Genomic DNA, 55,582 nt, shown 5'->3' on the forward strand with positions numbered 1-55,582 from the left:
ACCGGTGAAGCCGCGCATGACGGCCGCGAACGCGACGATCCAGAGCGCATCCGCCACCGCGGGGAACGGCGAGGTGGTGGCGTAGGGGGCGGGGAGGTGCGCAGCCGCCGAGGCCGCCCGCCACGCCAGGTCGTGAACGCCCAGCATCGCCTGGAATCCCAGGCCGAGCAGCGCCAGAAGCCGGACCGTCTCACCCCAGGCGGCGGCCCGCGCGCCCGCTCCGCCGAGCCGGACCCGCACCGCCAGCGCGACCACGCTGGCGACCTCGCCCCAGCGCGGGCGCGGGTTGCGCTCGTCCGGCACCTCGCCGGACATCTCCATGAACGCCGCCACCATCTCGTCCTCCCGCTCCACCCGGTAGGAGGCGGGCAGGATCCGCAGGACGGACCGGTAGCGCTGCTCCAGCAGCACCGGGTCGGGCTCGGTCACGCGACACCTCCAGCGGCCGCCGCGCGCGCGGCGAGAGCGGTCAGGGACGTACGGGCGAGCACCGCCAGGGCGGTGGCCGGCCGGGGGGTGGGGGACGGGCCGGCGGACGGGCGGCCGGCCGTCCCGCGGGCGCGCAGCCTGGCCGTGGCGGCCTCGGCGTTGGCCGCCAGCCGGGCGGCCTCGTCGGCGAGGGTCCGGGCGCCGTCGTCCGTCAGCCGGTAGTAGCGGCGCAGCCGCCCCCGCTGGACCTCCTCGCGGTCGAGCTGCACCAGCCCGTCGGCGGCGAGCCGGTCGAGCACCCCGTACAGCGAGCCGATCTTGAGCTGGACCCTTCCCTCCGACAGCCGGTCGACCTCCTGGACGATCCCGTAGCCATGCCGGGGCTCGTCCACCAGCGCGGTGAGCGCGAGGAACATGGGCTCCGTTATGTTCACGTCCCCACTATATCTTGTCGCACAAGATATAAGGCGCCTCAGGGGTGCTGGGAGGAGACGGAGACGACCTCGCCCGTCATGTACGTGGCGTAGTCGCTGGCCAGGAAGACGATGACGTTGGCCACCTCCCACGGCTCGGCCGAGCGTCCGAATGCCTCCCGCGCCGCCAGCTCCGCCAGCACCTCCTCGCTCGTCACCTTCGCCAGGAACGGGTGGACGGCCAGCGACGGCGCCACCGCGTTCACCCGGACGCCGTGCTCGGCGACCTCCATCGCGACGCACCGGGTCAGTGCCATGACCCCGGCCTTGGCCGCCGCGTAGTGCGCCTGGCCGCGCTGGGCCCGCCAGCCGACGACCGAGGCGTTGTTCACGATCGTCCCGGACCCCTGCGGGACCATCCGGCGCAGGGCGGCCCTGGTGCAGCGCATGGTGCCGTGCAGGGTGACGTCGATGACCGCGTGCCACTGCTCGTCCGTCATCGCGGCCAGCTCGGCCGTGCCGCCGAGCCCGGCGTTGTTGACGAGCACGTCCAGCCGCCCGTGCCGCTGCGCCACCGCCTCGAACAGCGCCCCCACCTGGTCCTCCGACGTCACGTCGCACGGCACGGCCAGCGGCTTGACGCCGGTCAGCTCCGCCAGCGCCTCGGCGGCCTCGCCCAGGCGCCGCTCGTGCCGGTCGGACAGGACGACGGTGGCGCCCTCCTCCGCGCAGCGCCGCGCGGTCGCGTAGCCGATGCCGGCCCCGGCCGCGGCGGTGACGAGCGTGACCTTGCCGTCGAGCAGACCGTGTCCGCGCGGGTACGCCGGTGCCATCGTGGTGCCCCTCACTGCCGGGGCAGGCCCAGCGTCCGTTCGGCGATGATGTTGCGCTGGATCTCGCTGGACCCGGCGTAGATGGTGTCCGCCCGGCTGAACAGGTAGAGCCGTTGCAGGTCGTCCAGCTCCCCGTCGCGGGCGACGAGCCCCGCCCTGCCCTGGACGGCCTGGGCCAGCTCTCCGAGCCTGCGGTGCCACTCCGACCAGTAGAGCTTGCCGATGGACGCCTCCGGCCCCGGATCGGGCCGCATCGTGCGCAGCGCGTTCAGCCGCATGATCCGCAGCTCCAGCCAGGCGCTGACCAGCCGGTCGCGCAGCACCGGGTCCTCCGCCGCCCCGGTGCGCCGGGCCGTCTCGATCACCTTGGCCAGCTCCCGCCGGAACCCGATCTGCTGCCCCAGCGTGGACGCGCCCCGCTCGTGGGCCAGTGTGGCCATCGCCACCCGCCAGCCGTCCCCGGGGGAGCCGACGACGTTGGCGGCGTCGGTGGTGGCGCCGTCGAAGAACACCTCGTTGAACTCCGACGTGCCGGTCATCTGCACGATCGGCCGCACCTCGACGCCGGGCTGGCGCATCGGCACCAGCAGGTACGACAGCCCCCGGTGGCGTTCCGAGCCCGGCTCCGTGCGGCAGAGCACGAAGCACCAGTCGGCCACGTGCGCCAGCGACGTCCACACCTTCTGCCCGGTCACCACCCACCGGCCGCTCTCCAGGCGCGCCCGGGTCCGCACCCCGGCCAGGTCGGAGCCCGCGTCCGGCTCGGAGTAGCCCTGGCACCACAGCTCCTCGCCGCGCTGGATGGGAGGGAGGAACCGGGCCTTCTGCTCGTCCGTGCCGAGCTGGAGGATGGTCGGGCCGAGCAGCCCCTCGCCGATGTGGCCCACGCGGGCGGGGGCGTCGGCGCGGGCGTACTCCTCGTGGAAGGCGACCTGGTCGGCCAGGGAGGCGTCGCGCCCGCCGTACCGTGCGGGCCAGGCCAGGCAGGTCCAGCCCGCCTTGCCGAGGTGGCGCTCCCAGGCCAGCCGGATCTCGTGGCCCTCGTGCTCGCGGCCGGGTCCGCCCAGCCCGCGCGCGCCGGCGAACTCGCCGGTGAGGTGGTCCTCCAGCCAGGCCCGCGCCTCCTCACGCAGGCTCAACGAAGCCCCCGTAGCCGCCGCGGAAGAACACCAGCGGCCCGCCCTCCGCGTGGACGTCGAGCTGGAGCACCCGCGCGACCACGATCATGTGGTCGCCGGCGGGGTGCTCGGCCTCGACCGCGCAGTCGATCCAGGCCAGCGCCCCGTCCAGCACAGGGTTGCCGCCGGGCGAGCCGGTCCACTTCAGCCCCGCGAACTTGTCGCCGCCCTTGGCCGCCATCTGGACGCACACCGGCTGCTGGTGCTCGGCCAGCACGTTCACGGTGAGCATCTCGGCCCCGCGTACGCGCGGCCAGCTCGTGCTGGTGTGCGCGACGCAGAACGCCACCAGTGGAGGGTCGAGCGACACCGAGGTGAACGAGTTGGCCGCCAGGCCGCACGGCGTGCCGGTCGCCGGGTCTAGCGCGGTGATCGCCACCACGCCGGTGGCGAAGCGCCCGAGCACCTGCCGGAACCGTAAGGCGTCGAGGTGACCGTTCGCGCTCTGGGGGGTAGGGCCGTTCGGCATGGCGGCTCCGTGGAGGGTCCTGCGCTGGTAGGGCGTGGGACGGCCGGCACAACCGTCCGGCGTGACCAGCCGGGCAGCGTGTGTGCTCATGTGGACCTCCTTTGTCCGCCCAGTCGAGTGTATCTCACCAAGCGCTTGCTTGGACGGTAGGCGCGGGGCGGAAAGCCTGTCAAGCGGTGCGCCGGCGACCGTCCACCCTGTCACGTTGACACGTCCGGAGCGCGCGGCCTAGCGTGTGTTGATGCCCAAGCGCTTGCTCGCCTTCCGGGATCGTACGGCCGTCGCGGGCGTGGGCTACACGCCGTTCGGCAAGGACTCGGGCGTCAGCACCCTGACCCTGGCCTGCCGCGCCGTCCTGGCCGCCCTGGACGACGCGGGGCTCACCGCGGACGACGTCGACGGCCTGGCCACCCACCGCGTCGGCGACTCCGCGGCCCCCACCCTCGTCGGGCCCGCGCTCGGCATCCGCGACCTGAGCTGGCACCTCGACCAGTTCGGCGGCGGCAGCGTCTCCCACGCCGTCGTCGCCCAGGCCGCGCTCGCCGTGGCCGCGGGCATGGCCGAGACCGTCGTCTGCTACCGCGCCATCAACGCCCGCTCGGAGTTCCGCATGGGCGGCACCGGCCGCGGGCTGCCGCCGGGCCCCGAGGTGCAGTACCAGGCGCCGTACGGCTTCTTCGCGCCGCCGCAGCAGTACGCGATGTACGCCCGCGCGCACATGCTCAGGTACGGCACCACGGCGGAGCACTTCGGCCGGCTGGCGGTCACCCAGCGCGCCAACGCCGTCAAGAACCCCCGCGCCCTCATGCGCACCCCGATCACGCTCGACGACTACCTGGCCAGCCGGTGGATCGCCGAGCCGTTCCGGCTGCTCGACTGCTGCCTGGAGACCGACGGCGCCTGCGCGCTGGTCGTGACCACCGCCGAGCGGGCGCGCGACCTGCGCCGGCCGCCGGTGCTCGTCTCGGCCGCCGCCTGGGGCGGCGGGGAGAGCCACCTGTCGGGCGGGCGCGCCGACCCCACCACCACGGCCGCCGCCGCCCTCGCCCCCCGCCTGTACGGCCAGGCCGGCATCGGTCCGGAGGACGTCGACGTGGCCGAGATCTACGACTGCTTCACCTACTCCGTGCTCGTCCAGCTGGAGGACTACGGGTTCTGCCCCAAGGGGGAGGGCGGCCCGTACGTCGCCTCGGGCGCCACGGCCCTGGACGGGACGCTGCCGGTCAACACCCACGGCGGCTTCCTGTCGGAGGGCTACGTCCACGGCATGAACCACATCGCCGAGGCCGTCTCCCAGCTGCGCGGCGACGCGGGGGACCGCCAGGTGCCGGGCGCGGAGGTGGCCCTGTCCACGGCCCAGCCCGGCTACATCCTGCCGGCGACCTCCGCCTTGATCCTCAGGAAGGGCTGATCGCATGGCTGGTGGCGGGCGTCCGGTGTTCCAGGTGACGACGGACCGCGACTCGGCCCCGTGGTGGGAGCGGACGGGGCGGGGGGAGTTCGCGGTGCAGCGGTGCGAGGCGTGCGGCACGGCGCGCTTCCCCGCCAGGGCGTTCTGCCCGGCCTGCCGCGCCGAGCGGTGGCGTTGGGAGGCGGTGGCCCCGGAGGGAACCGTGGAGAGCTGGATCGTCAGCCATCAGGCGTTCGGCGGGGCAGGCACGGGGGGCGGGGGGCCCTACGTGGTGGTGATGGTGCGGCCGGCGGCGGTGCCCGACTGCCTGCTGCACGGCGGGTGGCGGGCGTCGCGGGAGCCGGTGGGCGGCGAGCGGGTCAGGGGTGTGTTCACGGCAGGGGAGCTCACGCTCGTCGACTGGGAGCCCGCCGGGGAGTGAGCGTCACCCAAAGACGGGTGACATGCGGAACGCGCGTCCTGGCGGGCGTGGGGGACCCGCCAGGACGCGCTTCCAGCCCCATGCGCGGCGACGCCAGGACTCCGGCGAGGGTTGGAGTCCTAGATCGATGGTTCGCGCACGGAGACGGTGGGGGAGTGCGAGGACTCCGGGTGCCGGCAACGCTCGGTCGACCTGGTCGGTACGGGACTGCCATTCCGGGTGTTCGTGCAGGTAAGACCGAACGTATGGCGACGCACCGCGTAACGCAGTAAACGTGGTGCATCGTCTGGGTCTTGCCAGGGCAGGTATGGCGTACCCGCGTGGACCGGCAACACTGGCCCTCACCTCCTCCCGGCCTTTCGATGGATTTGTACCAACGAATGGATGATGCGGCTGCGGGGGCCCTTTGGTCAAGGGGTTGTGGCCTGCTAGAACCAGATCGTCTAAATTGTTGGCACAATAAGGGGTGAAAGTGGCAAGGTCGGTGCTGTACCAGCAGGTGGCTTCCGAACTACGGAAGGCCATCTACTCCGGTGTACTCGGTCCCGGAGCGCAGCTGCCGACTGAGGCCCAGCTCATGGAGGACCATGGGGTGAGCCGCAACACCGTCCGGCTGGCCCTGGGCGAGCTGGTCAACGAAGGGCTGGTCACCCGGACGCCCCGCCGCGGCACGATCGTCCGGGACCGCAGGCCGCTGCTCATCTACCCGCAGCGAGAGCTGGAGCCACAGCCCAGCGGAGAGCTGCGTGAGGCGTTCGCCTACGCCGTCACCCAGGAGGGCCGGGCGCCCAGCCAGCTCATCGAGGTGCTGACCGTCACACCCGTCGAGGAGATCGCCAGCCGGTTGGAGCTGGCCGACGGGGAGCTCGCCGTGGTGCGCCGGCGGCTCCGTTTCGTCGACGGGCAGCCGTACAACACCAATGACTCCTACTTCCCCCGGGATTTGGTGGCCACCTCGGAAATCGCCAGGCCGGGGGACATCGCGCGAGGGGCGAACCGGGTTCTGGAGGAGCTCGGGCATGAACAAGTTCGCGTGATTGACGACATTTGGGCGCGAATGCCCAACCAAGAGGAAGTTGAGAGGCTTCAATTGGAACTGGGCACGCCAGTTGTCGTGTATGTCCGTGTTGGTTACGACAGGGCTGATACGCCGGTGCGCGTCGCGGTCTCGGTGCTACCCGCGGACAAGCACTTGATCAGATACGAGCTCGACAGCCGCTAGTCGAGCTCGGTTGGGGGTGATCCCGCCGGCGGCCCGCCGCGAGTAATCCGGCCTCGCCGGGCTAGGGGAGTCGTGCATACTCCCTAAAACCCAATTTATGCGTGTATATGCATACATATCGCCTTTAAGTCACCCTAGCCGAGTCCGTGCGCCACTGCGCCATCACTCACAGTAGTGACTCGGACACCCAACGCATCGAAAGGGCGAACCATGCACTCCATCACTGCCTTCGGCACCCTCTCCGGCACTTCGGGCTCCGGTACCGCGACCCTCCTGCACCCGCTGGCCCTGCGCCGCGCCGACCGTTCCGACCTCCAGGGCGTCCTCACCCTGCTCGCCGACACCGCCGAATGGCTGCACTCCAAGGGCGTGAGCCAGTGGCCGCGGGGCGGCTTCGGCCCCGAGCGGATCGAGCCGCTGATCGAGGAGCGGGTGCTGTACCTGCTGGACGACGAGCTGCGCTACCTCGACCCCGACGAGGACGTCCCCCCGGTCGCCACCATCGCCCTGGACGGCCACGCGGACCCGGAGTTCTGGGCGCCCGCCGACGACCCCGGCTCGGCGCTGTACGTCCACAAGCTGGCCGTGGCCAGGCCCTGGGCCGGCACGGGTCTCGGGGACGCGCTGCTGGACTGGGCCGGGGACACGGCCCGCGCCACGGGGCGCCGCTGGCTCCGGCTCGACTGCGCCAAGCGCAACCAGGAACTCCAGGACTACTACCGGCGGCGCGGCTTCCAGCATGTCCGTACGGTGGACCTCCCGCACCGCGCCTCGGGCGCCCTCTTCCAGCGCCCCGCCGAGAGCGCCATGGTCGCCGCCTTCCGCGACCTCACCCTCCCCGAGCTCATCGGCGCCTGACGGCCGCCGGCCCCCAGGACCAGCCAGGACGTAACGGGCTTTTGGGGCTTCGCCTGCGGAAAGGGGTAGAGCACCCGATAACCTGCCCTCATGACCGGATCCCTCCTTGAGGTGATCGCGCTCGACGTGCGCGACGCCGTGGCCGCGGAGCAGGGCGGCGCCGACCGCGTGGAGGTCGTCGCCGACATGGCGGCCGACGGGCTCACACCCGCGCCCGAGACGGTCGCCGCCATCGCCGCCGAGTGCCCGCTGCCCCAGATGGTCATGCTGCGCCGCGACGCCACGTTCACGGCCGGGCAGGACGTGCTCGACCGGCTGCGGCGCGACGCCAAGGAGCTGGCCCAGGCCGGTGCGGCGGGGTTCGTCTTCGGGTTCCTCGACGGGGCGGGCGCCGTGGACCTGGCCGCCACCGAGGCGCTCATCCACGCCGTCTCGCCGCTGCCCTGGACGTTCCACCGGGCGGTCGACCACGCGGCCGACGTCCTGGCCGCCTGGCGCGCCGTGCGGCTCCTGCCGAACCTGGCGACCGTCCTGACCGCCGGCGGGCCCACCGGTGTGGCGGACGGGCTGCCGGTGCTCAAGACCCGTGCCGAGGCCGGTGACGGGTCGATCATCCTGGCCGGCGGCGGGCTGCGGCCACCGCACGTGCCGGCCCTGCTCGACTACGGGGTGCGCGCCTTCCATGTCGGCTCCGCCGTACGGGAGAGCTGGTCGGACCCCGTGGACCGGCGGCTGGTCCAGCAGTGGCGCGCCCTGGTCGACCGCGACTGAGCGGCCGGGCCCCGGACGCGGTCCGGGCCTCAGCCGGGGCCGGACAGGGCGGCGTCCGCGCGTGACAGGGCCGCCACGAGCGGCCTGATCGTGGCGGGCTCGTCCATGACCCCGCCGTCGCCCGCCCGCCCCTCCTCCCAGGCCCGCACCCGTTCCCGGTACGCGTCGTACGTCGCCAGATGGAAGGCGTAGACCGCGGCGAACCGGCTCACCAGGTGCGAGGGGTGCATGTCCCAGCCCTGGTGGTACCCGTGGCGCAGCGAGTGCCGTACGAGCTCGGCGTGCCGCCGCCACAGCCCGCGCACGTCGGCGGCCGACTCCGAGGCGGGCGCGGCCGCCAGCGACCCGTCCGACAGCTCCACCCCCGTCCCCGCGAACGCGGTCTGCATGACGTGCCGGGCGTGGTCGCAGGCCGGGTGGTCGAGCCGCTGCTCCTGCGGCGGCAGGCCGATCGCCGCCGTGTGGTCGAACACGCCGAAGTGCGCGGCGGCGAGCCTGCCTCCCAGCGTCTCGGCGAGGTCGCCCCGCAGGAACGCCAGCGTCTGCGGCGCCTCCACCTGTATCTCGAAGCGCAGCCGCACCTCCGCGCCGCCCCCGAGCCCGCGCTCCAGCCCGCGTTCGAGCCGCCCCAGCAGGTCGGCGAACTCCACCAGGTACTCCTCCATGAGCACCTTGGGGAAGGTCACCACGAAGCCGGGCGGCAGCTCGCCGCAGCGCGCCGCCACCTCGGTGAGGAAACCGTCGAGCGTCCGCGCCGAGCGCGCCGGGTCGCCGTCGGCGAACGACTTCACCCGCAGCCCCCACCGCCGCGGCAGCGTCCCCGCGGCCCGCAGCTCCGCGACCGCCTCGGCGGCCCGCACGGCGTGCGCGTCCTCCTCCTCGCCGGGCCGCACCCCGTAGCCGTCCTCGAAGTCGATCCGCAGGTCCTCGACGGGCTCGCGGGCGAGCTTGCGCAGCACCCGCTCGTGCACGGCCGGCGCCAGCCCCTCCGGCACCCCGAACACGTCCACGACCTCGGCGGGACCGGCCAGCCCCGCCCGCGCCAGCGCCAGGGCCCGCCCGCCCCAGTCCGCGACGGTCCCGGCGGAGAACCGGTCGGCCGGCACGTACACCGTGTGCACCGGCTGCCATCCGGGGCGCCAGCCGGGGGAGGCGCCCGGATAGCGGGCCCGCTGGGCCCGGAAGGCGTCCTCGAACGCGGCCAGCGGCACGTCCCCCATGGTCACACGCATGCCCTGCACCCTAACCCGCCGAGGGACACCGGGCTCAGGGGCGGCCTCAGGGGCGGAAGGCGCGCAGCATGGCCTCCAGGCCGGCCAGCTTGACGCGCTCGCCGCGGCCCAGCGTGCGGGCCAGCTCGGCCTCGGCCGCCTCGACGGCCAGCCACTCCTCGTAGGTGACGGGCCGCACCCCGCGCTCGGCCAGCAGCGTGTCGAGGTCCGTCTTCAGCTCGTGCCCGCGGCCCGCGAGGTCGGCCAGCAGCGTGCGGACCGTCTCGGCCGCGTCGGACTTGTTCGTGCCGATCACGCCCGTCGGGCCGCGCTTGAGCCAGCCGGCGACGTACTCGCGCTCGCGCACCCGCCCCGCCTCGTTCGGCACGGTCATCGTCTCGTGGGAGAACGGCACGTCCGGCAGGGGCACGCTCTGGTAGCCGACGGATCGCAGCACCATCCCCACCGGCAGCGTCTCGAACTCGCCGGTGCCCTCCACGCGCCCCTCGGGGCTCAGCCGGGTGCGTTCGAGCCGCAGCCCCTCGACCCGCTCGCTGCCGATGATCTCCACCGGGCGCAGCCAGAACCGCACGTCGAGCCGGCGTGGCCGGCCGGCCGGCCGCCGCTCCGACCACGAGCGCAGCACCTCGATGTTGCCCCGCACCTGGCGCGGGAAGTCGCCGCCGAGCACGACGGCCTCCTCCGGCCGCACGCACACGTCGGCGTTGGCCAGCTCCCCGAGCTCCCGCAGCTCCTTGAGCGTGAACTTGGCGTGCTCCGGCCCCCGCCGGCCGATCATGTGGATGGCCTTGACCTGGCTGGCGCCCAGGCGTTCGAGCACCTCGTGCGGCACGTCGGTCGCGCTCAGCTCGTCGGCCGTCTTGGCCAGGATCCGCACCACGTCCACGGCCACGTTGCCGACGCCGATGACCGCCACCTCGGAGCTGTCGAGGACGAACCGGCCGGCGTCCACGTCGGGGTGGCCGCAGTACCAGTTGACGAAGTCGGTGGCCGCCACGCTGCCCGGCAGGTCCTCGCCGGGGATGCCGAGCCGCCGGTCCACCATGGCGCCCGTGGCGTACACGACGGCGTCGTAGGCGCTCAGCAGGTCGCTCACGGACACGTCCACGCCGAGCGTGACGCCGCCGAGGAAGCGCACCTGCGGCAGCTCCAGCACCCGCCGCAGGTAGCCGGCGATGGACTTGATCGAGGTGTGGTCGGGCGCGACGCCGTACCTGACCAGGCCGTACGGCGTGGGCAGGCGTTCGAGCACGTCGATCTCGACCGGCTCCGACGACTGCTTGACCAGGGCCTCGGCCGTGTAGATCCCGGCGGGCCCCGATCCGATGACCGCCACGCGCAACGCCACGTCGCCTCCCTGCGACGGCGACTCCTCGGCACGGGCCAGGCGTCCGGCCGGGATCACCGTCTCGTGGCGATTGTTCCCCGTGCGAGCGCCTATGACAGCCTCTTTTCGCCGTCAAGAGCGTCCCGTGTCGCGCGGGCGCGCAGGGCGGCCTTGTCGATCTTGCCGTTGGCGTTGGCCGGCAGGGCCTCCACGACCACGACGCGCCTCGGGACCTTGTAGTTGGACATGTTCTCCCCCGCCCAGGCCAGCAGCGCCTCCACGTCCACCTCAGCGCCGGGACGGGGCACCACGTACGCGCAGCCGGACTCGCCCGAGACGGTGTCGGGCACCCCGACGACGGCCGCCTGCGCCAGCGAGCCCTCGCGCAGCAGCAACGACTCCACCTCGGCGGGGGAGACGTTGAAGCCGTTGACGATGTACAGGTCCTTCTTGCGGTCCACGATCGCCAGGTTCCCGGCCGCGTCCAGCACGCCGACGTCGCCCGTGTGCAGCCACCCGTCCCGGTCGACCACCTCGGCGGTCCTGTCCGGCTCGTCCCAGTAGCCGCGCATCACGCCGTAGCCGCGCTGCAGGATCTCGCCGCGCTCGCCCGGCGCGACGTCCTTGCCCTCGTCGTCCACGACCCTGACCTCGATGCCGGGCACCGCCCGCCCGGTCGTGGCCGCGACCACCCCGACCGGGTCGCCGGCCCTGGTCATGGAGACGACCGTGCCCTCCATCAGGCCGTACGCGTTGATCACCCGCTCCATGCCCACCTGCTCGACCAGCCGGGTGATGAGCGACGGCGGGACGGCGGCGGCCCCGCAGATGGCCACCCGCAGCGACGAGACGTCGCACGCTCTGCGGTCCAGCTCGTCCAGCAGCCGGTGGAACAGCGTGGGCGGCCCCGCCAGGACGCTGATCCGGCCGGAGGAGATCAGCTCCATCAGCCCGTCGGGGGTGAACGCCCGGATCGGCATCATCGTGGCCCGCCGCAGCACGCACGCGAGCAGCCCCGCGTTCAGCCCGAAGCCGTGGCTGAACGGCGCGATGACCGGGTAGCGGTCGTCCTCGCCCAGGGTGACGATCTCGGCCCAGTCCCAGTAGCCGCGCAGCACCTGGGCGTGGTCGAGCATGACGCCCTTGGGCGTGCCGGTGGTGCCGGAGGTGGACATGATCTCGCACAGGTCCTCCGGCCGTACGGCCAGCGCCCGCTCCTCGGCGGCGTCCGGCGCGACCTGCTCGCCCCGCTCCAGCAGCTCCGAGGCGGTGAGACGGCCCGGGCCCGGGGGCGCGGAGGCGGGGACGACCACATGGAGCAGGCCGGTGCCCGGCGGCAGGAGGTCCGCCGGCGCCGTCCGCCCCGCCCCCTCTCCGGTGATCAGCACCCGGGCGGCGGTCCTGCGGATCATCGCCGCCGCCTCCAGGCCCTTGGCCCGCGACGAGAGCGGCACGAGGACCGCGCCGGCGCACCAGACGCCGAAGGCGTGGACCACCCAGGACGGGTCGTTCACGCCCCACAGCGCGACCCGGTCGCCGGGCTCCACGCCGAGCGCCATGAGACCCCGCGCCACCCGCGTGGCCGCCTCCAGCAGCTCCGCCAGGCTCGTCCGGTCCGCGCCGTCGGCCAGGACGGTCGCGCCGGGGTGCCGGGCGGCCTGGTCGCGCAGCATGCGGGGGATCGTCCCCCAGTCCGGCACCGGTTCCACGTCTCCCGCGCCTCCAAGCTGAGTCGGTGCGTCACGTCACGAGCGCCCTGTCGCGGCCGAGGTGGTGACCGCGCAGGTCGCTCACCATGCCGGGGGAGGGCGTCTCGGCGACCTCCGGAGCGATCTCCACCGCGAGCGAGATCGGCGTCAGCGCCCGCACGGCCTCCTGCAGGCGCGAGCGCCACATCGGGTTGCCCACCAGGCTGGCCCGGTTGAACGTCACGGTCAGGACCGCCGCGTCGAGCGTGCCCTGCCGGCTGACGCCGAGCTCCCAACGGGCCACCCCGTCGATCTTCGTGAGGGTCCGGCCGATCCGGGGCAGCGACAGCCACACGCCGCGCACCAGCACGTGCTCTCCCACGGTGTGCGCGGGGGCGGGGATCCCGTCGGCCGGGCCGCGCGCCACCTGGCCGGTCCGCAGCACGGCGTCGCCGAGCGCGGAGTGGCCGGCCGGCGTGATCACCAGCTCGGCCGCGCCGGGGGCGTGCGGCAGCAGCTCGTCCTTGCCGAGCGCGGCCAGCCGCAGCAGACCGTCGGCGAGCGGCGTGAGCGGCTCGTCCTCCGCCGCCCGCCAGGCCAGGGCGCCCCCGCTGAACGGGCTGGAGTACACCTCGTGGACCTCGGCGTCGAACTCGCCCGCCAGGTGGCCGAGGGTCCGCTTCGAGGCGATCTCGCCGGTGAGCACGATGTGCCGGAGCCCGAGGTCCAGCGGGTCGAGCAGGAACTCCAGGTGCAGCCGGGCCAGGAAGTCCATGGCGCCGGTGGGGGTCGCGACCAGCGTGGTCGCCCCGAGCGCCGACAGCGCGTGGTGCAGGCGCATCCGGCCGCGCGGCCCCACGGACGCGGCGGCGGCGGCCACCCGGGAGGCGGCCGAGGCCCACAGGGCGCCCGCCGGCTCGGCGAGCGCCACCACGACCCGGTCGCGCCCGCCCACGCCGGCGGCCCGCAACGCGGCGGCGGTCAGCTCCTCCTCGGCCTCGCGGTCGGCGGGGGCGAGCGGGAAGACGCCGGAGGCGTCGGGCGGCACGTGGAGCAGCCCGGTGGCGGCGGCCCCGGCCGCGCCGAGGTCGTCACGGGTGAGCCAGCGGTACGCCCCCGCGCCCGACCCGGCGGTCATGACGCCACCTCGTCCATGAACCGCCGCATGGACGAGGTCACGTGCTCGTGGGCGAGGCCGCCGACCTGGCACTGCAGGATCAGGTCCGTGGCGCCCGCCTCCGCGATGCGGGTCAGCGCCTTGCGCGACCCCTCCACGTCGTCGACCACCACCATCAGGTGCTCGCGCAACGTGGCCATCGCCTCCTCGGGCGGCATCCCGGCCGCGAGCTGGCCCAGCACCCGGTGGGTGGCGTGTCGCGCGTCGTAGTAGTCCGGCGGGGTGACGAGGTTGACCTGGCGGCGGATGTACCACAGGACGGCGTCGGCGGCCGTCGCGGCGGCCTCGTCCCTGGTGGAGCCGACGTACCAGGGGATCATCAGCGCGACCCGCCGCGTGGCCGGGTCGAACCCCGCCTCGGCCAGCGCCTCCCGGTAGCGGGCTATGTCGGTGGCCACGTCGTCGATGCCCTTGAGCATGGTCATGCCGAGCAGGTTGTAGCCGTGCCTGGCCGCCGCGAGGTAGCCGTCCAGCGACGTGGAGGCCACCCAGACCGGCGGATGCGGCACCTGCGCGGGACGCGGGTAGACGGCCACGTCGGGGATCTCGAAGAACTCGTTGGAGCGGCTGACCGGCTCGCCGTCGGCCCGCCAGATGGCCAGCGTGGCCTCCAGGCAGTCCTCCCAGATCTGGCGCGACTTCTCGAACGGGCGCTGGAAGGCCTGGTACTCCAGCGGGGAGGCGCCGCGCCCGGTGCCGAACTCCACCCGCCCGCCGCTGACCACGTCCAGCGTGGCGACCCGCTCGGCCGTCCGGATGGGCGACTGGAACGGCAGCAGCACGACGCCCAGCCCGAGATGGATGCGCTCGGTCCGCTGCGAGACGGCGGCCAGCACGAGGTCCGGGGCGGAGGAGTGGGAGAAGCCCCTCGTGAAGTGGTGCTCCACGAACCACGCGGTGTCGAATCCCAGCTCGTCGCCGAGCACGACCTGCTCGATCACGTTCTGGAACGCCTGTTGCTCGACCTCGCGGGAGCGCCCGCGGACCTCCAGCTCGTACCCCAGGCTGATCCGTAGCGACGTCATCGCGCCTCCGGCGAAAGTAGTAAACCAAGCGCTCGCTTGGTAGAGACTACCAGCGCGAAACACTTGCGGGAAGGGCGCCGTCGCGATCAAAGTGGATGCTCGTGAGGCGAAAGCACGCGCTGCGGCGGGCGAAGGAAGAGGGCGACCTCACTCCCGACGGCGCGCGCCGCCACGAGGCCCTGGGGCGGGTCATGGCGGCCCTGGCCACCGAGGCAGAGTTCATCGAGTCCTGCCGTGACCTCACCTGGTGGCGCGGCTCCGACGACAGCTGGCACCTCGAATGGCGTGACGGGCCGTTCGCCTCCGAGGTGGCCGTCCTGCTCGCCGAGCGGCTGGCCGTGCCCGGCGACGTCACGCCCGCCGGCACCGGCAGCGAGATGTCGGCGGTGCTCGACGTCATGGGCGTCCGCTTCGAGCTGCACGCCATCGACCCCATGGGCACGGCCCGCGTACGGGCCAAGCCTGGGTTCTGGCGGCTGGCCGAGGCGCTCGACACCACGCGCCGCACCAACGCCCGCCATCCCTGGGAGGAGCTCCTCGGCGGCTGACCGGTCCTAGCCGAGGACGCGGGCGGCCAGTCGCGCGCGGTGCGCCTGCGGAGGGCCGAACAACTGCGCGTCGGAGGTGGCCCGTTTGAAGTAGCGGTGCGCGGGATGCTCCAGGGTGACCCCGATGCCGCCGTGGATCTGGATGTTCTCGCCGGCGGCCGTCAGGTACGCCTCCGAGCAGTACGAGCCCGCGATCGCGGCAGCCTCCTCCAGCTCCGCCCCCTCCACTCCCTCCGTCTTCTCCGCGCCGGCCGCACCCAGGGCCGCCGAGCGGGCCGACTCCACCAGCAGCAGCAGATCCGCCAGCTTGTGCTTGACCGCCTGGAACGAGCCGATCGGCCGGCCGAACTGGTGTCTCTCCTTGGCGTAGGCCGTGGCCGTCTCCAGGCAGCGCGCCGCCCCGCCGGTCTGCTCGGCCGCGAGGGCCGCGACGGCGAGGTCGCGCACGCGCGCCCAGCCCGAGCCGTCGCCCGCCCGTCGCGCCGGGACGCGGTCGAAGGTCAGCTCCTCCAGCGGCCGGCTCTCGTCCATCGTCCGGTGCCGCACGCGCCGCGTCGGCTCGGCCTCCACCAGCATCCCGCCCGCGTACACGAGCACCAGGTCGCCCGCCAGGGCGTACGGCACCGTGCCCGACAGGAGGCCGTCCGCCAGGTCGAGGTCGCCGTCGCCGGGCAGCGCCACGGTCGCGGAGCGCCCGCCGCCCGCCAGCACGGGCAGCAGCCGCGCCATGGCCTCCTCGTCGCCGCCCGCCTTGACCGCCTCCACGGCGAGCACCGCCGTCTGCAGGAACGGGTACGGCGACAGGGCCCGGCCCAGCTCCTCGGCCACGGCCGCGACCTCGGCGGGGCCGCCTCCCGCGCCGCCGTACTCCTCCGGGACGGCCAGCCCCGCGACGCCCAGTTCCCCCGCGAACGCCTGCCAGGGGGTGCCGGGACGGCCGGACAGGTAGGAGCGGACCACGTGGCGAAGCTCGTCGGTGACCGTCACGGCCGTCAGACTACCAAGCGATTGGTTGCCTTACCTCGACCAGTCAGTCTTTGCGGTTTCAGTGCGGCCGCATAACCCCTTTATGGTCGTCCGTCCCGAGGATCCAGGGGAGGTATGACCCGGGATGGACATGAAGAAGCCGGCGATCGACTACGCGGACTTCGCCGAGTACGACCGGCGGCAACGCGGCATCGAACGGCATGTGCTGGCGGCGTTCCTCGGGGGGCTGGCCGTCGGCCTCGTCGGCATGCTCGTGTCCCAGAGCGGCCCCGCCTGGCTCCGCCACCTCTACGACCCGTACGCCTACCTGGCCCTGGCCATCGCGCTTGGCGTGACCGCGCAGGGGTTCGGCTGGGCGGCGCTGAGCACGTTCCTCGCCGCCGTGTCCACGCTGGTGGCGGCCATGGGGGCGAGCGCGCTGCACGGCGGCGACTTCACCTTCGACGTCATCGGCGGCAGCGCGTCCGGGCTCAACTGGACCCTGATCATGCTGGTCGGCCTCGGCCTGCTCGCCTACGTGGCCCGCAGGAAGGACCACTGGGGCGACCTCGCGGCGGGCGCCGTGGGCGGCGCGCTGCTCGCGGACGTGGTGGACCGCTCCACGCCCGGCTTCGTCGCCGCCGAGAACGGGTTCTGGCCGGCCGTCGCGGCCGTGGTGGGCGGCCTGTCCATCGCGGCCGTGATCGCCCTGCGCAACTCCCTCGCCGGCCGGCTGCGCGCGCTCGTGATCTCGGGCGTGCTCGCGGGGGTGGCCACCATCGTGCTCACGGACGAGCTGTGGGGCCCGTTCTGGGCCGCCTTCTGACGAGGGCGCCGGGCGCCGCCGGTTTATGCCGAGCGGTTCCTGGTCCGGAGTCGATAGCCTGTAGTCCTCCGTATCCGGGCCGAACAAGGAGTAGCCGTGTTGCTGCGCATGTCGTCGTTGTTTCTTCGCACCCTGCGGGACGACCCGGCAGACGCGGAAGTGCCGAGCCACAAGCTCCTCGTCCGCGCCGGCTACGTCCGCCGCGTGGCGCCCGGCATCTACTCGTGGCTGCCCCTCGGCAAGATGGTGATGGAGAGCGTCGCCCGCGTCGTCCGCGAGGAGATGAACCGCATGGGCGGCCAGGAGGTGCTCTTCCCCGCGCTGCTGCCCCGCGAGTACTACGAGGCGACCGGTCGCTGGACCGAGTACGGCGACCTGCTGTTCCGCCTCCATGACCGCAAGGGCGTCGACTACCTCCTCGGGCCCACCCACGAGGAGCTCTTCGCCGACATGGTGAAGGGCGAGTACAGCTCGTACAAGGACTACCCGGTCACGCTCTACCAGATCCAGACGAAGTACCGCGACGAGGCGCGGCCCCGCGCCGGCATCCTGCGCGGCCGCGAGTTCCTCATGAAGGACTCCTACTCCTTCGACCTGGACGACGACGGCCTCAAGCACTCCTACGAGCAGCACCGCGAGACCTACATCCGGATCTTCGACCGGCTCGGCATCGACTACAAGATCGTGTTCGCCACGTCCGGCGCGATGGGCGGCTCGGCCTCCGAGGAGTTCCTGGCGCCGACCCCCACCGGCGAGGACACGTTCGTCGCCTGCCACTCGTGCGGCTACGCGGCCAACGCCGAGGCCGTCACCACCACGCCGCCTCCCGCCCGCGCCGTCGAGGACCAGGAGCCGCTGCGGGTCCTCGACACCCCCGGCACGCCGACCATCGACACGCTGGTCTCGTACGTCAACGAGCACCACGGCCTGTCCGTCACCGCCGCCGACACCCTCAAGAACGTCGTCGTCAAGGTGACCACCCCCGGCTCCGACAAGGTCGAGACCCTCGTCGTCGGCGTCCCCGGCGACCGCGAGGTCGACTTCAAGCGCCTGGAGGCGTCGCTGGCCCCCGGCGAGCCGGCGATCTTCGAGGCCGAGGACTTCGCCCGGCACCCCGGCCTCGTCCGCGGCTACATCGGTCCCCAGGTCCTGCGCGAGCTCGGCATCCGCTACCTCGTCGACCCGCGCGTCGTCACCGGCAGCTCCTGGGTGACCGGCGCCAACGAGCCCGGCAAGCACGCCGCCCACGTGGTGGCCGGCCGCGACTTCGTCCCCGACGGCACCATCGAGGCCGCCGAGGTGCGCGCCGGCGACCCCTGCCCCCGGTGCGGCTCCGAGCTGTCCATCGACCGCGGCATCGAGATCGGCCACATCTTCCAGCTCGGCCGCAAGTACGCTGACGCCGCCGGACTCGACGCGCTCGGCCCCGACGGCAAGCCCATCCGCGTCACCATGGGCTCCTACGGCATCGGCGTCTCCCGCGCCGTCGCCGTCATCGCCGAGCAGCTCCACGACCAGCTCGGCCTGGTGTGGCCGCGCGAGGTCGCCCCGGCCGACGTCCACATCGTCGGCACCGGCAAGGAGAACCAGATCGAGGCGGCCCTGGAGCTGGCCGCCGAGCTGGAGTCCCGTGGCCTGCGCGTCCTCGTGGACGACCGGGCCGGGGTGTCGCCCGGGGTGAAGTTCAAGGACGCGGAGCTGCTGGGCATGCCGACCATCGTCGTGGTGGGCCGAGGGCTCACCCAGGGCGTGGTGGAGCTGCGCGACCGGGTCTCGGGCGAGAAGTCGGAGATCCCGCTCGCCGAGGCCGCCGACCGCATCACGGCCGCCTGCACAGCCTGACCGTCCGCTCCCGGCCCCCGGCGCACGGGGGCCGATCATGGGCGGCAGCCGCAGGCCCAGCCGGTTGTGGGCCCAGCCGCCTGTGGACCCGGCCGCCTGTGGCCTAGCCGCCCGTGGGCGCGGACGGCGATGCCGGCGGGGAGACGGGCGAAGGGCCGGGGGAGGCGGGTGGCGCGGCGGCGGGCATGCCCGGGAACGCCGTCCCGATCGCCGGCCGGAACGCGTACGAACGCGCCACCGCCTCCTGCATGGCCAGCGCCGCGTACTTGCGCAGCGCCGGGTCGTCGGCGGCGACCAGCTCCAGGTAGGCCGCCGTCACACCGGTCTCGACCTGCACGGCCAGGCGGACGGCGTCGGTGGGCGTGGACGGGACGAGGGGCAGCGAGTAGGACGGCTCGGCCTCGGCGGGCCGCCCGCCCCGGGCCGTGACGAACGCGCGCAACTGGTCACGGCGGGCACGGTGCGCGTCGAAGGCCCGCGTGGCCTTGGACCGCAGAGTCCCACTGGTGCGCGCACCGATCAGCCCGTACGCGAAGACGGCGGCGTGCTCGGCGGCCAGTGCCTTGCCGAGCCTCTCGGCGTCACCGCTCACGAGGACCTCCTGCTGCTCTCACGACCTCACGCTCTCACGAGCCTTCCCACACCCGCACCTCTCACGACCACCCGCACACGACGAGGCCCGCCGCCCGTACCCGCCGTCCGCCACCCGTACCCGGCGACGCGGCTCGCACCCGGCGGATCACTTGTAGACCGCACATGCCGTTCATCCGCCCCATGCTCACCGCCTCCACGCCGGCGACGCCCGTTCCCGCTGCCTGCCGTGCGGTCACAGGGACCGCGGCAGGGCCAGGGCGTGGGCGGCCTCGCAGGCGCCGATGCTGGCGACCAGCTGGGCCATCGAGGGCGCGATCCCGGAGAGCGCGCGGGCACGCCGGGCGGACGCCTTGCGTTCCAGCTCCCGCAGTGACGACAGCGACACCTTGGCCGCCGCACCCGCCGTGGGAGTCCCGGCCGTGGGAGCTCCCCCTGACGGACCTCCCGAGGAGGGCCCGCCCGGAGAGGACGGGGCGCCGGACGCCGGGGAGGCCGCCGCGGGGAAGCGGCGGCGCAGCTCCGCCAGATGCGCCTGGTGCCGGTCGCGGAACGGGGCCAGCGTGTTCGCCCCCTTGGCCATGAGCGCCGCGTACAGGCCGATCACATACTCCTTGTCGGCGATGAGCTGCCGCGCGAGGACCAGCTCCGGCGGCTCCTGGGCCGCCTCCGACGGTCCGGTGCCGCCGGACTCGCCGCTGCACCCCGTGAGCGCCACCGCGGCCGCTCCGCCCGCCAGCACGGCTCGCCGGGACAGGGAAGGGCGCACGGGAAGAGACCTCCAGAACGCGGACGTACGCAGCCCTCTGGGCCACGGCTGGACGTGAGGAGCCCTCCGGGCGGGACAGGACCTGAACGGCCCTCCGCGCCGCGGACGGGACGTGAGTAGCCCTCCGGACTACGGACGCAAGAAGCATCGTACGGGCTCGCGCCCCTGCCCGCCGTCAGGCAAGGCCGCGAGGGCCGCCCTTTCTGACGTCCCGTCCGGCCTCCTGACGTCGCCGCCGAGTCTCCCGGACGTCTCCGCCACGTCCCGGAAGACGTCTCCACCCGTCTCCGGACGTCCCCCGCGTCTCCGGGGACGTCTCCGTCCGTCTCGGGCCCGCCGGGTGTTTGCGCACGTCCGCCGCCCAGGGACGTCTGGACCGTGTCCCCGGACGTCCGTCCCGTCCCGAGGACGTCTCCCGGGACGTTCTCGCCCGCGCCCCTTCGGGGGACCCCGTGACATCGCCGGAGTGTCCGGCTCGTACGCTCAGCCCTACGTCTGGTGCGTCCACACCGACTGGCGCTCTTTGGACGCCCTCCTACAGATAGGGTGTCAACTGTCGTCGCTGGCTGAGCGGCCGGGCGACGGAGAGCCAGGAGAGCCAGAGGCGAGGTCCGCCCGGCTGCAACATGACAATAGGGGAGGTCGATATGGGCAGCGATTCACCCCGCGACCACCTGATGAAGCTCCTTGAGCCCGTCGTCGGCGCGGAGGGCCTCGACCTTGAGGACGTCACGGTCACGCAGGCGGGCAGGCGCCGCCTGCTGCGTGTGATCGTCGACCGCGACGGAGGGGTGAGCCTCGACGACATCGCCGACGTGAGCCAGGCCGTCTCAGCGGCCCTCGACGAGACCGACGCGATGGGCCCCGCGGCCTACACGCTCGAGGTCTCCTCGCCGGGCGTCGACCGCCCGCTGACGGAGCCGCGCCACTGGCGCCGCGCCGCCAGGCGGCTGGTGAAGGCGGAGCTGCGCGACGGCAGCGTGCTGGAGGGCCGGGTGCGCTCGGCCGACGAGAGCGGCGTCGACCTCGACGTCGACGGCGATGTGCGCCGGCTCGACTATCAGGACCTGGCCCGCGGACGGGTGCAGGTGGAGTTCCGCCGGATCGACGACGACGCGGACGACGCGTACGCGGACGTCGACGGCGACGAAGGCTAAGGGGGGAGCCTCGTGGACATCGACATGAGCGTCCTGCGCAGCCTGGAGAGGGAGAAGGACATCTCCTTCGACCTGGTCGTCAAGGCCATCGAGGACGCGCTGCTGATCGCGTATTTCCGCACGGAGGGCGCGGCGCCCAAGGCACGCGCCCAGCTCGACCGCACCAGCGGGCACGTCACGATCTTGGCGGCCGAGCTGGACGAGGACGGCGAGATCGTCCGGGAGTACGACGACACACCGGGCAACTTCAGCCGGATCGCGGCGACCACCGCCAAGCAGGTCATCCTGCAGCAGCTGCGCGACGCCGAGGACGAGATCAACTTCGGCGAGTTCGCCAGCCGTGAGGGCGAGCTGGTCTCGGGCGTGATCCAGCAGGGCAAGGACCCGCGCGTGGTGCTGGTCGACCTCGGCAAGATCGAGGCCGTGCTGCCGCACAACGAGCAGGTGCCCGGCGAGGACTACGTGCACGGTGAGCGCCTGCGCGTCTACGTGGTGCAGGTGAAGAAGGGCCACAAGGGCCCCTCGGTCACCCTGTCGCGCACGCACCCGGGCCTGGTCAAGAAGCTGTTCGCGCTGGAGGTGCCGGAGATCGCCGACGGCACCGTGGAGATCGCCGCGGTCGCCCGCGAGGCCGGCCACCGCACGAAGATCGCCGTCAGGTCGCGCAAGCCCGGCGTCAACCCGAAGGGCGCGTGCATCGGCCCGATGGGGTCGCGGGTGCGCAACGTGATGACCGAGCTGCACGGCGAGAAGATCGACATCATCGACTGGTCGGAGGACCCCGGCGAGTTCGTCGGGAATGCCCTGTCACCCGCGCGTGTTTCCCACGTCGAGGTTCTCGATCTCGAAGGGCGAGTGGCGAGGGTGACCGTGCCTGACTACCAGCTTTCGCTGGCGATCGGCAAGGAAGGGCAGAATGCCCGGCTTGCCGCCAGGCTCACCGGATGGCGGATTGACATCCGTCCTGACACCCAGGCCGAGGATGCCGCCGGTTCCGTAGATGCGTCAACGCGGTAAGCTGGAATATGGTGGCCAGGCGGGCCCGCAGCGCACCTGTGTGGGTTGCAGGGTTCGCACGGCTAAGTCCGAGCTGCTCCGCTTGGTGCGGGTCGGGGACCATGTGGTCCTTGACCTGCGAGGACGGCTTCCGGGCCGAGGGGCTTCACTGCACCCGGCCATGAGTTGTCTGGAGCTTGCCGAGCGTCGCCGAGCGTTTCCGCGCGCGTTTCGCGTGCCGGGGCCGCTTGACGTCTCGCGTGTGCGAGTGCACCTGGACGGGGAGGACCCACGAAATGTCATGTAGGACGCCGAGTTGATGGGCGGAGTCAGATTGCTATGAGCGCCTGATGAGCACGCGGCGATGAAGACCACAAGGTAACGACGGTCCGGACGGCACAGCCAGCCTCCCGGGCCGAGTAAGGGAGTGCAGTGGCGAAGGTCCGGGTATACGAGCTCGCTAAGGAGTTCGGAGTCGAGAGCAAGGTCGTCATGGCCAAGCTCCAGGAGATGGGGGAGTTCGTCCGTTCGGCGTCCTCCACCATAGAGGCGCCGGTCGTCCGGCGGCTCACCGAAGCATTGGGCGTATCCAAGCCCTCCAGGGGCGGCGGATCGTCGTCCAGGCCGCAGCCGCCCAGGGCTGCCCCCCGGCCGGCCGAGAGCCAGGCCGGCAACGGCGCCGCCGAGGCGCCGGCCCCCACGGCCCCGCGTCCGGGTCCGGGCCCCAAGCCCGGTCCGCGTCCGGGCCCTGCGGGTCCCTCGGCCCCGTCGGCCCCCACGAGTCCGGCGAGCCCCGCGGCAGGCACGCCTCGCCCGCCGGTGGCCATGCCTCACGAGCAGCAGCAGCAGCCCGAGGCCGCGCGCGGCGAGACGTCCGGCGCACCGCAGGCGCGCTTCGAGTCCGGATCGGGCACGCGCCCGACGCCGGGTCCCCGTCCGGGCCCCGCGGCTCGTCCCGGCCCCAAGCCGGGCCCCGCGCCCCGTCCGGGTGCCTCCGGCGGCGGCGCCCCCGGCGGTGCTCCGCGTCCCGGCGCCCCGGCCGGCTCCTCCGGTGGCGGTCCGCGCCCCGGCCCCGGTCCCAAGCCGGGCCCGCGTGGTCCCCGTCCGGGCAACAACCCGTTCTCGTCCAACGCCAGCGGCATGGGCCAGTCCCGTCCGCCGCGTCCGGGCGGCCAGCGTGACAGTGGCGGTCCCGGTCAGCGTGAGCGTCGTGACGGTCCGCCGCGCGACGGAGCGATGCCGCGTCCGCCGCAGAGCCGTGAGGGCGGCAGGCCTGCGCCCGGCGGCCCGCGTCCGGGTCCGCCCGGCGCCGCGGGTCCGCGTCCCGGCCCCGGTGCCGGTGGTCCCCGTCCTGGTGGACCGCGTCCCAACCCGATGATGATGCCGCAGGGCCGGCCCGCCGGTCCCGGTGGTGGCGGCGGCGGTGGCCGTCCGGGTGGCGGCCCCGGTGGCCGTCCCGGTGGCGGCGGTGGCCGTCCCGGCGGCGGTGGCGGCGGTCGTCCGGGTGGCGGCGGCGGTTTCGCCGGCCGTCCGGGTGGCGGCGGTGGCCGTCCCGGCACCAGCACAGGTGCTCCCGGCGGCGGTGGCGGCTTCGCCGGCCGTCCCGGTGGCGGCGGTCGCGGTCGCGGTGGCGGCACGGCCGGTGCCTTCGGGCGTCCCGGTGGCCGTCCGGCGCGCGGTCGCAAGTCCAAGCGCCAGAGGCGCCAGGAGTTCGACAACATGTCGGCGCCGGCGATCGGCGGCGTGCAGGTCGCTCGCGGCAACGGCGCGACGATCCGCCTTCCGCGCGGCGCGTCGCTGTCCGACTTCGCCGACCGCATCGGCGCGAACCCCGCCTCGCTCGTGCAGATCATGCTGCACCTCGGCGAGATGGTGACCGCGACGCAGTCGGTCAACGAGGACACCCTGCAGGCGCTCGGCGTCGAGCTGGACTACAACATCCAGATCGTCAGCCCGGAGGAGGAGGACCGCGAGCTTCTCGAGGCCTTCGACATCGAGTTCGGCGAGGACGACGGTGACGAGGCCGACCTGGCCGCGCGTCCGCCGGTCGTGACCGTCATGGGTCACGTCGACCACGGTAAGACCAAGCTGCTCGACGCCATCCGCAAGACCAACGTGGTGGCGCGCGAGGCGGGTGGCATCACCCAGCACATCGGTGCCTACCAGGTCGCCACCGAGCACGAGGGCGAAGAGCGCAAGATCACCTTCATCGACACCCCCGGTCACGAGGCGTTCACCGCCATGCGTGCCCGAGGCGCGAAGTCCACGGACATCGCGGTGCTGGTGGTCGCGGCCGACGACGGCGTGAAGCCGCAGACGATCGAGGCGCTCAACCACGCCCAGGCGGCCGACGTGCCGATCGTGGTCGCGGTCAACAAGGTGGACAAGGAGGGCGCCGACCCCAACAAGGTCAGGGCCCAGCTCACCGAGTACGGCCTGGTCGCGGAGGAGTACGGCGGCTCGACGCTCTTCGTCGACATCTCGGCGAAGAACGGCACCGGCATCGAGGAGCTCCTCGAGGCGATCATCCTGACCGCCGACGCCGAGCTCGACCTGCGGGCCAACCCGACCATGGACGCCCAGGGCATCGCGATCGAGGCGCACCTCGACAAGGGCCGCGGCCCCGTCGCGACCGTCCTCGTCCAGCGCGGCACGCTCCGCGTCGGCGACTCGATCGTCTGTGGCGAGGCCTACGGCCGCGTCCGGGCGATGCTCGACGACAGCGGCGAGCTGGTCGAAGAGGCCACGCCGTCCCGTCCCGTCCTGGTGATGGGCCTGACGGCCGTGCCGAGCGCCGGTGACAACTTCATCGTCGTCACCGACGACCGCATGGCCCGCCAGATCGCCCAGCAGCGCGCGGCGCGCAAGCGCAGCGCCGACATGGCGAAGTCGAGCCGTCGCCGCACCCTCGAGGAGCTGTTCAGCGACCTCGAGAAGGGCCGCGTCGACGAGCTCAAGCTCATCATCAAGGGTGACGTGTCCGGCTCGGTCGAGGCCCTGGAAGACGCTCTGCTCAAGATCGACGTCGGCGACGAGGTCAGGCTCCGTGTCCTGCACCGCGCCGTCGGCGCCATCACCGAGTACGACGTCAACCTGGCCGTCGCCGACGACAACGCGGTCATCATCGGCTTCAACGTCCGGCCTGAGCCCCGGGCGCGCGACCTGGCCGAGCGCGAGGGCGTCGACATCCGCTACTACTCGGTCATCTACCAGGCGATCGAGGAGATCGAGGCGGCGCTCAAGGGCATGCTCAAGCCCGAGTTCGAAGAGGTCCAGATGGGCACGGCGGAGGTCCGCGAGGTCTTCAAGGTGCCGAAGATCGGCAACGTCGCCGGTTCGCTGGTCCGCTCCGGCCTGATCGTCCGCAACAGCAAGGCCAGGATCATCCGCGACGGCGTCGTCATCGCGGACAACCTGACCGTCTCGTCGCTGCGTCGCTTCAAGGATGACGCGACCGAGGTCCGCGAGGGCTTCGAGTGCGGTATCGGTGTCGGCTACAACGACATCCGGATCGACGACGTGATCGAGACGTTCGAAATGCGGGAGAAGCCGCGCGCGTAAGCACGCGGCCGGGCGCTCGGCGGACCATCCGCCGAGCGCCCCTCGCACGCCCGGGCCTGGTCCCCACCGCAGCAGGACCGGCGTGCGTCTCACTCACCAGGACAAGCGGTGGCAACCAACGATGTATGTGGGTGCTCTTACCCTGGACATCCTGCTCGGCGACGTCCACTCGCTGAAGCAGAAGCGCTCCGTCGTGCGTCCCCTGGTCGCGGAGGTGCAGCGGCGCTTTCCCGCCGTGGCCGTGGCCGAGACCGGCCATCTCGACCTGCATCGCCGGGCGGAGGTCGGCATCGCGGTGGTGTCCGCCTCGGCGGCCAACTGCAAGGAAGTGATGGACGCCTGCGAGCGGCTGGTGGCGTTCCGGCCCGAGATCGAGCTGCTGTCGGCCAGGCAGCGGCTCTACAACGACGAAGACTGAACGACTGCACGACAGGAGTCGTGCGTGAGGGGGAGCGAACATGGTGGACGCAGCGCGAGCGCGCAAGCTCGCCGACCGCATCCAGCAGATCGTCGCCGAGATGCTGGAGCGGCGGATCAAGGACCCGCGCCTCGGCTTCGTCACCGTGACCGACACGCGCATCACCGCTGACCTGCGCGAGGCCACGGTCTTCTACACGGTGTTCGGCTCCGACGCCGAGCGCGCCGACAGCGCCGCCGCCCTGGAGAGCGCCAAGGGGATCATCCGGGCGGAGGTGGGCCGGCAGACAGGTGTGCGGTTCACCCCGACCTTGGCGTTCAAGCACGACCCGCTGCCCGACAGCGCGCGGCAGCTCGACACCCTCATCAACGCGGCACGGGCGAAGGACGCCGAAGTGGCGCGCAAGGCCGAGGGGGCCGCCTACGCGGGCGAGGCCGACCCCTACAAGAAGGCCGATGAGGAGGAGGACGACCAGGCGGGACACCCGGCGCCGTGACGCCCGACGTCCACGCCCGGACGGTGCCGCCCGATCACTCGGCGCCTTCCGACCACACGGTGCCGCCCGATCACTCGGCGCCTTCCGACCACACGGTGCCGCCCGATCACTCGGCGCCTTCCGACCACACGGTGCCTCCTGATCGCACGGCGCCTCCCGGCCGCGCGGTCGTCCCGCCGGAGGCCGGCGCCACGGGAGACCGCGGCGTGACGGGCCAGGACCCGTTGGGCGGCGGCGTCCCCGAGGCGGCCTGGGAGCGGGCGGTCGAGCTCATCTCCCGGGCCGACGAGATCGCCCTGGCCTGTCACGTGTCGCCCGACGGCGACGCGCTCGGCTCGATGCTGGCCACCGGCTTCGTGCTGCGCTCGCTGGGCAAGCGGGTCGTCGCGTCGTTCGGCGACCGCCGGTTCGCGGTGCCGCGCCTGCTCGGGTTCCTGCCGGGCCAGGACATGCTGAGCCCGCCCCAGGACTTCCCGGCCGCGCCCGAGCTGATGATCACCTTCGACTCGGCGTCGTCCGACCGGCTCGGCCTGCTCGGCGCGAACGCCGCCGCCGCCCGCGAGCTCATCGTGGTGGACCACCACCCGTCGTGCTCCGGGTTCGGCACGCTCGGCCTCATCTCCCCGAAGGCGGCCGCCACGGCCATGCTCGCCGAGCAGCTCATCTACCGTCTCGGCGGCACCCTGGACCGTGACATCGCGACGTGCCTGTACGCGGGGCTGGTGACCGACACCGGGTCCTTCCGGCACTCCTCGACCTCTCCCGCGGCCCACGAGATGGCCGCGCGCCTGGTCGCCACCGGACTGCGCACCGACGAGATCGCCCGGGAGCTGTGGGACCGCTCGCCGTTCGGCTACCTCAAGGTGCTCGCCGCCGCGCTCGACCGGGTGAAGCTGGAGGACCGGCTCGTGTGGACGTACGTGACGCGGGTCGACCGGGCCGCGTACGGCCTGCCGTACAGCGAGCTCGAAGGCGTCATCGACATCGTGCGCCGGGCCGACGAGGCCGAGGTCGCGGTGGTGTGCAAGGAGGACGACGACGGCGCCTGGCAGGTGTCCACCCGCTCCAAGGGCGCGGTGGACGTCGCGGCGGTGTGCACGGCGATGGGCGGCGGCGGCCACCACAACGCCGCCGGGTTCACCTCGCACGACGGAGTCGAGGAGACCATGACGAGGTTCCGCGAGCAGCTGAGGAAGGTCTAGATGGCCGAGAGTGGCCTGATCATCGTCGACAAGCCCGCCGACTGGACGTCGCACGACGTGGTGGCCAGGATGCGCCGCCTCGCGGGCACGCGCCGGGTCGGCCACGCGGGCACGCTCGACCCGATGGCGACGGGCGTGCTGGTGGTGGGCGTGGAGAAGGCGACCCGGCTGCTCGGCCACCTGGCGCTGACCGAGAAGGTCTACACGGCGACCATGCGGCTCGGCGTGACCACCAACACCGACGACGCCGAGGGCGAGGTCACGGCCACGGCCTCGGCCGCCGCCGTCACCCCGGCGGAGGTCCACAAGGGCGTGGCCGCGCTCACCGGCGAGATCATGCAGATCCCGCCGCAGGTCAGCGCGATCAAGGTGGACGGGCAGCGCGCCTACAAGCGGGCCCGCGCCGGCGAGGAGGTGGAGCTGGCCGCCCGGCCGGTCACCGTGTACGGCTTCGAGGTGCTCGACGTGCGCGCCCACGACGACGTGGTGGACGTGGACGCGGTGGTCACCTGCTCCAGCGGCACCTACATCCGGGCCCTGGCCCGTGACCTCGGCTCGGGCCTCGGCGTCGGCGGCCACCTGACCCGGCTGCGCCGCACGCGGGTCGGCCCGTACGACCTGTCGATGGCCCGCACGCTGGACGAGCTGGCGCAGGAGTGCGTCGTCCTGCCCATCGGCGAGGCGGTCGCGGCGGCCTTCCCCCGGCGCGACGTGACGGCCGAGCAGGCGACGCTGGTCCGCCACGGCGGGCGGCTGCCCGCCGCGGGGCTGGGCGCGGGGCCGATCGGGGTGTTCGGCCCGGACGGCGACCTGCTGGCGCTGGTGGAGGAGCAGGGCCGCACGGCCCGCCCGCTGGCGGTCTTCGCCTCCTAGCGGCCCCCTCCCGCTATGCGGTGGATCGGGACGCGAGAGAGCCGATCCCTACGGCTTGCGGGCCACCATGAGGTCGCGCACGATGGCCTGGTCCACCCAGTGCTCGAAGTCGGGGAGCGCCGCCACCTCCAGCCCCGCCGAGGCGAGGATGGCAGCCAGCTCCTCCCGGCCGCCGCCGTAGGTGTTCCACGACACGCCCAGCGCCCCGCCGGGCCGTAGCAGCTCCGCCCACACCGGCACGGCCTTGGAGATCAGCTCCAGGGGGCTGCGCGACAGCCCCTTGCCGCCGGCCCGCCCGCCGTGGCTGCCGTGCTGCACGCCGTACGGGGCGTCGGTCACGATCACGTCGAACGAGCGGGGCTTGAAGAACTCGCGGCTGCGCAGGGTGTCGGCGTTGACCACGGAGACGTGCTGCACGTCGCCCGCCTTGAACCCGTCCTTCGACAGCGCGAAGGCGACGTTGAGCCGCCTGCCCACCAGCGCCCGCTCCCGGCGCACCGGCACGGTCTCGGCCGTGTGCTTGAGCCGCTTGTTGCGCAGCCACGTCTTGATGAACCCGGTGTAGGCCTCGACGTCCTTGCCGTCCACGTCCAGCCCGTAGGCGTCGTAGCCGTACATGAGGGCCTGGTTGAGGGTGGTGCCGCGCCCGCACATCGGATCGAAGACGGACAGCCTGCCGCCGAGCGGGAAGTCGGAGGCCAGCACGGTGACGTTGAGCAGCAGCTTGGTGAAGTGCTCGTTGGTCTTGCCCGCGTACTTCTGGATCGTGAGCAGGTCGCTGCTCAGCCGGTCGAGCGGCCGCATGGCCAGCGGCCGCAGCAGCTCGCCCTCCGTCCCGGACCCCTCCATCCCGAACAGGGCGTAGACCGATGAGAGGTTGGACAGCAGCGCGACGTCGTCCTCGCCCAGCGGCTCGGGCGTCTCGAACGTCACGTACGGCAGGCCGCCGATGCGCGTCTCGCCGATGTCGGACACGGCGCCGCGCAGCCCCCGCTCGCTGAAGACGGCCAGTTCGGCCCGGGTCAGCCGGGGAGAGCTCTCGCCGTAGACGCGGTTGTAGGCGGGCAGGATCAGCAGCGCGTATCGAGGCATGGTGCGACCGATGGTACCCCTCTCCATCGCCCCCCTCGATTGGAGCGAACGCCCGGCCGCATGGCAGGCTTGGGGGGACTGATCCGCCACGAGCGAATGGGGCCGGCGTGCAGGGTGGCGTGCAGGGTTCGGAGAGATCCGTGGTCGCCGTCGGCGTCTTCGACGGCGTTCACCGTGGACACCGGCGGGTGATCGAGCGGGCCGTCGCCGCCGCCCGCGAGCTGGGGGCGCGCTGCGTGGCCGTCACGTTCGAGCCGCACCCCGACGACGTCGTCGTGCCCGGCTCGTGGACGCCCAGGCTGACCACGCCGCGGCGGCGCGCGGAGCTGCTGACCGCGCTGGGCGTGGACGAGCTGTGCGTGCTGGAGTTCACGCTGGAGCTGTCGCGCACGAGCGCCGACGACTTCGCCGAGACCGTGCTGTCCGACCGGCTGCGCGCCGCGACGGTCGTGGTCGGCGAGGACTTCACGTTCGGTCACCGCGCGGCGGGCGACGTCGAGACGCTGCGCGCGCTGGGGGACAAGCACGACTTCACGGTGGAGACCGTCCCGCTGCTCGACGGGGTCTCCAGCGCCGGTGTCCGGGAGCGGCTGGTGGCGGGCGACGTCGAGGGCGCCGCCGCGGCGCTCGGCCGCCCGCACCGGGTCGAGGGCGTCGTGGTGCGCGGCTACCAGCGCGGCCGTCAGCTCGGCTTCCCCACGGCCAACGTCGAGACGCCGCCGCACACGGCCATCCCCGCCGACGGGGTCTACGCCGGGTGGATGGAGTGCGTGCCCGTCGCCAACCTGCCGGTCGTCTACGCGGGCGAGCGCTGGCCCGCCGCCATCTCGATCGGCACCAACCCGACGTTCGAGGGCGTGCCGCGCACCGTCGAGGCGTACGCGCTGGACCGCGACGACCTGGAGCTGTACGGCGTGCACGTCGCGGTGGAGTTCGCGGCCCGGCTGCGCGGCAACACCCGCTTCGACTCGATCGAGGCGCTGGTCGAGCAGATCAACGCCGACGTCGCCGCGGCCCGTCGCCTGACCGCCTGACCGCCGTCGCGGCCCGCCTCCTGAGCCGCCTCCCGGGCCGTCTCCTGGCCCCCGGCGTCACGCGGAGTACGTGGACACGCCACCCGTGGTGGTACTCTTGCATGTCGGCTCTGTGACGGCGCCGCAGCGCGCTGCCCTGAAGGCCTTCGCTGCGGTGACTGTAGGCACGCACGGTCGCTCGCTCTTCCTGTTCGCAGGCGTGCCCGTAGATTGAAGGAGAGCCGTGTCCCTCGACACCGCTGCCAAGAAGACCATCATCGCCGAGTACGCGACGGCCGACGGCGACACCGGGTCGCCCGAGGTGCAGATCGCGCTGCTCAGCAAGCGCATCAGCGAGCTGACCGAGCACCTGAAGACGCACAAGCACGACCACCACAGCCGTCGTGGTCTGCTGCTGCTCGTCGGACGCCGGCGCCGCCTGCTGAAGTACCTGCAGAAGGTCGACATCGCGCGTTACCGGTCGCTCATCGAGCGGCTCGGCCTGCGGCGATAACATGGTGAGGGAGCGGCGTCCGCGTCGCTCCCTTCTCATATGGCGCAGAAGGCCGGTGTGTCGCCGCTGACGCGGTGGGCATCTGGCATACAACTGAAGATCCGAGACACTACAGCCCCCGCGTCCGCTCAGCACCATGCGACCCGCGACGCCTGCGGGCCGGTCCTCGGTAGTGGCTTCCGGTAAGCAAGACCGGGCGCTTCGATCGAAGACCGGCGCTGCACCTAACGAGGGTGCCGGTGAGAAAAGAGGGCGCGGGTGACCGACCAAAAGGAGGTCCCCCGTGGAGGGTGTCCACACCGCCGAAGCCGTTATCGACAACGGCGCGTTCGGCTCGCGCACGATCCGGTTCGAGACCGGTCGTCTGGCGCGTCAGGCGGCGGGTTCGGCCGTCGCGTATCTCGACAGCGACACGATGGTGCTGTCCGCGACCACCGCGTCCCGGCAGCCCAAGGAGAACCTCGACTTCTTCCCGCTCACGGTGGATGTCGAGGAGCGCATGTACGCCGCGGGCCGCATCCCCGGCTCGTTCTTCCGGCGTGAGGGACGTCCCTCCGAGGACGCCATCCTCACCTGCCGCCTGATCGACCGGCCGCTGCGCCCGTCGTTCGTCAAGGGCCTGCGCAACGAGGTCCAGGTCGTCGCGACCGTCATGGCGCTCAACCCCGACCACCTGTACGACGTGGTCGCGATCAACGCCGCGTCGCTGTCGACGCAACTGGCCGGCCTGCCGTTCTCCGGCCCGATCGGCGGCGTCCGCGTCGCGCTGATCGACGGCCAGTGGGTGGGCTTCCCGACCCACTCCGAGCTGGAGCGGGCCACCTTCGACATGGTCGTGGCCGGCCGGGTGCTGGCCGACGGCGACGTCGCCATCATGATGGTCGAGGCCGAGTCCACCAAGGACACGCTGAAGCTGGTCGCCGACGGCGCCGTGGCCCCGACCGAGGAGACGGTCGCGCAGGGCCTGGAGGCCGCCAAGCCGTTCATCAAGGTGCTGTGCGAGGCGCAGTCGCGCATCGCGCAGGTCGCCGCGAAGGAGACCGCCGAGTACGCCGTCTTCCTCGACTACCAGGAGGACGTCTACGCCGCGGTCGAGAACGCGGTGAAGACCGAGCTGGCCGCCGCGCTGACCATCGCTCCCAAGCAGGAGCGCGAGGCGGAGCTGGAGAAGGTCAAGGCGCTGGCCGCCGAGAAGCTGCTGCCCGAGTTCGAGGGACGCGAGAAGGAGATCAGCGCCGCGTTCCGCTCGGTGATGAAGAAGCTCATGCGTGAGCGGGTCATCAGCGAGGGCATCCGCATCGACGGCCGTGGCACCAAGGACATCCGCGCCCTGTCGGCCGAGGTCCACGTGGTGCCCCGGGTGCACGGCTCGGCCCTGTTCGAGCGTGGCGAGACCCAGATCCTGGGCATCACGACGCTCAACATGCTGCGCATGGAGCAGGTCATCGACACGCTCAACCCTGAGCGGACCAAGCGCTACATGCACAACTACAACTTCCCGCCCTACTCCACCGGTGAGACCGGCCGGGTGGGCTCGCCCAAGCGGCGCGAGATCGGCCACGGCGCGCTGGCCGAGCGGGCGCTGATCCCGGTCCTGCCCACGCGTGAGGAGTTCCCGTACGCGATCCGGCAGGTGTCGGAGGCTCTCAGCTCCAACGGCTCCACCTCGATGGGCTCGGTCTGCGCCTCCACGATGGCGCTGCTCGACGCCGGTGTGCCGCTCAAGGCCATGGTCGCGGGCATCGCGATGGGCCTGATCGGCGAGGGCGACAGCTACGTGACGCTGACCGACATCCTCGGCGCCGAGGACGCCATGGGCGACATGGACTTCAAGGTCGCCGGCACCAAGGACGTCATCACCGCCTTGCAGCTCGACACCAAGCTCGACGGCATCCCCGCCAGTGTGCTGGCCGGTGCCCTCAAGCAGGCCAAGGGCGCCCGCCTGGCGATCCTCGACGTGATGCAGGAGGCGATCGACTCCCCGGCGGAGATGAACCCGACCGCGCCGCGCATCATCACGATCAAGGTCCCGGTCGACAAGATCGGCGAGGTCATCGGCCCGAAGGGCAAGATGATCAACCAGATCCAGGACGAGTCGGGCGCCGAGATCACCATCGAGGACGACGGCACGATCTACATCGGCGCCACCGACGGCCCGTCCGCCGAGGCGGCCCGTTCGGCGATCAACGCCATCGCCAACCCGCACATGCCGGAGGTGGGCGAGCGCTACCTCGGCACGGTCGTCAAGATCGCCGCGTTCGGCGCGTTCGTCTCGCTCATGCCGGGCAAGGACGGCCTGCTGCACGTCTCGCAGATCCGCAAGCTGCACGGCGGCAAGCGCATCGAGAACGTCGAGGACGTCATGAGCGTCGGCGAGAAGATCCAGGTGGAGATCGCCGAGATCGACCAGCGCGGCAAGCTCTCTCTCGTGCCCGTCGAGGTCATCGAGAAGGAGGCCGCCGAGCAGGAGGGCAAGGCCGAGTCCGGGGGCGAGCAGGCCTCGGCGGACGGGGCCCCGGCCGCCGACGACAAGCCCCGTGAGGAGCGGCCCCGCCGCACCCGCACGCGGGTTCGCGCTCCCCGTGACGACGCCGACGACCGCAACTCGTGACCCTCACCACCACGCTGCACCCCGGCCGTGAAGGGGCCGGGGTCGTCAGGCGCACCGTTCTCCCCGGTGGACTGCGCGTGGTGACCGAGACCATGCCGACCGTGCGCAGTGTCGCGGTCGGCATGTGGGTCGGCATCGGTTCCCGGGACGAGGCCCCCGAGCACATGGGGGCCACCCATTTCCTCGAACACCTCCTGTTCAAGGGCACCCCCACGCGTGACGCGATGGAGATCTCGGCCTCCATCGAGGGCATCGGCGGCGAGATCAACGCGTTCACCGCCAAGGAGTACACCTGCTACTACGCGCGGGTCCTCGACGAGGACCTGGCCGTCGCGGTGGATGTGCTCGCCGACGTGGTGACCAGCTCGCTCATCACCGACGACGACGTGGAGTCCGAGCGGGGCGTGATCCTGGAGGAGATCGCCATGCACGACGACGACCCGTCCGACGTCGTGTACGAGCAGTTCGCGGCGGCGCTGTACGGCGACACCCCGATCGGGCGGCCCATCCTGGGCACGGTCGAGTCGATCAACGAGCTCCCCCGTGAGCGGATCGCCGAGTACTACCGCCGCTACTACGAGCCGCGCCGCACGGTCGTCTCGGTCTGCGGCAACGTCCGGCACGAGGATGTCGTCGAGCTGGTCGCGCGGGCGTACGAGCGGGCGGGCGCGCTCGGCGGGCCCCTCGACTGCGACCCGCCGCGCACCACCGGGCCGGGCGTCGAGACGCACTCCGGCGTGACGGTGCTCGACCGTCCCACCGAGCAGGCCAACCTGGTGCTCGGCACCACCGGCATGTCCCGGACCGACGACCGCCGCTTCGCGCTCGGCGTGCTCAACGCCGCGCTCGGCGGCGGCATGTCGTCGCGGCTCTTCCAGGAGATCCGGGAGAAGCGCGGACTGGCCTACTCGGCCTACAGCTACACCTCGGCCTACGCCGACACCGGGCAGTTCGGCATCTACGTCGGCTGCCTCCCGTCCAAGATCGACGATGTGCTGAAGATCTGCCGGGACGAGGTCGCCCGGGTGGTCTCCGAGGGGCTGGACCCCGACGAGATCGTCCGCGGCAAGGGCCAGATGCGCGGCGGGCTCGTCCTCGGCCTGGAGGACACCGGCTCGCGCATGTCGCGGATCGGCAAGAACGAGCTGGTCTACGACGAGCTGCTGTCCGTGGACGAGGTACTGGCGCGCATCGACGCGGTCACGCCCGACGAGGTAGCCGAGGTGGCCGCCGACGTCCTCACCCGGCCGCTCACGCTCGCCGTGATCGGCCCGTACGGTGACAAGGACTTCTCCGGCGCCATCTCCTGACGCCGGCCGCTCCGCGCGGGTCCTCCTGTGGCCCGCGCGGACCGGCCGTATAGGGTTGACCGTGTGATCAAGGTAGGTGTGCTCGGCGCCCGCGGTCGTGTCGGCGTCGAGGTGTGCAAGGCGGTCGAGGCGGCCTCCGACATGGAGCTGGTGGCCGCGCTCGACAAGGACGACGCCGTCGAGGGCCTGCAAGGCGCCGAGGTGGTGGTCGACTTCACCCATCCCGACGTCGTCATGGGCAACCTGGAGTGGGCGATCGGGCACGGGATCCACCCGGTGGTCGGCACCACCGGGTTCGACGCCGCGCGGCTCGACACCGTACGCGGCTGGCTGGCGGCCTCACCGGGCACCAACGCCCTGATCGCGCCCAACTTCGGGATCGCGGCCGTGCTGATGATGCACTTCGCGCAGCAGGCGGCCCGCCACTTCGAGTCGGTCGAGATCGTCGAGCTGCACCACCCGAACAAGGCCGACGCCCCCTCCGGCACCGCCCGCCGTACCGCGGAGCTGGTGGCCGAGTCGCGGGCCAAGGCCGGACTGGGCGCCATGCCCGACGCCACCAGCACCGAGCTCGACGGCGCGCGCGGAGCCGACGTGGGCGGCGTCCACGTGCACGCCGTCCGGCTGGCGGGGCTGATCGCGCACCAGGAGGTGCTGCTCGGCGGCGGCGGCGAGATCCTCACCATCCGGCACGACACCATGAGCCGGGCCGCGTTCACCCCGGGCGTGCTGCTCGGCGTGCGCAGGGTGCGGGAGCTGCCCGGCCTCACCGTGGGCCTGGAGCCCCTGCTGGACCTCTGAGACTCGGAGCCCCGGAGAGACACGGCGTGCCCACCGCCTGCGAGCAGGCGAGTGGGCACGGGTGCCGAAGGAGCCTCGGCGCCGCACCGCCGAGCCACACGCTCTGCACACTATTACAGAGGCGCCGTCCCGCCCGAACATGAGACCGTGTCGCCATGGTGCGATGGGCCGACGCCGGGGAACTGCCCGGCCTGGTGGAGATAGAGCTGGCCGCCGACGCGTTGTTCGAGCAGGTCGGGATCACGTTCCCGGGGGGGACGACGCTGGTAGAGGAGGTCCGGGACCCCTCGTCGGTCCTGGTCGAGGGGTCCCCGCCGGTGGGCTTCGCCCTGGTGGGACGGGTGGACGGCAACCTCCACCTGGAACAGCTCGCCGTGCGTCCCGAGCGGATGCGGCAGGGGATCGGCGGGCGGCTGGTCGCGGCGGTGCGCGACCACGCGCTGGCGTGCGGCGCTCCCTCGGTGACGCTGACGACGTTCCGGGACGTGCCGTGGAACGCCCCCTGGTACGAACGGCACGGCTTCGGCGTGCTGCCGGAGGAGGCGTGGGGGCCGGAGCTGCGGGCGCTGGTGGAGCACGAGCGCGAGCTGGGCATCGAGGTGGCGCCCCGTGTTGTCATGAGCGCGGCGTCGTCATGAGCGCGGCGTCGTCATGAGCGCGGCGTCGTCATGAGCGCGGCGGTCCGCTGACGACGGATGACAGCCGCCTTCGGCCTGCCCGCGCCGCTCGCCTTCGGCGAGCGGGTCAGAGGCTGACGGCCAGGCCGATCGCGAACAGCAGGCCGTACGCCATCTGCAGCTTGCCCGTCGCCTGCAGCACGCCGATCAGCGCCGGCCCGACCGCGCCGTGCAGCACCGTCTTGACCGGCATGACCGCCAGCGGCGCCGCCAGCACCGCGAGCGGGGCCAGCGGCGCCCACGGGAGCATCGCGACCGCCACCACGAACGGCGCGATCAGGCACACGGCGTACAGCGTGCGCGTGCGCTCGGCGCCCAGGACCACCGCGAGCGTCCGCTTGCCGGCCGGCCCGTCGGTCGTCACGTCCCGCAGGTTGTTGACCACGAGCATCGAGCACGACAGCAGCCCCACCGGGATCGAGGCCAGCAGCGCCGCCCACGAGAGCTGCTCGGTCTGCACGTACGCCGTGCCCATCACCGGCACCAGGCCGAAGAAGACGAACACGGCCGCCTCGCCCAGCGCCCGGTAGCCGTACGGGTTCTTGCCGCCCGTGTAGAACCAGGCGGCGGCGATCGACGCGGCGCCCACGAGCAGGATCCACCACGCCCGGGTGGCGATCACGAGGGTCAGCCCGAGCACCGCCGCCGCGGCGAAGCAGCCGAGCGCGGCGGCCAGCACCTGCGGCGGCGTCGCGGCCCGCGAGCCGACGAGCCGCATGGGGCCCACTCGCTCGTCGTCCGTGCCGCGCACGCCGTCGCTGTAGTCGTTGGCGTAGTTGACGCCGATCTGCAGCAGCAGCGCCACGAGCAGCGCGACGACCGCGCGCCACCAGATCGGCTGTCCCTCGCCGATCGCCACGCCGGTGCCGACCACGACGGGCACGACGGCGTTGGGCAGGGTGCGGGGACGCGCGCCGGCGATCCACTGGCCGGGGGTTGCCATCTCGGAAATCCTTAGCTGATGTCGGTGGTGAGCCTGACCATGCGGATCGAGCGACCCATGTCGAGCACGCGCTCGGCCATGTCCTCGCCCCATCCGGCCGACTCCAGGAAGCCCAGCACCGCGTAGTTGTCGGCGAACACCCACGTGGCGATCTGCCGGTAACCGTCCTGGCGCAGGTGGTCGACCGTCGCGTTGAGCAGGCGGCTGCCGTGGCCGCGCCGGACGAAGTCCGGGTCCACCAGCAGCGTCAGCATCTCGGCCACCTCGGTGGGGTCGAGGTCGGGGTCCTCGGCCGGCGCGTGCGAGGCCAGGCCCACCACGCGCTCACCGCCTCGCGGGGTGGCGGGGACGCCGCTGCCTCCCACGCCGAGCGCGGGGAACCCCTCGGTGTCCAGGATGGTCTCCACCGCGACCAGCACCCGGTGCCTCGACGTGGGCGGGGCGACGATCGCCTCGTCCCACTGGCGCAGCCACATCTTCTCGGCCGCCGGGCCGGTCATCTGCTCCAAAGGGCCCTCGGGCAGGAAATCCCGATAGCCGTAGCGCCAGGCGCGGATCTGAACATTCGCCACCTGGAGCACATCCTCGCGCCGGGCCGCCCGGACGCCTACGTCTGCCATCTCGGCCCGCTCCTTCGCCTGCCGTTCGTGCCACAAGGCACGAGTTACACCGTATCGGTGTTTGAGGCTTGGAGACGACGCGAACCCTGCTTCCTCGCCCGGTAGGCGCGCGTTTTGGTGCGGTTGCCGCAGACCCGCATGGAGCACCACGAGCGAGATCGATTTTTCGAGAAGTCGATGAACGCCCACTCGCAGGTGATCTCCGCGCACACCTTGAGCCGGTCCCAGGAGGCGTCGGTGACCGCGGCGGCGATCACGGCTAGCGCCCCCGGGATCCCGCTCTCGACCGCCACCAGCCGGGGCCTCGGGTCGATCGCCAGCCGGAGCGGCAGGAGGGGTAACCCGCCGCTTCCGCCGTCCTGCCGGCGGAGCGCGGCGCGCAGCCCCTCGCGCAGTGCCAGCGCGGTGGTCAGGTCGTCGTCCGCGGCCCGGTCGAGCGGGCCGGCCAGGCCGCGCTCGCGCAGCCACAACGCCAGCTCCGCCGGGGAGGCCAGCTCGTCCGCCCCGGACTCCACGTCCAACGTGTTCACGAAGTCGCGCACGAGCTCCGCGGGTGCCGGCATGCCACCACTGTACGGTGATCCCTATGATCGTTCGCACCTGGCGGGGATGGACCAGGGCCCAGGACGCCTCGGCCTACGAGGACTACCTGATGCGCACCGGGTTCCCCGGCTACGCCTCGACTCCGGGCAACCGGGGGGCCTACTTCACCCGGCGTGACGACGGCGACCGCACCGAGTTCTTCCTGATCTCGCTGTGGGAGTCGTGGGAGGCGGTCAGGGCGTTCGCCGGCGACGCGCCGGAGACCGCGGTCTTCTACCCGGAGGACGACGCCTACCTGGTGGACCGGGAGCTGATGGTCGAGCACTACGAGGTCTTCGCCGGCCCGCACTCATGACACGCGGTGGAGCGCGTCGGCCAGCCGCCGCACCCCCTCCGCCAGCTCGGCCAGGTGCGTCGCCGCGATGTGCGTGACCCGCACGCGCGGCCCCGGCGGCTCCGACGGGTAGTACATCCGGCCCGGGCTCACCAGCACGCCGTTGCGCTTGGCCGCCTCGACCAGGGCTGTCTCGTCCACCTCGGGCGGCAGCCGCAGCCACAGGTGCATGCCGCCCCTCGGCAGCAGGTGCGGCTCCGCCTCCGGCATGCGCCGGGCCAGCTCGGCCGCCATCGCGTCGCGGCGGGTCGCGATCTCGGCGTGCAGCGCCGACAGGTGCCGCCCCCACGCCGCCGAGCCGAGGAACTCCACCGCCGTCTCCTGCAACGGCCGCGCCACGAAGAACGACTCCACGAGCTGGCTCGCCCGCAGCCGGTGCGCCGCCGGCCCGCGCGCGATCACGGCCGCCACCCGCATGCTCGGCGACAGCGCCTTGGTGAGCGAGGCGATGTGGACGACGACGCCGTGCTCGTCCATGGAGACCATCGGCGGCGGCGCCTGGTCGGTCAGGTAGCGGGCGAAGTCGTCCTCGACCACGAACGCGCCCGCCGCCCGTGCCACCCGCAGCACCTGCTCGCGGCGCTCGCGCGGTGACGTGACGCCCGTGGGGTTGTGCAGCGTCGGCTGGGTGAAGAACACGCGCGCTCCCGTCACGGCGAACGCCTCGGCCAGCAGGTCGGGCCGTACGCCGTCGCGGTCCATCGGCACGGCCGTGGGCCGCAGCCCCGCGGCCCTGGCCGCCGCCAGGGCGCCCGGGTAGGTCGGCGTCTCCACCAGCACCGGCGTGCCGGGGGCGGCGAGGGCCCGGAAGGCGTGCGTCAGGGCCGCCTGGCCACCGCTCACGATCAGCGCGTCGGCGGCCGTCACGTCGCCGCCCGCCTCGGCCGCGAACCAGCGGCGCAGCTCGGCCAGCCCGTTCAGCGGCGGCATCGCCCAGGCGTCCGGCCGGCGGACCGCCCGCGCCGCCGCGGCCGCGAGCTGCCGGTCCGGCCGCAGCCCCGGGTGCGGGTAGCCGCCGGTCAGCGGCACCACGCCCTCGGGCGGCCCGCTCAGCAGGGCCACCACGGCCGACTCGTCCACCACCCGATCGCCCAGCGCGACCGTCTGCCATGACAGGTCCGGAGCGGCGGCGGGCCGCTCGGTGCGGTGCGCCACGAACGCGCCGCTGCCCGGCCGCGTGACCACCACACCCTCGGCGGCGAGCCGGCCGAGGGCCCTGGAGACGGTCACCGGGCTGACGTTGTGGCGCCGCATGATCTCCCGGCTGGACGGCAGGCGGTCGCCGGGCCGGAGCCGGTCGGCCTCCTCGCGCAGTATCGCGGCGATCTGGGCGATACTGCTATCGTTGTCCATGAAAGAGCAGAATAGCGCTATCGTCGCGGACGAGATAGCGGTCCGCCCGCCCCAGGTCACGAGGCAGGGCGGGACGGGGCTCGCCTTCCTCGGCGTGCTGGCCTTCTCGGGCTCGATGCCGGCCACCGTGTTCGCGATGCGGGGCTTCGACCCGTGGCTCGTCGCCGTCGGCCGGGCCGTCGTGGCCGCCGTCATCGCGCTCGCCTGCCTCCGGGCCGCCCGGCTCCCGCTCCTGCCGCCCCGGCGCCAGTGGGGCTCGTACGCGCTGATCTCGCTCGGCGTCGTGTTCGGGTTCCCGGTCTTCAGCGGCCTGGCGCTGCATCTCGGGGCGACGACCGCCCACTCGGCCGTCGTGATCGGCCTCCTCCCCGCCGCCACCGCCGCCTGCGCCGTGCTGCGCGCCGGCGAGCGCCCCCGGCCGCTGTTCTGGGTCGCCTGCGCGGCCGGCGCCCTCGCGATCACCGCGTTCACGCTCACCCGCTCCGGCGTGACGGGCACGTGGGCCGACCTGCTGCTCGTCGGCGCGCTCCTGTCGGCGGCCGTCGGCTACACCGAGGGCGGCCGGCTCGCCCGTGACACGCCCGGCTGGCAGGTCATCTCGTACGCGCTCGTCGTGTCCCTCCCGTTCACCGCGCCCGTGACCGCCGTGCTGGCCGTGACGACGCCGGTCCATCCGTCGGCCGAGGCGCTCGCCGGCTTCGCGTACGTGGCGGTGGTGTCGATGTTCGTCGGCTTCATCCCCTGGTACGCCGGCCTGGCCAGGGGCGGGATCGCCCGCGCGGGCCAGACGCAGCTCGCGCAGCCGGTGCTCACGCTGGTGTGGGCGTGGTTCCTGCTGGGGGAGCGGTTCGGGGCGGTGACGGTGGCGGGGGCGCTGGCCGTGCTGGCCTGTGTGGCGATCACCCAGCGCACCCGTACGTGAACCCGCCGCGTCATGCGGCTCAGACGCTTGCCAGGCATGACGGCTCCGCGCAGGATGGGGGATGGAGGTGTCACATGGCGGACCTCACGATCCCGGAGGGCGGCTTCTGGCCGGCCCCGGAGATCCCGCAGCCGAACATTTACCCGATGGAGTGGCGGGTCGAGACGGCCAAGCTCGCGGCCATCTACGAGAAGTCCAAGCGCACGGTCTGGAACCCCGCCGACCTGCCCTGGGACGGCCTCGACCCGGCCGACTTCACCCGCGAGCAGCGGCTCGGCATCATGTACTGGTTCGCCGTGCTGGCGAACTTCGACGCCTCGGGGCCGGCGGTCTTCGCCCGGGCCACCATCCAGGCGTTCGAGAAGCACGAGGAGGACCCGGTCCGCAAGTGCTTCTTCTCCATCACCCGCGACGAGATGAACCACGAGGAGTGCTGCCAGCGCGCGATCGCCAAGCTCTGGCCCGGCGGCCCCCTCGACTGGACGCCGTCCGACGACCTGGAGCGGGCGGCGCACAACAACATCGGCTGGCTGTACCACAACGGCGGCCGCTACTGGAACGGCTACAACACCGCCGTCGGCAAGTACAGCCTGCCCGTGCTGTTCACCAGCTTCATGATGGGGGAGATGGCCGCGTCCACCCTGTTCAGGGGGATGGCGTCGGGCACCACGCACCCGGTGTTCGGGGAGATGTTCCACCGCATCGGCCGCGACGAGTCGCGGCACCTCCAGATCTGCATGACCATCCTGGAGAACGAGTGGCCGGGCCTCACCGACGACACCCGCGTCCTCATCACCCGCCAGCTCCGGGCCGGGTTCGTGTTCCTGTCCATGATCCTCTGGGAGCCGCCCGGTGGCTTCTGGGAGCTGCCGCCGTACTTCCTGGCCAACCACCGCGTCCTCATGGACCACGCCCGCGACGCGGGGCTCGGGGTGCTGTCGTACGAGGATCAGGCGGAGAACTGGCGGGTGGCCATGGCCCGCGTCCGCGCCATCGTCGAGCGCTGGGGGATCGACTTCCCCGCCATCCCGGAGCTCGACCTCGAAGGCGTGCCGGTGGACTTCATCGACCCGGAGGACATCATCCCGGTGTTCTGAGGGGGCGGGCTGCCCCTCATGTCCCTTCATATCGGAATCGTTCGAAACGTTCGTAGTGCCCTATATCCTGGGCCTATGGCGGAGGCTGCGGTTTCACCGGATCCCGACGTGGTCCGCGCGTTGCGGGCGCTGTCGAACCCGATGCGCCTGCAACTGCTGTCGTGGCTGCGCGAGCCGGAGCGCCACTTCCCGCCCGAGCAGGCGATCGCCGACCAAGCCGAGGTCGGGGTGTGCGTGAGCCACATCCAGGCCAAGGCGGGGCTGGCCCAGTCGACGGTGTCGGCGTACATGGCCGAACTGGAGCGGGCCGGCCTGGTGCGGTCCACCCGCGTGGGCAAGTGGACCCACTACAAGCGCGACGAGCAGCGCATCGCCCAGCTCGTCACCGTCCTCGGAGAGACCCTCTAGGGGTTCGCGGACCTTTCTGTCGCCGCCCGGGTTGCCTGTCATATCGAGATTCTGCGATAGTCCGATATGTTGGCAAATATGGCACGTGGACAAGGAGGCGTTCGATGGGCAGCCTGGATGGCCTGGAACTGGGGACGTACGGCGTCTGGACCTTCGACTTCGAGGGTCAGCCCGCCGCGCGGATGCGCGACGAGATCCAGGAGCTGGAGGAGCGGGGATGGCGGACGTTCTGGATCCCCGAGCTGATGGGGCGCGAGGCGCTCACCCACGCCGGCTACCTGCTCTCCTGCACCCAGCGGATGCACGTCGTCAACGGCATCGCGCAGATCTGGTCGCGCGATGCCCGATGGACGCAGGGCGCCGCCCTCCTCCTGGCCGACGCCTACCCTGACCGGCACGTGCTCGGCCTGGGATTCGGCGGCCTCGCGCGACCGGGGGTCAAGCCCCTGGCGGCCATGGCCGAGTACCTCGACGCGATGGACGCGGCCGACACGCCCAACCCCAGGCCGGCGGCCCCGATGCGCCGCATCCTGGCCGCGTACGGGCCGAAGATGCTCGAACTCGCCCGCGACCGCACCGCCGGCGCCCACGCCTACCACGTCAACGTGGCCCACACCGCGCAGTCGCGGGAGATCCTCGGGCCGGACGCGTTCCTGGGCGTCGAGCACCCGGTGCTGCTGGAGTCCGATCCGGCCAAGGCCCGCGCCGTCGCGCGGGAGCACCTGCACCCCTACCTGACCAGCCCGTACAACATCGCGAAGTTCCGCCGGCTGGGCTACACGGAGGAGGAGATCGTCAACGGCGGCAGCGACCGCCTCGTCGACGACCTGGTGTTCTGGGGCGACCTGGACGCCGTCGTCGAAAAGCTCCACGGCCACCTTGAGGCCGGCGCGGACCACGTCGGCGTCCAGGTGATCGGCGTCGAGCCGGGCCGGACCGCGATGCCGCACTGGCGGTTGCTCGGCGACGCCCTCCTGCCGTAGGGCGCCAAGGCGTGTCCGTGATCAGGTGGCGGGGCGGCGGAGCCGGATGCGGATGGAGGCGACGTCGATGCTGCCCCGGTGGCGAGACGCGCGTGGCAGGATCGGGACAACGTGCGGCCTCCGGAGGAGATCGGCTATGTCGATGGACCCAGTAACCCCCTTCGACCATCGCGCCGGCGTGGAACCGTTCTGCGAGGAGGACGCGTGACAGCGGCACGAGTGCTGGTGCTCGGCCTCGATCCCGCCAAGATCCAAGGCTGGGACCCCGAGCCTGTCCAGGCGGCGATAGCACGCGGTCGGGCCCGTTTCGACGACTACGGCGTCGAGGCCGACTGGTGCCTGGTGGCACTGGAGGAGAACCCAGAAGGTGCGATCGAGGAGGCGCTGACCCGCGAGGACTACGCCTGCGTGGTGATCGGTGGCGGCATCCGCACGCACGAGCCGTTGCTCGAACTCTTCGAGAAGGTGGTCAATTTGGTCCGCCGGCACGCGCCCGACGCGGCCATCGCCTTCAACAGCAGCCCCGAGAACTGCGCCGACGCGGCTCTGCGATGGCTGCCCCAGCGCATGTCGCGTGACCCCGGCACAGGGTCGCGGGACGGAGCCTAGGAGATCCGGTCCAGGGGGTAGTCGTACCGGACGAACCCGTTGAACCGCGCCACCTTGTCATACAGGGCGCGGGCGGAGGCGTTGTCCTGCTTGGTCGTCCAGTACAGCCGAGCGGCGCCCCGCCTGCGCGACTCCTCGGCCACCCACTCGATCAGCCCCCGAGCCGCCCCCTGCCCACGCGCCGCCTCGCCGACGAACAGGTCCTGCAGATAGCAGGACTCGGCGGACCAGAAGGTCACGTGGAACAGGTAGTGCGCGATGCCGACCAACTGCCCGTCCAGCCACGCCCCGACCCCGTGCACCTCCCGGCCGTCCATCAGCCGCCGCCAGGTCTCCTCGTACCCCTCGTCGGGGACGTCGGTGCGGTAGAACGACTTGTACCCACGCGCCAGCACTTCCCAGGCGGCACGATCCTCAGCACGCAGCGGGCCTATGTCGATCACGCCGGTCATCCTCGCACACCCCGTACCACTTGCTCGAGGCGAGAACCGCACGGAGCAATCCGTCCCGAAACCCCTGACGAACCTCATGCCCTGATCGAGTCACTCTGCGCCGTCGTAGCCGACCGCCGCATGTCCGCCGGTGTAGCCGTTGGCGAGGAGGCGGAAGTCCACTAGGCCGGCCCCCGCCTCAAGGGCCCTCAGACAAGGCGCGCACGTCGGCGGCGTGGGCGTCGGCGACGACCTCTCGGTCGGCGGCCCACCGCTTGAAAGAAGGCGTGCGGGACCGCGAGAGGAGGCCATGTGGCCCTCCCATGTCCGCCTCGCACCCTCAGGTCGGTGTCGGGTGCATGGGCGACTCCTTCGACTCGGCATCGCCCCCGTCCGCCGTGACGGGCCACGAGTCCTTGGGGCAGACGTAGCTCCCACGCTGCGGGACCGTGTAGATCCACCCTTGCGCACGAAGCAGCGCCATCGCGCGTCGCACGGTCTCCCGCGCGACGCTGTACTGTCCCACCAGCACGCTCTCCGCCGGAATGGGTCGCCTCGGTGGCAGCTCACCGGCCATGATGCGATCGCGGAGCTCCTGCGCTATCTGCTGATAGAGCGGCATCTTCTGAGCATCGCGGGACGTGTCTCTTCGGGGGCCCACGAACGTGCCCTCGCCCTGGACCGTGTGAACGAGACCTTCGGCGCGGAGAACACCGATCGCGCGCCGCGCGGTCGTGCGGGCCACGCCGAAATCCCGCTGGATCTCCGCCTCGCTGGGCACCGGCGAGCCGGGCCGGAGCTCGTTGACGATCCGGGTGCGGAGGATGGAGCTGATCTGAAGGTAGAGATGAGTGTCACCCTCGGGATCGACCATGGGGCTCAGCGTACGAGGGTTGCCGTGACCTTGGAGGACTACTGCTGGTGTTCGTCCGGCCACTTGTCGCGGGTGCTCACGAACGTGCCCCGGTAGGGGACGGTGAACACCCAGCCCAGGTCTCTGAGGTGAGCCACCGCCTGCCGGGCGGTGACCTTGGCGATGCCGTATTCGCTCATCATGGACTTCTCGCCGGGGATTGCCCGGTTCGGCGGGAACTCACCTTGCTTGATCCGCTCGGCGATCTCTTCCGCGATCTTCTGGTACAGCGGCACCTTCCGCGCCGCCCGCGGTCCACCCGGCTGTCCGACGAACGTGCCCTCGCCCTGGATGGTGTACGCCATCCCCTGCTCACGCAGCTCGCGCGCGACTCGCCGGGCGGTGGTGCGGGCGATCTCGTAGTCCCGCTCCAGCTTCGCCTCGCTGGGGACGGGGTCGCCCGCTTTCAGTTCTCCGCGTTCGATCTGCTCGCGGATCAGATCGGCGACCTGCTTGTAGATCGGCACGGGACCCTCACGATCAAGCACCCAGGGAGTATAGACCAAACCGTACATCAAAGTACAAAGCAGACGCACGTGCGAACCAGTAGATACGAGCTAGACCTATGAAGACGTATGCGGTACGATCCTGAGCATGTCCTCGGAACTGGAGTTCTGCCGCAGCTGTCAGGTGGCGTTGCTCGTCGGGGCGGCAATGGATATCGACTGGGAGCCGGAAGTGGATTGGAGTGAACGGGTGCGGGTGTGTGACTACGCCCCGGTCTGCCGGCACGTGCTGTACGAGCTCTGTCAGGCCGGCGGCCTCAGGTTCATCCGGAAGGTCAACAAGCGAGGTAGGCGAAGAATGATGCTGGCATCACCCCGAATGATCGCGGCCAGGGCCAATGCTGTGTGGCGACGGGTGGGGATACCTGCTTGAGCTGGATGACGGTGTGCGAGGACGCTTCGCTGGAGTCATGGGCGGTACCTGCGGGTTGTCGCGTAGCCCTTGTATCGTCTTGGCCTTTGTGGGCTCCGGCTGGTGCCCGGTCCGACCATGTTTTGGGTGACCGTCGGCGTGCAGATCATGCGCTCACTCGCAACGGGCGCCACTTGTGGGCTGCCAGCCCTCACGGGCCTGGGCGCGACGGTTCGATCGTGTCGCGTCAGTCATGTGAGGCACCCAGGTGTGATTCCTACGGCTCACCCCCTCTTCCCGGCGCCCAAGGATGTGGGGCCTGGGGTAGCCGTCTCCGTGAACGCCTGACGCCATGCTCGCCGATCGCGACTCTCGCGATGACAAGTGCCCGATCATAAGCCGCAGGCGTGCCCGCAGATCATTCGCGGGGACACCGATCCGGCACCGGCCGGGCTCACCGTGCGCCACATGTGCACCAAAACCGCGCCGACATCCGCCAAGCGTTCGCCCGGCCGCCTACGGCTCCTCTGCCGGCGACGACCTGCATCATCGCGTTCGGAGTCATGAGTCGTGCCTTGTTCAGCCGTCTGCTGCATGTCGCCGCTTGTACGAGATCGCGTAGCCGCACGGGGAGACCGCACGTCTCCATGCCGGCGGGGATGCCATCAGCGATCTGTTGGTTCCGATTCTTCGCAGGCCCTGTCGCGGCCTGCGACACCAAGCCCTCCATCGGACGCGTGTCGCTCGCATCTGATGGAAGTGGGTCTTGCCGAGTGTGTGAACGCTCACTCACCACGCCCGCAAGGCCCCGGGTATCCCGGCCGCCCAGCTGCCGCAAGAGGTGGCCGGGGCGGTCCCTCTCGCAGGCCCTGGTTCGCTCCCTGGGGCTGCGAGGGGGACACCTTCCTTGGAGGAGGGACGCGGTCCCGCGCTTTCCGGGTGTCGCGGGACCGCGTCGCGGCGGGTGCCGGCCTGGAATCTCCGCCACGGCCGTCCCGCGCGGAAAGGATGGCATGCGGTCTCATGCCGTCACTGGCGTTCCGCGCTATCGGCGGGATCATGGCTTTTGGGCGGCCTGCGGGCTGAGGGTGCGGTATCGAGGCTTCCAGGGCAGTGCTCTGGGTAGCCGGCGCGGCGCGGAGATCGGCCGGGCGGTTCATGGGGTGGTGGGCAAGAGTACGTCTCAGTAGGTGTCGATGACGATGGTGTTGTCGGAGTAGTCCCGCTCAGGCGCCGAGGTGGTGGCGGCGGCTCGCAGGTGAAAAGGGCCGCCTGCGGATTCCTGGCGCTTGACCTTCACCTCGAAGTACTGCGGGAAGGGACCGTACCCCAGGTCGCAGGTCGCCCCGAAGTGACCCAACTGGCACAGGGCAGTGCCGTTTCGTACCCCGGTGATGACCTGGCCCTGGGAGACATAAAGGTCGAGCTTCACCCGCCCCGCCTGGTTGTCCGCGCCGACGCTCACGATGTAGGTGGCATAGCCGGGTTCCGTGCCGTTCACCCAGACATTTCCGATCGTCTCGGCATGGGCAGGGGCAGCGAGCATGGTGCCGGCGGCAAGAGCGCCGAGGGCGCATCGCTTCATGAGAACTCCTTGTCAACAGATGTGACAGGGCCAGCATTTGAAGGTTGCCGCGGCGCGTCAGGGAGCTCAATTACCCATAGGGTAATGCGATCTTGCTTCGAAGGCCGCGCCGGTAGATCCGCGTTCGGGCGCGTGACACGGTCAGGGGACCGGGATGCGTTTCCATGCCGAGTCCGTGATGATCAGATGGTCGAGGAAGCGGAGGCCGACCGTGTGCGCGGCCGCCGCCAGTCGAGCCGTGGCCGTGAGGTCGTCGTTGCTGGGGTCGAGCGAGCCGCTGGGATGGTTGTGGGCCACAGCGAAGGCGGCCCCGCCGGAGGTCAGGACCGTCGCGATGATCTCCCGTACCGGCACGGCCGTGTGGTCGGCGCCGCCCTCCGTGAGGACCGTGCGCCGCAGGACCGCCCCTCGTGGGTCGCACACCACCACGACCAGCCGCTCGCGCGAAAGCCCCTGGAGCAGCGGGGCCGCGACCGTGGCCAGGTCGGACGTGCTCGTGATCCTCGGCCGCTCAGGATCGGCCTGCGCTCGGCGTACGAGATGGAAGGCAGCCGCCACCCGCGCCGCCTTCGCCGGACCCACGCCCGGCACGGCCAGCAGGCGGTGCGGCTCGGCACGGGCCAGGCCGTCGAGATCGCCGCAGTGCTCGATCACCTGGGAGGCCAGGTCCATCGCGCTCGTCCCGCAGAAGCCGGAGCCCAGCAGCACGGCCAGCAGTTCACGGTCGGCGAGCGCGGCCGGCCCGCTCGTCATGAGTCGCTCTCGGGGCCGCTCCCGGGAGGGCAGGTCTTTGACTCGCACAGAATGGTTGTATCAACGAGGACCGACAAGCTTGGGCGGCGAGCTTCTGACTCGGTCACGCCGGTCCTCGGATGGCGAAGGTGCTCCAGCCGGCCCGCGTAGAGGAGGGAGCGGCGGGTCTGTGCGCTCGCGCGGTGGTCCGCCTGCACAGGGGAGGAGGCGTTCTGGGTGAACGGCCTGTGCGGGGCGTCTTCCGTGGGCGGATCAGTTGACGGGCATGCTGTACATGACCCGGAAGCGGTCGCCGGGGAGCACGATGTCGCTGGTCTCGACCGGTCGCTCGCCGGCCCAGTGGGTACGTTCCACGTGCAGGACGTGCGTGCCCGCCGCGAGTTGCAGGGCATCCGCCTCGCCCGGGCGCGGCACCCGCGTGTGCACAGTCTCCCGGATCTCCGTGATCTTGACGCCGTGCGCGTACATCCTGGCCACCACGCTGCGCCGCTCCTCGTCCAGATGGGCCGCGAACTCCACGGACTCGTACGAGGTCGCGAGCTGGAGCGGTCTCCCGTCGCCGCGGTACAGGTAACGGGTTCTCGTCAACTTGGCCGACAGCGGCACCCGCAGCCGTCTTGAGATCTCGGGAGTGGCCTCGGCGGAGTCGCTCTGCCATTCCCACGTCACACGCCGGCCCTGCGTCTGCAGATCGGCGGCGAACGGGGTGGGGTGGTCCGGGAAGCGCCATCTGTGCAGGGGCCACAGAATGGGACGCTCCCTGACGTAATGGCCCGATCCCACGCGGCCGATGATGAGGCCCTCGGCGACCAGCACACGGAGTGCATGACGAGCCGCGGTCTCGCCGACCTGGTATTTCCGGGTCAACTGCGCCCGTGAGGGGATGGGCGCGCCCGGGGAAAGGGTGCCGTCGTTGATCTGCCGTCGAATGTCCTCTACGACGCGCAGGTAGACCGGATCTGAGGTGGCCACTAATTCATCCCTGGGGGGTTCGGGTGAGGCGTTGCCCTATGTTGCCGTATTCGGCAGGTAACCGACCGTCATCGACGACCCTTGGAGCCCCAACTTTGCGGCAGCGCAAAATTATCGGAGAAACCTTGTAACGCCGATGTAAGACGGCGCGATTGTCCGATAGAGGTCGTCGATGTGTGTACCCCCGAGCACATATCGGCGACCTCTTCCAATGAGGGGTGGTAGGGGGCCTGTGTCGTAGGCACCCGCCGATCTTCCCCGCCCCGCTCTCCTTCCTGGGCCGCTCATGCAAGAGCCACCCCACACCGGCCGTCGGCGAACGACCGTCGCTCGCCGCCTGGCGGATGACGGCGCCCGGTTCTCGAACGGCGATGCCAGGGGCCGCGATCCTGGTCCACCACGCCCCGACCTGGGCGGGGGCGGTGACCGTTGGCGCGAGCCGGGGATGTCCGGGATGTCATGGGAAGTGGTGCCCTGGATGGCCTGTGAGGTGGGCGAAGCGGGGTGGCGGCGTCCAAGGGTTTTGGGAATCCAGGTAGCGTTCGCACTATGGCATCGCCAACTGGAACCACGGAAGCGCCCTTCGGCCGCATGCTGACCGCCATGGTCACGCCGTTCACCGCCGACGGCGCGGTCGACTATCCGGCCGTTCGGCGGCTCGCCGTCTATCTGGTGGACGAGCAGCGCAACGACGGCCTGATCGTGAGCGGTACGACGGGCGAGTCGCCCACCACCTCCGACGAGGAGAAGCAGCGTATCCTCAGTACGGTCCTCGAAGCGGTCGGGGATCGGGCTACCGTGGTTGCAGGGGCGGGTACGAACGATACGCGGCACAGTGTCGAGTTGGCGAGGGCGGCGGCGCGCGCCGGTGCGCACGGCCTGCTCGTGGTCACGCCGTACTACAGCAAGCCCCCGCAGGAGGGCCTCTACCGGCATTTCGCCACGGTGGCCGATTCGACGGACCTGCCGGTGATGCTCTATGACATTCCTGGACGCAGTGGCGTGCCGATCCAGACCGCGACCCTGATCCGGCTGGCGCAGCACGAACGCATCGTCGCCGTTAAGGACGCCAAGGGCGACCTGTTCGCCGGCAGCCAGGTGATGACGATGACCGATCTCGCCTACTACTCCGGCGACGACGTGCTCAACCTGCCGTGGCTGTCGGTCGGCGCGGCCGGTTTCGTGAGCGTCGTGGGTCACGTGGTCGGGGCGCAACTGGCCCGCATGATCGAGCTGTACCGCGACGGAGACGTCGCCGAGGCGCTCGCCGTGCACCGCCAGCTGGCCCCCGTGGTCGAAGGAATCATGATGAGCGCGGGTGGCGCGATCATGGCCAAGGCCGCGCTGGCCATGGTGGGCGTGCCTGTGGGTCCCGTACGGTCGCCGCTGGTCGCCGAGACGGAGAGACAGAACGCCGAGCTGCGCGCTTGCCTGGTGGCAGGCGGAGTGAAGTTGACAGACACCTAAAACGGGGAGGAACCGGAAGTTTTGAGAACACGATTCAACAAGGGGACACGAGCATGAGTCATCCACATCCGGAGCTCGGGCCCCCACCGGCGCTGCCTGAGGGTGGTCTGCGCATCGTCGCGTTGGGCGGGCTCGGTGAGATCGGCAGGAACATGGCGGTCTTCGAGTACGAGGGCCGTCTGCTGATCGTCGACTGCGGGGTGCTCTTCCCCGAGCCGGACCAGCCGGGCGTCGACTTGATCCTGCCCGACTTCGAGTACATCAGGGACCGGCTCGACGACGTCGAGGCCGTGGTGCTGACGCACGCCCACGAGGATCACATCGGGGCGGTTCCCTACCTTCTGCGCGAGCGGCGCAACATCCCGCTCATCGGATCGAGGCTGACCCTGGCCCTCATCGAGGCCAAGCTCACCGAGCACCGCATCCAGCCGACCAAGCTCGAGGTGATCGAGGGCGAGCGGCACAGGTTCGGGCCGTTCGAATGTGAGTTCCTCGCGGTCAACCACTCGATTCCCGACGCCCTGGCCGTCGCCATCCGGACGCCCGCGGGCATCGTCCTGCACACCGGCGACTTCCGGATGGACCAGTTGCCGAGCGACGGCCGGCTCACCGACCTGGGCGGGTTCGCCCGGCTCGGATCCGAGGGCGTCGACCTGCTGATGTCCGACTCGACCAACGCCGAGGTGCCGGGGTTCGTCACCAGCGAGCGGGAGATCGGGCCGGTCATCGACGAGGTCATCCGCACCTCCGAGCAGCGGGTCATCGTCGCCAGCTTCGCCTCCCACGTGCACCGCATCCAGCAGGTCATGGACGCGGCCGCCCGGCACGGTCGCAAGGTGGCGCTCGTCGGCCGCTCCATGGTGCGCAACATGGGGGTGGCCCGTGATCTCGGCTACCTCAAGGTGCCGCCGGAGCTGATCGTCGACTCCCGCGACATCGAGGCGTACCCGCCGGAGGACGTGGTGCTCGTCTGCACCGGCTCCCAGGGCGAGCCCATGGCCGCGCTGTCGCGGATGGCCAACCGCGACCACCCGATCCGGGTCACCGAGGGCGACACCGTGCTGCTCGCCTCGTCGCTGGTACCCGGCAACGAGACCGCGGTCAACAAGGTGATCAACGGGCTGACCCGGTGGGGGGCTCGCGTCGTCCACAAGGGCAACGCCAAAGTGCACGTCTCGGGGCACGCCGCCGCCGGCGAGCTGCTGTACGTCCTCAACCTGACGCGTCCGTCCAACTTCATGCCCGTCCATGGAGAGTGGCGGCATCTGCGCGCGCACGCGAGACTCGCGGAGCTCACCGGGGTGCCGGAGGACCACATCGTGATCGCCGAGGACGGCGTCGTGGTGGACCTGGTCGACGGCCGAGCGAAGATCGTCGGCGCGGTCCACGCGGGTTACGTGTACGTCGACGGCTCCTCGGTCGGTGAGATCACCGACACCTCGTTGAAGGATCGCAGGATCCTCGGCGACGAGGGGTTCATCTCGGTGGTGATCGTGGTCGACTCGAACTCCGGGAAGCTCACGGCGGGGCCGGAGATCCACGCCCGAGGCTCGGGCATCGATCCCGCGCAGTTCGACCAGTTCATCCCGCAGATCGAGAAGGCCCTGGAGGCCAAGGCCGCCGACGGGGTGGTCGACATGCAGGAGATTCGGCGCGTGGTCCGGCGTACGGTCGGCCGCTGGGTGAGCGACACCTACCGTCGCCGCCCGATGATCATCCCTGTGGTGGTCGAGGTCTGACGCCTGCCTCAGCGAGGCTCGCGGTCCGGCGCAGTGCTTTCGCGCTGCGCCGGATGCGCACGCGCACGCCGGCCGGTGGCGCATGACCGCTCGGCCTCCGTGGCCGGGCGCGGGCGTCGAGTGGTGAGGTGCGAAGCCGCCTTCCACGCCCCCGAAAGTCGCTTGCCCGGACGAACAGGCCGTGAGTAGCGTCGTCGGCTGTGACGCCGACTCTGTACACGAAACGGCTGGTTCTGGAGCCGTACGTTCCTGAGGACGAGGAAAGCTTCGTCGCTCTGTTCCAGGACGAGAGGGTGTCGCGGTGGATGGGGGAGGGTCCTTCTCCTGAGGAGGAGGACCGGGCGCTGTTCGGACGCGTCTTCACGAAGGTCTACGCGCGAGACCTGTTCGACGTCTGGGCGGTCCGGCGGGACGGGGTGCATGTCGGGCATGCCGAGATCAAGCCGACCGACGCCGTCGGAGGGCACGAGATCATCTACGCGCTGGCGCCGGCGGCCTGGGGGTCCGGCCTGGGAACCGAGCTGGCGGAGGCGATCGTCGCGTACGGCTTCGAGACCCTCGGGCTGGCGGAGGTCTTCGCCACCGTGGCCGCCGAGAACCTGGTGTCTCTGGCCGTCCTGGAGAAGATCGGTTTCCGGCACGTCCGGGACATCGAGGAGGACGACGGCGGCACGACCCGCGTGCTGATCCGGACTTCCGCTCTCTAGGGGGCGTGGAGGAGACGGTCGCCGGCCGGCAGAGGCGTCAACGCGGAAGGCGTGTCCCGTGGAGATTCCTCCAGTTACTGCGCTGATTGCTGTTCGAGTGTCCATGGCGTGGCCCCGTGGGCGGATGGTTGTCTTGTCGGCGTGGAAACCATGACCTCCGAAGGGCGGACCATCGTGCCGCCCCCACGGGGCTTGCGGTGCGGGTGGCCGCCGGTCAGCGGGACCGATCTTGACGGCGGCCGAGCCACCTCAGAAGGGAATCTGACATGACCATCGAACATCCTGCGTCCCTCCCCGTACGGCTCGGCGGCCTCGACCTGGCCAACCGGTTCGCGGTCGCCCCGATGACCAGGGTCTCCGCCGCTCCCGACGGCACGCCGACCGCCGAGATGGCCGACTACTACGCCGCGTACGCCGAGGGCGGCTTCGGCCTGGTGATCACCGAGGGCACCTACACCGACACGGTCTACAGCCAGGGCTACCTCAACCAGCCCGGCATCGCGTCGGACGTCCACGCCGGGGCCTGGCGCGCCGTCACCGAGCGCGTGCACGCCGCCGGGTCACGTGCCGTGCTGCAGCTCATGCACGCCGGCGCGCTGTCCCAGGGCAACCGGCACCGCGACGACACCGCGGGCCCCTCCGAGGTGCCGCCCCTGGGCGAGAAGATGCCCGAGTACGGCGGGCACGGGCCGTGGCCGACGCCCAGGGCGATGACCCAGGACGACATCGACGTGGCGGTACGCGGCTTCGCCGACTCCGCCGTACGGGCCCTCGACGCCGGATTCGACGGCGTCGAGGTCCACGGGGCCAACGGCTACCTGCTGGACCAGTTCCTCACCGCGTACACCAACACCCGAGACGACTCCTACGGCGGTCCGGTCGCCAACCGGGTGCGGCTGGCCGCGGAGGTGGTCGCCGCCATCCGCGCCGAGGTCGGCCCGGAGTTCTGCGTCGGGGTGCGACTGTCGCAGACCAAGGTCAACGACTTCGTCTACCGCTGGCCCGGTGGCGCGTACGACGCTCGGATCATCTTCACGGCGCTCGCCGAGGCCGGTGCGACGTACCTGCACATCGCCAGCGAGGGACGCGACTGGATCGAGACGGCGCGGCTGGATGGCGACACGACGATCACCGGGCTCGCCCGCCTGGCGACGGGCCTGCCCGTCATCGCCAACGGCGGCATGCACGAGCTGTCACAGGCCGCGCAGGTGCTGCGGGACGGTCACGCCGACCTGGTGTCCATCGGCCGGGGCGCGCTGGCCAACTCCGACCTGCCGCGACGCGTGACCGGGGATCGGCCGCTGGAGGCGTTCGACCATATGATGCTGCAGCCGATGGCCACGCTGGCCAACGCCGCCCAATGGCGGCAGGCCTCCGCACGCGTCGCCGTCTGACACCCACCGGAGCACCTGGAACGGCATCATGAGCGAGAACTGGCACGGCGGCGCCGCGGCCGTCGTCACGCTGACCTTCGACGTCGACGCGGAGACGCCGATCCTCGCCGGGGGACGCGACTATGCCCGGCATGCCAGCACCATGTCACACCAGGCGTACGGTCCGGACGTCGG

58 protein-coding genes (2 of these 58 only partly in view) are annotated in these 55,582 nt (G+C 71.7%); 34 read left to right on the forward strand and 24 right to left on the reverse strand.

Annotated features, from left to right (window positions below; all coding sequences use genetic code 11):
• The 5 genes in view from ACIBG4_RS23140 to ACIBG4_RS23160 are tightly spaced (at most 38 nt apart) and all read right to left on the reverse strand, a layout consistent with a single transcriptional unit that may run on beyond the window.
• Positions 1-429, reverse strand: the beginning of a protein-coding gene (locus tag ACIBG4_RS23140; protein WP_397203546.1) for a hypothetical protein. Its footprint begins 561 nt before the window's first position; the window shows 429 of its 990 coding nt (coding positions 1-429); its start codon is at positions 427-429; its stop codon lies off the left edge, out of view.
• Complete coding sequence (locus ACIBG4_RS23145) at positions 426-863, reverse strand: PadR family transcriptional regulator (protein WP_397203548.1); 438 nt, start codon at positions 861-863, stop codon at positions 426-428. The genes ACIBG4_RS23140 and ACIBG4_RS23145 overlap by 4 nt, the downstream gene beginning before the upstream one ends.
• A gap of 38 nt (positions 864-901) precedes the next feature.
• Entirely contained in the window at positions 902-1,675 is a 774-nt protein-coding gene (locus tag ACIBG4_RS23150; protein ID WP_397203549.1) for an SDR family oxidoreductase, read from the reverse strand.
• 11 nt (positions 1,676-1,686) lie between these two features.
• A complete protein-coding gene (locus tag ACIBG4_RS23155; protein ID WP_397203550.1) occupies positions 1,687-2,814 on the reverse strand; it encodes an acyl-CoA dehydrogenase family protein in 1,128 nt (375 codons plus the stop codon).
• Positions 2,801-3,322, reverse strand: a complete 522-nt coding sequence (locus ACIBG4_RS23160) for a flavin reductase family protein (protein ID WP_310716570.1) — start codon at positions 3,320-3,322, stop codon at positions 2,801-2,803. The genes ACIBG4_RS23155 and ACIBG4_RS23160 overlap by 14 nt, the downstream gene beginning before the upstream one ends.
• Positions 3,323-3,563: 241 nt before the next feature.
• Between ACIBG4_RS23160 and ACIBG4_RS23165 the strand changes: the two genes are divergently transcribed.
• From ACIBG4_RS23165 to ACIBG4_RS23185, 5 genes are all read left to right on the forward strand, one after another.
• A complete protein-coding gene (locus tag ACIBG4_RS23165; protein WP_397203551.1) occupies positions 3,564-4,733 on the forward strand; it encodes a thiolase C-terminal domain-containing protein in 1,170 nt (389 codons plus the stop codon).
• A 4-nt stretch (positions 4,734-4,737) separates the two neighbouring features.
• On the forward strand, positions 4,738-5,154 hold the full coding sequence (locus ACIBG4_RS23170) for a Zn-ribbon domain-containing OB-fold protein (RefSeq protein ID WP_397203552.1): 417 nt from the start codon (positions 4,738-4,740) through the stop codon (positions 5,152-5,154).
• Between the two features lie 499 nt (positions 5,155-5,653).
• Complete coding sequence (locus ACIBG4_RS23175) at positions 5,654-6,376, forward strand: GntR family transcriptional regulator (protein WP_397203719.1); 723 nt, start codon at positions 5,654-5,656, stop codon at positions 6,374-6,376.
• Positions 6,377-6,586: 210 nt separating this feature from the next.
• Positions 6,587-7,234, forward strand: coding sequence for a GNAT family N-acetyltransferase (locus ACIBG4_RS23180; RefSeq protein ID WP_355453519.1), 648 nt, complete (start codon positions 6,587-6,589; stop codon positions 7,232-7,234).
• Between the two features lie 90 nt (positions 7,235-7,324).
• Complete coding sequence (locus ACIBG4_RS23185) at positions 7,325-8,005, forward strand: copper homeostasis protein CutC (protein WP_397203553.1); 681 nt, start codon at positions 7,325-7,327, stop codon at positions 8,003-8,005.
• Between the two features lie 29 nt (positions 8,006-8,034).
• Here the strand turns inward: ACIBG4_RS23185 and ACIBG4_RS23190 are convergent, their stop codons facing one another.
• The 5 genes from ACIBG4_RS23190 to ACIBG4_RS23210 all read right to left on the reverse strand — a co-directional run bounded on the left by ACIBG4_RS23190 (position 8,035) and on the right by ACIBG4_RS23210 (position 14,454).
• Entirely contained in the window at positions 8,035-9,237 is a 1,203-nt protein-coding gene (locus ACIBG4_RS23190; protein ID WP_397203555.1) for a DUF6986 family protein, read from the reverse strand.
• A 46-nt stretch (positions 9,238-9,283) separates the two neighbouring features.
• Positions 9,284-10,585, reverse strand: a complete 1,302-nt coding sequence (locus ACIBG4_RS23195; protein ID WP_397203556.1) for an FAD-dependent oxidoreductase — start codon at positions 10,583-10,585, stop codon at positions 9,284-9,286.
• Between the two features lie 89 nt (positions 10,586-10,674).
• A complete protein-coding gene (locus tag ACIBG4_RS23200; protein ID WP_397203557.1) occupies positions 10,675-12,273 on the reverse strand; it encodes an AMP-binding protein in 1,599 nt (532 codons plus the stop codon).
• Between the two features lie 31 nt (positions 12,274-12,304).
• The gene (locus ACIBG4_RS23205; RefSeq protein ID WP_397203558.1) at positions 12,305-13,390 is read right to left on the reverse strand and encodes a hypothetical protein; all 1,086 of its coding nucleotides are present in this window, start codon (positions 13,388-13,390) and stop codon (positions 12,305-12,307) included.
• The gene (locus tag ACIBG4_RS23210; protein WP_397203559.1) at positions 13,387-14,454 is read right to left on the reverse strand and encodes an LLM class flavin-dependent oxidoreductase; all 1,068 of its coding nucleotides are present in this window, start codon (positions 14,452-14,454) and stop codon (positions 13,387-13,389) included. The genes ACIBG4_RS23205 and ACIBG4_RS23210 overlap by 4 nt, the downstream gene beginning before the upstream one ends.
• A 95-nt stretch (positions 14,455-14,549) precedes the next feature.
• On the opposite strand from ACIBG4_RS23210, the gene ACIBG4_RS23215 reads away from it, so the two are divergent.
• Complete coding sequence (locus tag ACIBG4_RS23215; RefSeq protein WP_397203560.1) at positions 14,550-15,002, forward strand: hypothetical protein; 453 nt, start codon at positions 14,550-14,552, stop codon at positions 15,000-15,002.
• Positions 15,003-15,008: 6 nt separating this feature from the next.
• Here ACIBG4_RS23215 and ACIBG4_RS23220 read toward each other — a convergent pair whose 3' ends face one another.
• Entirely contained in the window at positions 15,009-15,989 is a 981-nt protein-coding gene (locus ACIBG4_RS23220) for an acyl-CoA dehydrogenase family protein (protein WP_397203562.1), read from the reverse strand.
• 124 nt (positions 15,990-16,113) lie between these two features.
• On the opposite strand from ACIBG4_RS23220, the gene ACIBG4_RS23225 reads away from it, so the two are divergent.
• On the forward strand, positions 16,114-16,794 hold the full coding sequence (locus ACIBG4_RS23225; protein ID WP_397203564.1) for a hypothetical protein: 681 nt from the start codon (positions 16,114-16,116) through the stop codon (positions 16,792-16,794).
• A gap of 96 nt (positions 16,795-16,890) precedes the next feature.
• On the forward strand, positions 16,891-18,636 hold the full coding sequence (locus ACIBG4_RS23230) for a proline--tRNA ligase (protein WP_397203565.1): 1,746 nt from the start codon (positions 16,891-16,893) through the stop codon (positions 18,634-18,636).
• 103 nt (positions 18,637-18,739) lie between these two features.
• Here ACIBG4_RS23230 and ACIBG4_RS23235 read toward each other — a convergent pair whose 3' ends face one another.
• Positions 18,740-19,228, reverse strand: a complete 489-nt coding sequence (locus tag ACIBG4_RS23235; protein ID WP_397203566.1) for a ferritin-like domain-containing protein — start codon at positions 19,226-19,228, stop codon at positions 18,740-18,742.
• A 234-nt stretch (positions 19,229-19,462) separates the two neighbouring features.
• Positions 19,463-19,996 carry a hypothetical protein gene (locus ACIBG4_RS23240; RefSeq protein WP_397203567.1) on the reverse strand — a complete coding sequence of 178 codons (534 nt, stop codon included), beginning with the start codon at positions 19,994-19,996 and terminating at the stop codon, positions 19,463-19,465.
• Positions 19,997-20,643: 647 nt separating this feature from the next.
• Here ACIBG4_RS23240 and rimP point away from each other — a divergent pair.
• The 8 genes from rimP to truB all read left to right on the forward strand — a co-directional run bounded on the left by rimP (position 20,644) and on the right by truB (position 28,699).
• Positions 20,644-21,153, forward strand: coding sequence for a ribosome maturation factor RimP (gene rimP, locus ACIBG4_RS23245; protein ID WP_397203568.1), 510 nt, complete (start codon positions 20,644-20,646; stop codon positions 21,151-21,153).
• A gap of 12 nt (positions 21,154-21,165) precedes the next feature.
• Positions 21,166-22,170, forward strand: coding sequence for a transcription termination factor NusA (gene nusA / locus ACIBG4_RS23250; protein WP_310717405.1), 1,005 nt, complete (start codon positions 21,166-21,168; stop codon positions 22,168-22,170).
• Positions 22,154-22,456 (forward strand): YlxR family protein, encoded by a 303-nt coding sequence (locus tag ACIBG4_RS23255; RefSeq protein WP_310717404.1) that lies wholly within the window; start codon positions 22,154-22,156, stop codon positions 22,454-22,456. The genes nusA and ACIBG4_RS23255 overlap by 17 nt, the downstream gene beginning before the upstream one ends.
• Positions 22,457-22,581: 125 nt before the next feature.
• Positions 22,582-25,710 (forward strand): translation initiation factor IF-2, encoded by a 3,129-nt coding sequence (infB, locus tag ACIBG4_RS23260; protein WP_397203569.1) that lies wholly within the window; start codon positions 22,582-22,584, stop codon positions 25,708-25,710.
• A 121-nt stretch (positions 25,711-25,831) separates the two neighbouring features.
• Positions 25,832-26,128: a DUF503 domain-containing protein gene (locus ACIBG4_RS23265; protein WP_310717354.1), complete on the forward strand. Its 297-nt coding sequence runs from the start codon at positions 25,832-25,834 to the stop codon at positions 26,126-26,128.
• Positions 26,129-26,168: 40 nt separating this feature from the next.
• Positions 26,169-26,624: a 30S ribosome-binding factor RbfA gene (gene rbfA / locus ACIBG4_RS23270; RefSeq protein WP_397203570.1), complete on the forward strand. Its 456-nt coding sequence runs from the start codon at positions 26,169-26,171 to the stop codon at positions 26,622-26,624.
• A 206-nt stretch (positions 26,625-26,830) separates the two neighbouring features.
• Entirely contained in the window at positions 26,831-27,826 is a 996-nt protein-coding gene (locus ACIBG4_RS23275) for a bifunctional oligoribonuclease/PAP phosphatase NrnA (RefSeq protein ID WP_397203571.1), read from the forward strand.
• Positions 27,827-28,699 (forward strand): tRNA pseudouridine(55) synthase TruB, encoded by an 873-nt coding sequence (gene truB / locus ACIBG4_RS23280; RefSeq protein ID WP_310717357.1) that lies wholly within the window; start codon positions 27,827-27,829, stop codon positions 28,697-28,699.
• 48 nt (positions 28,700-28,747) lie between these two features.
• On the opposite strand, the gene ACIBG4_RS23285 is transcribed toward truB, so the two are convergent.
• Positions 28,748-29,791 carry a TRM11 family SAM-dependent methyltransferase gene (locus ACIBG4_RS23285; RefSeq protein WP_397203572.1) on the reverse strand — a complete coding sequence of 348 codons (1,044 nt, stop codon included), beginning with the start codon at positions 29,789-29,791 and terminating at the stop codon, positions 28,748-28,750.
• Between the two features lie 119 nt (positions 29,792-29,910).
• Between ACIBG4_RS23285 and ACIBG4_RS23290 the strand changes: the two genes are divergently transcribed.
• The 6 genes from ACIBG4_RS23290 (at position 29,911) to ACIBG4_RS23315 (ending at position 36,678) form a co-directional block, all read left to right on the forward strand.
• Positions 29,911-30,825, forward strand: a complete 915-nt coding sequence (locus ACIBG4_RS23290) for a bifunctional riboflavin kinase/FAD synthetase (protein ID WP_397203573.1) — start codon at positions 29,911-29,913, stop codon at positions 30,823-30,825.
• A gap of 223 nt (positions 30,826-31,048) precedes the next feature.
• Positions 31,049-31,318: a 30S ribosomal protein S15 gene (gene rpsO / locus ACIBG4_RS23295; protein WP_219471539.1), complete on the forward strand. Its 270-nt coding sequence runs from the start codon at positions 31,049-31,051 to the stop codon at positions 31,316-31,318.
• Between the two features lie 283 nt (positions 31,319-31,601).
• Positions 31,602-33,929 (forward strand): polyribonucleotide nucleotidyltransferase, encoded by a 2,328-nt coding sequence (locus tag ACIBG4_RS23300; protein ID WP_355446853.1) that lies wholly within the window; start codon positions 31,602-31,604, stop codon positions 33,927-33,929.
• A complete protein-coding gene (locus ACIBG4_RS23305; protein ID WP_397203574.1) occupies positions 33,926-35,239 on the forward strand; it encodes a M16 family metallopeptidase in 1,314 nt (437 codons plus the stop codon). The genes ACIBG4_RS23300 and ACIBG4_RS23305 overlap by 4 nt, the downstream gene beginning before the upstream one ends.
• A gap of 63 nt (positions 35,240-35,302) precedes the next feature.
• A complete protein-coding gene (gene dapB / locus ACIBG4_RS23310) occupies positions 35,303-36,040 on the forward strand; it encodes a 4-hydroxy-tetrahydrodipicolinate reductase (RefSeq protein WP_355446847.1) in 738 nt (245 codons plus the stop codon).
• Between the two features lie 155 nt (positions 36,041-36,195).
• Entirely contained in the window at positions 36,196-36,678 is a 483-nt protein-coding gene (locus ACIBG4_RS23315; protein WP_397203575.1) for a GNAT family N-acetyltransferase, read from the forward strand.
• A 106-nt stretch (positions 36,679-36,784) separates the two neighbouring features.
• Here ACIBG4_RS23315 and ACIBG4_RS23320 read toward each other — a convergent pair whose 3' ends face one another.
• From ACIBG4_RS23320 to ACIBG4_RS23330, 3 genes are read right to left on the reverse strand one after another with little or no spacing between them, the layout of a single operon-like run.
• A complete protein-coding gene (locus ACIBG4_RS23320; protein ID WP_310717364.1) occupies positions 36,785-37,660 on the reverse strand; it encodes a 1,4-dihydroxy-2-naphthoate polyprenyltransferase in 876 nt (291 codons plus the stop codon).
• A gap of 11 nt (positions 37,661-37,671) precedes the next feature.
• The gene (locus ACIBG4_RS23325) at positions 37,672-38,280 is read right to left on the reverse strand and encodes a GNAT family N-acetyltransferase (protein ID WP_310717365.1); all 609 of its coding nucleotides are present in this window, start codon (positions 38,278-38,280) and stop codon (positions 37,672-37,674) included.
• A gap of 44 nt (positions 38,281-38,324) precedes the next feature.
• Positions 38,325-38,843, reverse strand: coding sequence for a CGNR zinc finger domain-containing protein (locus ACIBG4_RS23330; protein WP_310717366.1), 519 nt, complete (start codon positions 38,841-38,843; stop codon positions 38,325-38,327).
• A gap of 23 nt (positions 38,844-38,866) precedes the next feature.
• Here ACIBG4_RS23330 and ACIBG4_RS23335 point away from each other — a divergent pair, with 23 nt between their 5' ends.
• Positions 38,867-39,178, forward strand: a complete 312-nt coding sequence (locus ACIBG4_RS23335) for a hypothetical protein (protein WP_397203576.1) — start codon at positions 38,867-38,869, stop codon at positions 39,176-39,178.
• On the opposite strand, the gene ACIBG4_RS23340 is transcribed toward ACIBG4_RS23335, so the two are convergent.
• The gene (locus tag ACIBG4_RS23340; RefSeq protein WP_397203577.1) at positions 39,173-40,570 is read right to left on the reverse strand and encodes a PLP-dependent aminotransferase family protein; all 1,398 of its coding nucleotides are present in this window, start codon (positions 40,568-40,570) and stop codon (positions 39,173-39,175) included. The genes ACIBG4_RS23335 and ACIBG4_RS23340 overlap by 6 nt on opposite strands.
• Between ACIBG4_RS23340 and ACIBG4_RS23345 the strand changes: the two genes are divergently transcribed.
• From ACIBG4_RS23345 to ACIBG4_RS23365, 5 genes are all read left to right on the forward strand, one after another.
• Positions 40,569-41,492 carry a DMT family transporter gene (locus tag ACIBG4_RS23345; protein ID WP_310710536.1) on the forward strand — a complete coding sequence of 308 codons (924 nt, stop codon included), beginning with the start codon at positions 40,569-40,571 and terminating at the stop codon, positions 41,490-41,492. The two genes, ACIBG4_RS23340 and ACIBG4_RS23345, sit on opposite strands and share 2 nt — an antisense overlap.
• 74 nt (positions 41,493-41,566) lie before the next feature.
• Positions 41,567-42,589: a hypothetical protein gene (locus ACIBG4_RS23350; RefSeq protein ID WP_310710535.1), complete on the forward strand. Its 1,023-nt coding sequence runs from the start codon at positions 41,567-41,569 to the stop codon at positions 42,587-42,589.
• Positions 42,590-42,664: 75 nt separating this feature from the next.
• Positions 42,665-42,997: an ArsR/SmtB family transcription factor gene (locus tag ACIBG4_RS23355; RefSeq protein ID WP_397203578.1), complete on the forward strand. Its 333-nt coding sequence runs from the start codon at positions 42,665-42,667 to the stop codon at positions 42,995-42,997.
• A 104-nt stretch (positions 42,998-43,101) separates the two neighbouring features.
• Positions 43,102-43,980, forward strand: a complete 879-nt coding sequence (locus ACIBG4_RS23360) for a TIGR03620 family F420-dependent LLM class oxidoreductase (RefSeq protein ID WP_397203579.1) — start codon at positions 43,102-43,104, stop codon at positions 43,978-43,980.
• 204 nt (positions 43,981-44,184) lie between these two features.
• Entirely contained in the window at positions 44,185-44,589 is a 405-nt protein-coding gene (locus ACIBG4_RS23365; RefSeq protein WP_397203580.1) for a hypothetical protein, read from the forward strand.
• On the opposite strand, the gene ACIBG4_RS23370 is transcribed toward ACIBG4_RS23365, so the two are convergent.
• From ACIBG4_RS23370 to ACIBG4_RS23380, 3 genes are all read right to left on the reverse strand, one after another.
• A complete protein-coding gene (locus ACIBG4_RS23370; protein WP_397203581.1) occupies positions 44,586-45,032 on the reverse strand; it encodes a GNAT family N-acetyltransferase in 447 nt (148 codons plus the stop codon). The genes ACIBG4_RS23365 and ACIBG4_RS23370 overlap by 4 nt on opposite strands.
• A 328-nt stretch (positions 45,033-45,360) precedes the next feature.
• Positions 45,361-45,894 carry a GntR family transcriptional regulator gene (locus ACIBG4_RS23375; protein WP_397203582.1) on the reverse strand — a complete coding sequence of 178 codons (534 nt, stop codon included), beginning with the start codon at positions 45,892-45,894 and terminating at the stop codon, positions 45,361-45,363.
• 38 nt (positions 45,895-45,932) lie between these two features.
• Positions 45,933-46,421, reverse strand: a complete 489-nt coding sequence (locus tag ACIBG4_RS23380) for a GntR family transcriptional regulator (RefSeq protein WP_355446811.1) — start codon at positions 46,419-46,421, stop codon at positions 45,933-45,935.
• A 106-nt stretch (positions 46,422-46,527) separates the two neighbouring features.
• Here ACIBG4_RS23380 and ACIBG4_RS23385 point away from each other — a divergent pair, with 106 nt between their 5' ends.
• Positions 46,528-46,812 (forward strand): hypothetical protein, encoded by a 285-nt coding sequence (locus tag ACIBG4_RS23385; protein WP_397203583.1) that lies wholly within the window; start codon positions 46,528-46,530, stop codon positions 46,810-46,812.
• Between the two features lie 1,162 nt (positions 46,813-47,974).
• Here ACIBG4_RS23385 and ACIBG4_RS23390 read toward each other — a convergent pair.
• From ACIBG4_RS23390 to ACIBG4_RS23400, 3 genes are all read right to left on the reverse strand, one after another.
• On the reverse strand, positions 47,975-48,376 hold the full coding sequence (locus tag ACIBG4_RS23390) for a hypothetical protein (RefSeq protein ID WP_397203584.1): 402 nt from the start codon (positions 48,374-48,376) through the stop codon (positions 47,975-47,977).
• Positions 48,377-48,517: 141 nt separating this feature from the next.
• On the reverse strand, positions 48,518-49,177 hold the full coding sequence (locus ACIBG4_RS23395; RefSeq protein ID WP_397203585.1) for a RadC family protein: 660 nt from the start codon (positions 49,175-49,177) through the stop codon (positions 48,518-48,520).
• Positions 49,178-49,381: 204 nt separating this feature from the next.
• A complete protein-coding gene (locus ACIBG4_RS23400) occupies positions 49,382-50,101 on the reverse strand; it encodes a GntR family transcriptional regulator (protein ID WP_397203586.1) in 720 nt (239 codons plus the stop codon).
• Positions 50,102-50,650: 549 nt separating this feature from the next.
• On the opposite strand from ACIBG4_RS23400, the gene dapA reads away from it, so the two are divergent.
• From dapA to ACIBG4_RS23425, 5 genes are all read left to right on the forward strand, one after another.
• Positions 50,651-51,568 carry a 4-hydroxy-tetrahydrodipicolinate synthase gene (gene dapA, locus ACIBG4_RS23405; protein WP_397203587.1) on the forward strand — a complete coding sequence of 306 codons (918 nt, stop codon included), beginning with the start codon at positions 50,651-50,653 and terminating at the stop codon, positions 51,566-51,568.
• A gap of 53 nt (positions 51,569-51,621) precedes the next feature.
• Complete coding sequence (locus tag ACIBG4_RS23410; RefSeq protein ID WP_397203588.1) at positions 51,622-53,307, forward strand: ribonuclease J; 1,686 nt, start codon at positions 51,622-51,624, stop codon at positions 53,305-53,307.
• A 200-nt stretch (positions 53,308-53,507) separates the two neighbouring features.
• Positions 53,508-54,014 (forward strand): GNAT family N-acetyltransferase, encoded by a 507-nt coding sequence (locus ACIBG4_RS23415; protein WP_397203589.1) that lies wholly within the window; start codon positions 53,508-53,510, stop codon positions 54,012-54,014.
• 266 nt (positions 54,015-54,280) lie between these two features.
• Positions 54,281-55,408 (forward strand): alkene reductase, encoded by a 1,128-nt coding sequence (locus ACIBG4_RS23420; RefSeq protein WP_397203590.1) that lies wholly within the window; start codon positions 54,281-54,283, stop codon positions 55,406-55,408.
• A 28-nt stretch (positions 55,409-55,436) separates the two neighbouring features.
• Positions 55,437-55,582: the start of a polysaccharide deacetylase gene (locus ACIBG4_RS23425; RefSeq protein ID WP_397203591.1), read on the forward strand. Its footprint extends 721 nt past the window's final position; the window shows 146 of its 867 coding nt (coding positions 1-146); it begins with the start codon at positions 55,437-55,439; its stop codon lies beyond the right edge, outside the window.

The organism is Nonomuraea sp. NPDC050383, from assembly GCF_044459125.1.
In the GTDB taxonomy this organism is placed as follows: Bacteria; Actinomycetota; Actinomycetes; order Streptosporangiales; family Streptosporangiaceae; genus Nonomuraea.

Bases quoted from the DNA above. Each gene is read 5' to 3' on its own strand.
- ACIBG4_RS23255 (WP_310717404.1), top strand. From the start codon at position 22,154: ATGCGTCAACGCGGTAAGCTGGAATATGGTGGCCAGGCGGGCCCGCAG.
- ACIBG4_RS23210 (WP_397203559.1), bottom strand. From the start codon at position 14,454: ATGACGTCGCTACGGATCAGCCTGGGGTACGAGCTGGAGGTCCGCGGG.
- ACIBG4_RS23355 (WP_397203578.1), top strand. From the start codon at position 42,665: ATGGCGGAGGCTGCGGTTTCACCGGATCCCGACGTGGTCCGCGCGTTG.
- ACIBG4_RS23320 (WP_310717364.1), bottom strand. From the start codon at position 37,660: ATGGCAACCCCCGGCCAGTGGATCGCCGGCGCGCGTCCCCGCACCCTG.
- truB (WP_310717357.1), top strand. From the start codon at position 27,827: ATGGCCGAGAGTGGCCTGATCATCGTCGACAAGCCCGCCGACTGGACG.
- ACIBG4_RS23350 (WP_310710535.1), top strand. From the start codon at position 41,567: ATGGCGGACCTCACGATCCCGGAGGGCGGCTTCTGGCCGGCCCCGGAG.
- ACIBG4_RS23345 (WP_310710536.1), top strand. From the start codon at position 40,569: ATGAAAGAGCAGAATAGCGCTATCGTCGCGGACGAGATAGCGGTCCGC.
- ACIBG4_RS23150 (WP_397203549.1), bottom strand. From the start codon at position 1,675: ATGGCACCGGCGTACCCGCGCGGACACGGTCTGCTCGACGGCAAGGTC.
- ACIBG4_RS23180 (WP_355453519.1), top strand. From the start codon at position 6,587: ATGCACTCCATCACTGCCTTCGGCACCCTCTCCGGCACTTCGGGCTCC.
- ACIBG4_RS23265 (WP_310717354.1), top strand. From the start codon at position 25,832: ATGTATGTGGGTGCTCTTACCCTGGACATCCTGCTCGGCGACGTCCAC.
- ACIBG4_RS23360 (WP_397203579.1), top strand. From the start codon at position 43,102: ATGGGCAGCCTGGATGGCCTGGAACTGGGGACGTACGGCGTCTGGACC.
- ACIBG4_RS23205 (WP_397203558.1), bottom strand. From the start codon at position 13,390: ATGACCGCCGGGTCGGGCGCGGGGGCGTACCGCTGGCTCACCCGTGAC.
- ACIBG4_RS23170 (WP_397203552.1), top strand. From the start codon at position 4,738: ATGGCTGGTGGCGGGCGTCCGGTGTTCCAGGTGACGACGGACCGCGAC.
- rimP (WP_397203568.1), top strand. From the start codon at position 20,644: ATGGGCAGCGATTCACCCCGCGACCACCTGATGAAGCTCCTTGAGCCC.
- ACIBG4_RS23340 (WP_397203577.1), bottom strand. From the start codon at position 40,570: ATGGACAACGATAGCAGTATCGCCCAGATCGCCGCGATACTGCGCGAG.
- rbfA (WP_397203570.1), top strand. From the start codon at position 26,169: ATGGTGGACGCAGCGCGAGCGCGCAAGCTCGCCGACCGCATCCAGCAG.
- ACIBG4_RS23390 (WP_397203584.1), bottom strand. From the start codon at position 48,376: ATGAAGCGATGCGCCCTCGGCGCTCTTGCCGCCGGCACCATGCTCGCT.
- ACIBG4_RS23375 (WP_397203582.1), bottom strand. From the start codon at position 45,894: ATGGTCGATCCCGAGGGTGACACTCATCTCTACCTTCAGATCAGCTCC.
- ACIBG4_RS23335 (WP_397203576.1), top strand. From the start codon at position 38,867: ATGATCGTTCGCACCTGGCGGGGATGGACCAGGGCCCAGGACGCCTCG.
- ACIBG4_RS23215 (WP_397203560.1), top strand. From the start codon at position 14,550: ATGCTCGTGAGGCGAAAGCACGCGCTGCGGCGGGCGAAGGAAGAGGGC.
- ACIBG4_RS23325 (WP_310717365.1), bottom strand. From the start codon at position 38,280: ATGGCAGACGTAGGCGTCCGGGCGGCCCGGCGCGAGGATGTGCTCCAG.
- ACIBG4_RS23385 (WP_397203583.1), top strand. From the start codon at position 46,528: ATGTCCTCGGAACTGGAGTTCTGCCGCAGCTGTCAGGTGGCGTTGCTC.
- ACIBG4_RS23165 (WP_397203551.1), top strand. From the start codon at position 3,564: ATGCCCAAGCGCTTGCTCGCCTTCCGGGATCGTACGGCCGTCGCGGGC.
- dapA (WP_397203587.1), top strand. From the start codon at position 50,651: ATGGCATCGCCAACTGGAACCACGGAAGCGCCCTTCGGCCGCATGCTG.
- ACIBG4_RS23420 (WP_397203590.1), top strand. From the start codon at position 54,281: ATGACCATCGAACATCCTGCGTCCCTCCCCGTACGGCTCGGCGGCCTC.
- ACIBG4_RS23190 (WP_397203555.1), bottom strand. From the start codon at position 9,237: ATGCGTGTGACCATGGGGGACGTGCCGCTGGCCGCGTTCGAGGACGCC.
- ACIBG4_RS23285 (WP_397203572.1), bottom strand. From the start codon at position 29,791: ATGCCTCGATACGCGCTGCTGATCCTGCCCGCCTACAACCGCGTCTAC.
- ACIBG4_RS23315 (WP_397203575.1), top strand. From the start codon at position 36,196: ATGGTGCGATGGGCCGACGCCGGGGAACTGCCCGGCCTGGTGGAGATA.
- ACIBG4_RS23330 (WP_310717366.1), bottom strand. From the start codon at position 38,843: ATGCCGGCACCCGCGGAGCTCGTGCGCGACTTCGTGAACACGTTGGAC.
- ACIBG4_RS23225 (WP_397203564.1), top strand. From the start codon at position 16,114: ATGGACATGAAGAAGCCGGCGATCGACTACGCGGACTTCGCCGAGTAC.
- ACIBG4_RS23185 (WP_397203553.1), top strand. From the start codon at position 7,325: ATGACCGGATCCCTCCTTGAGGTGATCGCGCTCGACGTGCGCGACGCC.
- ACIBG4_RS23160 (WP_310716570.1), bottom strand. From the start codon at position 3,322: ATGCCGAACGGCCCTACCCCCCAGAGCGCGAACGGTCACCTCGACGCC.
- ACIBG4_RS23410 (WP_397203588.1), top strand. From the start codon at position 51,622: ATGAGTCATCCACATCCGGAGCTCGGGCCCCCACCGGCGCTGCCTGAG.